This is a genomic window from Alphaproteobacteria bacterium (assembly GCA_030739735.1).
GTDB lineage: Bacteria > Pseudomonadota > Alphaproteobacteria > UBA7887 > UBA7887 > UBA7887.
In genome coordinates this window covers 1-55,547 of the sequence record JASLYQ010000017.1, presented here as the reverse complement: position 1 = coordinate 55,547, position 55,547 = coordinate 1, and the positions used below count along the sequence as shown (strand labels likewise).

Genomic DNA, 55,547 nt, shown 5'->3' with positions numbered 1-55,547 from the left:
GCCCGGCGCGTCGCCGAAATCATCCACCCGTCGGCTCAGTGGCTCGAGGAGCGGACGGATCCGCGCCTTGGCGGTGGGGTCGCCCGAGATCGCAACGCCGAGCTGACCCGCCGCAGCGGCAGGCGGACGGCCGAACACTGGCGCGCAGAGGTAGGCGGCGCCCGCCTTGGCGTGAATGTTTCCCATGTGGGTCGCCGTCTTGACGCCGATGGTGCTGAGCGAGATGTGCACGCCACCCTCGCCGAGCCTGTTGAGAAAACCGTGATCGCCGAGGGTCACCTCTTCGAGCGCTGCGTCGTTCGCGACCATGGTGAAGACGACACCGCCTGCGCTGACCGCTTCGGCTGGGGTGTCGGCTGTCGTGGCACCGGCTGCCACCAGTGCTGCGGTCTTCTCGGCCGTGCGATTGTAGACGGTGAGAGGAAGGCCTGCTTCCAGCAGGCGCCTCGCCATGGGTTCACCCATCTTGCCCAATCCAAGAAATGCAATAACATCGGTCATGGTATGTCCTGGCACTTGTCGTCAGAGAGATCAGCATAGCCGAAAGATGTCCGGCTTGAACCCGTTCGCGCCCGCGATATCACTGGATGAGAGCATCCGGGGGCGCCCATTTTGAGCATCGACACGAACATATCTGGAAAAGGAGGGGTCGCCGTCATGACATCCCTCAAGACATTGGTTTGCGCGGCCATGATCGAGCTGATGGCTTCGGCCTGTATTTCGCCGACCGTGCGGCCGGGCAGCGGATGCGTTGATGAAGCGTGAGCCCGCACCCCGGTCACGGACGGTCATCCGGAGCCGGTCTAGCCGGTCTATATGCCTATCGTGAACAACAGCCACGGGTGGATCAGCTAATCAGCGCATCATGGGCTGCTGCCGGGGATGTCGTGCTGTCGCGAACCTATGCCGGCGACGACTTTACCTGAGGAAGATTGCCTGGTCCTGAAGAAATTATGGGAGGAGTCATGAGCCAGATCACCACACAGCGAGACGGCGCGGTGCTGATAGCGACCATCGCCAATCCGCCGCATGGCTACATGGATGCGGAGACCGAGTCCGAACTCGAGACAGTCCTCGACGAGGTCGACACTGATGCAACCGTGCGCGCGGTGGTGCTTACGGGTGGGCTGTCGGACGTGTTTGTGCGTCACTACGATGTCGGGGTGCTGGAAACTTTGGGCCGAGACTTGGCGGCGCGCGACCTCGAATTCGATACCTCGCGCGCCGTTCCCGAATCGCCGTACCACGTGTGCCTACGCCGTATCGCGACAATGCCCAAGGCCTTCGTCGCGGCGATCAACGGTACCGCCATGGGTGGCGGCTTCGAGCTTGCACTGGCCTGTGACATCCGCCTGGCCAAAGACGGTCCTTATTGGTTGGGCCTGCCGGAGATCAATATCGGCTTGCTGCCCGGTGCCGGCGGCACCCAGCGTTTGGCGCGCCTGATCGGCGAGGGCAGGGCGCTCGAGCTGATTCTGCAGGGGCGCACGGTGGGGCCCGCGGAGGCGGCCAAATGGGGCTTGGTCGGGCAGTGTGTCGCCGGCAACGTGGTCGAGGCGGCGCTTGCGGTTGCGCACGACCTCGCTGCCAAGCCGCCGTTGGCGCTCGCCCATATCAAGCGGCTGATACGCGGAGCTACCTCGCGCCCGCTCGACGAGGGCCTGGCCGACGAGCGCACCCTGTTCTGCGACACCGTCATGCAGAACGAGGCCATCGCTCAGATGGCCGCGTTCAATGCTGGCAGGCGGGATATCCGGGCTATGCCGCCAGACGATCCAGATACTGTTTGACGAAATCGAAATCGACTAGCCGCACATAGGCCTCGGTCAGGCGCTGTGTGATCTCTCCCGGCGGTAAGCCGTCGCTGATCGTTACGCCGTTGATTGTGCGCACGCCGCAGAGGCAGAGACTGGTAGAGGTGAGGAAGACTTCGTCCGCGTTATAGGCGTCGTAGAGTGAGATATCCTCTTCGATCACGGTGATGCCCTCTTCGCACGCCAGGTCGATGGCGGTCTGCCGGCTCACTCCGGGCAGCACGTATTTGACTTTTGGCGTGATGATTTCGCCGTCGCGCAAAATGAAGATGTTGCTTCCCATGCCTTCGCAGAGATTGCCGTTGACATCGAGTGTTACGGCCCAGGCTTCCGGGTCGCGCGCCTTCACCTCGAGATCGCCCATGATGAGATTGAGGTAATTGTGGGTCTTGGCGTTGGGGCTTAGCGCATCAGGCGCGGTGCGCCGCACCGAGGGCACGATGATGTCGATGCCGTCGCGGAAGACCCGCGCGCGGGGCCCGAGAGGTAGTGGCGTGCATTCGACGATGACGTTCGGCCCTGAATGGGCGGCGATGTCGCCGCCGGGCACGTCCGTTCCGCGCGAGACGCGCTGACCGACCCAGTAATCGTCGCCTTCGCCGAGCAGGTGGCAGTTGCGGTCCAGCACCTCGTGGCTGATGGCAATGACCTCGTCGGCGCTGAGGCCCGGATCGATCTGCACGTAGCGCAGCGACTTATATAAGCGCTTGATGTGTTCCTCGATCTTGAAGATGCGTCCGCCGAAGGTCCGCGTCATGTCGAATACGGCATCTCCGTAACGAAAGCCGCGGTCACGGAAGGGCAGTAGCGCCTCGCTCTCAGGTACGTACTCGCCGTTGAAATAGACGATTCGCTGATTGGCAAGGTCTGACATGCACGTCTCCTATTTTGCCAGATAGCCGCCGTCGATGGGCAGCGCCACGCCGGCCTCGTCGACATCGACGGCGACCACTTTAGCGCCTTCCTCGGCGAACAAAAGCGCGCCGGCGCGGCCCATGCCAGATGCCGCTGCCGTGATCAACACCACTTTGTTTTTGAAGCGCATGATGTGTTCCCCCCTGTTTGTATAGCTATTCTTCTTTTCTGCTGAGTGCATCGAGCCGGGCCTGGATGAGCTCAACCTGGCGCTTCAAGGCGTCCATGGAAGCGTTCTCGCTGCCCCCCTTGGGCGACGTCTCTGAGCCGACGTTGGGGTGCTCGCCAGGTGGCGAGAACATGCTCAGGGCATCCCGGAACATGGCCATGTTCTGCTGCCCAAGCTCCTGCAATTGGCGCACGGGAAGGAGGTCGCCGAAGGCCTCTTCCATTTGCTGGCGCATCTGTTCTTGGTTGCGCGCGAAGGCCTCCATGGTGGCTTCGAGATAATGTGGCACCACGGCGTGCAGGCGGTCGTCATAGTAGCCGATAAGCTGGCGCAAAAAACTGATTGGCAGGAGATTATGACCCTTGGCTTCTTGCTCGAAAATGATTTGGGTCAGCACCGAGCGAGTGATGTCCTCGTCGCTGCGGGCGTCGTAGACGACGAATTCAACGCCGTCCTTGACCATGTCGCAAAGGTCGTCAAGAGTGACGTAACTGCTGGTCGCGGTATTGTAGAGGCGTCGGTTGGCGTATTTCTTGATGACCACCGCGTCGCCGTCAGCGGGTTTTGTTTTTGCCATGCCCAGGCATCTCCTTGCTTGTCGCTCGCTCGCGGCGACTATATCGAAATTGTTGCAGTGCGGAAAGCATGGCCTCCTTGGGCCCGCGCGCTTTATAGTGGTGCCATGGACGCAGACCCCGATATGCGCGCCCTAGCGGTGCGGTTTCTCGAGCTCTGGCAGGCTCAGGCCGAGGCCACGATAGCGGCGGCGGCGGTGCAGCTCGGCGACGATGGGGCGGGACATGGCGACGGCAAGGATCGGCCCGCGGCCGCTCTCAGCGCACCTCGGCGCCGCTAGCGCTGTCTGGCTCGGGGCCCTGGCCGGTCTCGGTGCCGCGCGCAGCGGTGCTATGCTGTGGGCGCCGGCCCTGGCAGGCGAGGCTGCCACCCTCTGCGACAGCTTGCTCGCCGCCGATGCCGCAAAGCTGAGCGCAGCGCTTGCCAATGAGGTTGCCGCGCGTCACACTGATTTTCTTGCCGGTATCGAAGCCTATTGGGCGCATCCCTATCGGCGCAAGGCGGTGGATATGCCCGTCCTCTGGCAGGAGGGTAACGTGCGCCTGCTCGACATGGCGCCAAGCGGCACGGGTGCACGGGTCCTTCTCGTGCCGTCGCTGGTCAATAAGGCCTATGTGCTTGATCTGGCGCCGAAGAACAGTCTCACTGCCTACTTGGCATCGCGCCGCCTGCGGCCGCTCTTGCTGGATTGGGGCGAGCCACGGGGCACTGAGCAGGCGTTCGACCTGAGTGATTATATTGTGCAGCGCTTGTGTCCGGCGCTCAAGGCGGCCGCAGCGGTCGGCCCGGTCCCCGTGGTGGGCTATTGCATGGGCGGCACTCTTGCTGTCGCTGCCGCCGAAAGACGGCCTGAGCTCGTGGCCGGACTCGCCTTGCTGGCGACACCCTGGGACTTCTTTGCCGATGCTGCCGGTGGGGGCGCCTTGCGTGCCCTTGGACCATTGCTCGAAGCTCAACTTGCTGCGGCCCAGACCTTATCGGTCGATGCCCTGCAGGCCTGCTTTGCGGCGCTACAGCCTATGCAGGTCGCGGATAAATTCCGTGCCTTTGCCGGTCTCGATTCCCACAGCGACGCTGCACTGCGCTTTGTTCAGATAGAGGACTGGCTCAATGACGGCGTGCCGCTGGCAGCGCCGGTGGCGCGCGAATGTCTGCTCGGCTGGTACGGCGAGAACACGCCGGCACGCGAGCAATGGTGTATTGACGGAGCGCCGGTGCGGCCTACCGCCTTGCAACTGCCCTGCCTGGCGCTGATCCCGGAACGCGACCGCATCGTGCCTGCAGCCTCCGCTTCGGCACTTGCCAACGCTATCGCCGGCGCCGCCTGCCAGCGCGTTCCGGTGGGCCATATCGGCATGGTCGTCGGCAGCTGCGCCGAGGCCGCCTGCTGGCGTCCTCTGGCCGACTGGATCGAGGGGGTGGCAACTTAGCGGTTGTCTTTTGTTGCAACGCAACATAAACAGGCGCTATTCATTTCACAAATGCGGCGAGGGAGGCTGCGATGACGGAACGGGTTGCGATCGTAACCGGCGGCACGCGGGGCATCGGCGCCGCTATTTCGATCATGCTTCGGGACTCAGGCTATCATGTGGCCGCAGTCTACCTGTCCAACGATGAGCGCGCCCAGGCCTTTGCCGAGGCCAATGGCGTCGTGGTCTATCGCTGGGACGTTGCCGACTTTGCAGCCTGCGAGGTCGGCGTCGCCAATGTGACGGAAGAGCTTGGCCCGGTCGAGGTGCTCGTTAACAACGCCGGGATTACCCGCGACGCCACCGTGCACAAGATGGGCCCTGACCAGTGGCAGGCAGTGATCGATACCAATCTCGGCTCCTGCTTCAACATGAGCCACGCGGTCATCGATTCCATGCGCGCCAGAGGCTTCGGCCGCATCGTCAATATAGGATCGATTAACGGCCAGGCGGGCCAATACGGTCAGGTCAACTATGCCGCCGCCAAGTCAGGCATCCATGGCTTCACCAAAGCGTTGGCCCAGGAAGGTGCCGGAAAGGGCATCACAGTAAACGCCATCGCGCCAGGCTATATCGATACGGATATGGTCGCTGCCGTGCCCGAGACGGTGCTGGAGAAGATCGTCGCCCGCATACCCGTCGGTCGCCTCGGTAAGGCCGAGGAGATCGCTCGCGGCGTGCTCTTCCTGGCCGCCGACCACGCCGGTTTCATTACCGGCTCCACTTTATCGATCAACGGTGGCCAGCATATGTACTAGGCTGCTCCTCGCAGCATAGGAGGAGATCCGCATGCCGACCGTGACGATGGTGGAATATGACGACGCGAGCGAGGCGGTGCGCGCGCTCTATGACGAGATCATGGAGAGGCGCGGCATAAACTTCGTGCCCAATATCTGGAAGACGCTGGCGACTCACCCGCCAACGCTGGAGCGCATCTGGCGCGGCATCGAGGCGGTGATGGTCGACGGTCGCCTCGACCGCCTGACCAAAGAGATGATTGCGGTTGCTGTCAGCGCCACCAACGGCTGCGAATACTGCATCGCCTCCCACACCGCTGTTGCCCGTAAGCTTGGCATGGATGATGAAATGCTGGGCGAGCTTTTGGCTGTGGTCGGCATGTTCAACCAGACCAATCGGCTCGCCAACGGCTACCAGGTTGAGGTCGACGACGTTTATCACAAGACGCCGTGAGGCACGACCGGCAAGGCGGCAATCCGATCTTACGCGATCTCGTCGATATCGCCTTGTCGAATGGACTGAGGCGCAGGTGGGCACCTTTCAGCGCGTCTGGGAGCAGGGCCTCGATGCGTCTCTCGCCGATTGGGATTCCGGATTTTTCTCGTCGGTAGGGTGGCGGGTGTTCTAGTTTTGCTCCATGTGGCATGACGTTTCCGAACTTAGGCAGTTTTACTGCTCGCGGCTGGGGCAGGTGGCGCGGCGGCTGATCCGGCGGCGGCTGCGGCTGTTGTGGCCGGATCTTGCGGGTATGCGGGTGCTGGCGATGGGCTATGGCACGCCGTACTTGCGACCCTTCATGGAGCAGGCTGAGCGGGTTGTCGCCCTGATGCCAGAGCGCCAGGGAGCGTCACCGTGGCCGGTCGGTGAGCCGGGGTTGGTGGGTTTGTGCGAAGAGGCGGCTCTGCCACTGCCCGACACCTCGATTGACCGTATATTGTTGATCCACGCTGTGGAACATTCGGAAGACCTGCGGCGGTTGCTGCGAGAGGTGTGGCGCGTGCTGGCCGGCGGCGGGCGGCTGCTGGTGGTAGTGCCCAACCGGCGCGGCTTGTGGGCGCGCTTCGAGCGTACGCCGTTTGGCGCCGGCCGCCCTTACAGCCAGCCTCAACTCGACCGCGTGTTGACGGACAATCTCTTCCTGCCGATCCGCAATGCGCCCGCGCTCTACGTTCCGCCCAGCCGGCGCCGCGCCCTGTTGCGCCTGGCTCCGGCCTGGGAGCACCTGGGTGAGCGTTGGGCACGGCCCTTCTCGGGCGTGCTTGTCTCCGAGGTCGAGAAACAGGTCTATGTCGGCACCACTCTGCGGGCCGAAACTCGTGGCCGTCACCCCAAGACGAGCCCGGTAGTATTTGGAAAGTGATCTCTGCCGTGGAACTACCCGGATCAACCGTCGAAAGACGAGCAGAGAACCCATGTTGAGTGGGTTTTTCTCGTCGGCTAGCATCTTTTAGCACTGGTCAATGACGTTTTGGTTTTGTCGAAGATAGAGACCGGTCAGCTCGATATGTCTCTGATCGATATTGAATCCACGCAAACTCTGGGGGGGTATCTGGTACCCGTGCAAGCTCCTGCTCACCATAATGAGAAACCCTAACTGTTAATGATGAGTTCTCAGAGGATAGTTTGGTCAGGGCCTGTATGAATTATCTGAAGTAAGTACTGCTCAACCTGCTATCCGATGCCGTCAAGTATATTGGTCGGGTGGCAGGGTCAGGGTTGGCGCCTCGTTCAATAACGGGCAGGTCTTGTGGACAGAGATTGCCGATATTGGCCAGAGAATACCGGTGGATTGGCGAGCCTTTCTCGCGGCTCGGTATGGAGATATCCAAGATCGCATGCGCCGGGATCGGTTTGAGCATTAGCTGGAAGCTCTCAGAAAGCGTGGGCGACAAGCTCGATTTCAGCAGTCGCGCATCATCAAAATATGTTTTAGAGAGGTTCCCGTTTTAGCAGAAAGACCCCTTGTTCGCCGAGCACGTTGGCGAACAGGCCGTCTCCTGAAAATCCACCTTTCGAGCCGTCATTCTTCAACCCATAGCTGCGCTCTACGATGATGGCTTCGTCGCGGCACAGGCGCGTAAAATCACGAATGGTGCAGAAGTGGATATTGGGCGTCGTGTACCATGGATTGTTGAGGCTCTCTGTTACCGGCATGCGTCCGCCGAAGGCCAGCTGTAAACGGCAGTTCCAATAGGCAAAATTGGGGAAAGAGACGATGGCCTGATGGCCGATGCGCAACAGCTGCAACAGGACCAGCCGCGGGTTGTGCGTGGCTTGCAGGGTCTGACTCAGGACCACCATGTCGAAGGCATCGTCGGGATAGTCCGCGAGGTCGGTGTCCGCATCCCCCTGGATTACTGATAAACCCTCGCGCACGCAGGCGTTCACTCCTTCGCGGCTGATCTCGATGCCGCGGCCGTCGACGCTCTTGTTCTGCACCAAATGGCGCAGCAGCGCACCGTCGCCGCAGCCGACGTCGAGCAGGCGACAGCCCGGCTCGACCATGTCGGCAATGAGCTGTAAGTCCACACGAATTGGCGCTGCCCGGGCCGCCGCGGTCACCGGCGTCTGGTTGTTCACCGCCGCACGAGCCCGCGTTGGACCGCAACGCCGTCGAGAAAGCCGGCCAGGATGGTATGAAATTCCGGCACATCCAGAAGGAAGCTGTCATGTCCCTTGTCGGTGTCGATCTCGACGAAGCTGACATTGGCGGCGTTGGCATTCAGCGCGTGCACCACGGCCCGGCTTTCCGCGGTGGGGAACAACCAGTCGCTGGTAAATGAGATCAGGCAAAAGCGCACCGGCGTATCCGTGAAGGCCGCCTGCAGAGAGCCGTCGTGCTCCGCCGTCAGGTCAAAATAGTCCATCGCCCGCGTGATGTAGAGATAGGAGTTGGCATCGAAGCGCTCGACGAATGTGCGACCCTGATGGCGCAGATAGCTCTCGACCTGGAAATCCGCCTCGAAACCGTAGGTGACCTGGTCGCGATCCTGCAGACCACGGCCGAACTTGCGATGCAGGGCCTCGTCGGAGAGATAGGTGATATGGGCGGCCATGCGCGCCACGGCTAGGCCTTGTGCCGGGCGCGTGCCACGGGCTGAGTAATCACCGTCATGCCAGTTGGGGTCGGAGATGATCGCCTGTCGTCCGACTTCGTTGAAGGCAATGTTCTGGGCGGTGTGTCGCGCCGACCCGGCGACGGGCACCGAGGCGTAGACGCGCTCCGGATAGCGATGTGCCCACTCCAGCGCTTGCATGGCGCCCATGGAGCCGCCGACCACGGCAAGCACGCTATCGATCTCCAGGTGGTCAAGTAACATCGCCTGCGCCTCTACCATGTCCCCGATGGTGATCAGGGGAAAGCGCATGCCATAGGGCTTGCCGCTCTTGGGATGGATGTCGGCGGGACCTGTCGTGCCCATACAGCCGCCGAGCACGTTGGCGCAGATGATGAAATATCGTGAGGTGTCCAAAGGCTTACTCGGGCCGATCATGTCCTGCCACCAGCCGGGGCGTCCGGTGATGGGGTGGGTACCGACCATGTATTGGTCCCCAGTCAGGGCATGGCATACCAATACCACATTGTTGCGGTCCGCATTGAGCGTGCCACAAGTCTGATAGGCAACCGTAAAGGGGCCAAGCTCTGCGCCGCTGGCGAGGCGCAACGGCTTGTTCTCGCCGAGAATGACGGCGGGGTGATGCTCGACTGCGCCACCCGGGTGCATGGCCACCCGGGCCTCGAACGTCTCAGGCTGGCCCATCGGATTGACTCTTTAGCGTAGGGACACCGCATTGGTAGGAGCGTCGCCGCGCCTCTGTCAACGCTTTCTTTGATTGCCTTGCATGTGCGGTTTCCCTTTTCCCCGCGCCGGTGTCCTTGTACACTTGGCGCCACGATCTCCCACAAAACAGCACATTCGAACTAGGCATGGCCAAGGACCAACCGCTCGACAATCTACGCCGTGAGATTGATCGGATTGACGACCAGATTCACGATCTCTTGATGCGCCGGACAGATATCGTATCCGAGGTTGGTGCTCTCAAGCGGCGTTCCGAGGTAGTAACGCTTGCGCTCAGGCCAGGTCGCGAGGCGGCTATTCTACGGCGTCTTCTCGCGCGGCATTCCGGCCCCTTCCCGCGGCCGGTGCTGGTTCGTATCTGGCGTGAGCTGCTCTCAGCTCAAGTAGCATTGCAAGGTGATTTTAGTATTGCCACCTTTGCGCCAGAGGGTCTCGATATATATTGCGGACTGGCACAGGATCAATTCGGTGTCGGCACGCCGCTGCACAAATACTCAGCGGTGAGCCAGATTGTCTCGGATATTAGGAATGGCAATATTTCTGTTGGCATTTTACCAGTGCCTGAAGGTGAGGAGTCCGACCCCTGGTGGCGGGCTCTGGTTGTCGATGGTGAGGGTGCGCCAAAGATCATTGCTCGGCTTCCCTTTTACGAGAGGATGGGAGAAGGTGATCTGCCGGTAGCCTTTGCCGTCGCCATGATCGAGCCAGAGGAGACCGAGGACGATGTCAGCCTAGTCGGCATAGAGCGCGTTGCCGACATTAGTCGCGACCAGGTGTTCACAGGTCTTGCAGAAAGCGGTCTCGATGTCCACTGGATGGCCGCTTGGCAAGATCCCGAGAAAGAGGGGTATGCCATGTATCTGGTCTCGGTCGAGGGCTTCCTAGCGCGCGACGATCGCCGCCTCGAAGCCTATCGCAACCATGCCGGTGAAGCTGTCGTGCGCGCTGTCGTTCTAGGCGCCTATGCCCGGCCTGTGTCATAGCCGAGGCGTGATGTCTGACACAGCTGAGCCATTGTTTCAGCGCGTCGCGCTGATCGGTATCGGTCTTATCGCGAGCTCGCTGGCCCGCGCCATTCGTGCGCATGGCCTGGCGGTTGAGGTCGTGGCAACCTCGCGCAGTGCCGAGACCCGCGCTCGTGCGGCGGAGCTCGGCATCGTTGATGTGGTGTTCGACGATGCGGCCGAGTGCGCGAGTGGCGCCGATCTGGTGGTCCTCGCCGTACCTGTGCGCGCGAGTGGTTCCGTCGCAGCGGCCATCGCGCCGGGTCTTGCGCCCGGTGTCATCGTCACCGATGTGGGCTCAGTCAAAGGCTCGGTGATCAAAGTAGTGCAGCCACTGCTGCCGGATGGTGTCAGTTTTGTGCCCGGCCATCCCATCGCCGGCACCGAGCATTCCGGGCCCGATGCAGGCTTTGCCGAGCTTTTCGAGGGCCGTTGGTGCGTGCTGACGCCGACGCCTGAGACCGATGCGGCCGCAATAGAGCGCGTCGCGGCGCTGTGGCGCGCTATCGGTAGTCGCGTCGATATAATGGACCCGGAGCATCACGACGTAGTGCTCGCTATCACCTCGCACATTCCCCATCTGATAGCCTATAATATTGTAGCCACGGTCAGCGATCTTGAGGACCGCACCAAGAAGGAAGTGATCAAATACGCTGCCGGGGGCTTTCGCGACTTCACCCGCATTGCTGCCTCAGATCCGGTCATGTGGCGGGACGTCTTTCTCGCCAACCGCGAGGCGGTGCTGGAGATGCTGGCCACCTTCAACGAGGACCTGACGCGCGTACAACGTGCTATACGCCGCGGCGAAGGCGACTTTCTTGAAGAGCTTTTCACTGAAACCCGCGCCGTACGCCGCGGCGTCATAGAGGCGGAGCAGGCCTAGGCGGTTGCCAGCCCTCGCTTGATTTCTCTGATCAGTCTGGGACCCCGATAGGTCAGCGCTGTATAGAGCTGTACAAGCGTCGCGCCGGCCGCGATCTTGGCGCGGGCGTCTGCGGCGCTGGCGATGCCACCGGTGCCGATGAGGGGGAGCTTGGCTTCGGTGAGCTGATGCATTTCTGCTAGCAGGGCTGTTGAGGGTGCCATGAGGGGGCGCCCGCTTAGGCCACCTTTCTCGCTGCGGGCGCGGCTTTGCAGGGTATCTGCGCGGGCGATCGTGGTGTTGCTGATGACCAAGCCGTCGAGGTCGCTCGATAGTGCTACGTCGGCGATGTCCTGGCGCTGCTCATGGGTGAGATCGGGCGCGATCTTGACCAGCAGCGGCAGGGTCAGGCCGAGGCGTGTTCGCGCCTCCTGCAGGGATTCGATAAGGGCGGAGAGGGCGTCGCGGCCTTGTAATTGGCGCAAACCCAAGGTGTTGGGCGAGGAGACATTAACGGTGATGTAGTCGGCGAGTGGCGCCATGGTCTTGAAGCAGGTTTTGTAGTCGCTGTCGTCGCCGTCCTTGTTGCGGCCGATATTTACGCCGACGATGCCGGCGCTCCGGTCGCGCCTCGCAAGGCGCTGGGCCGTCGTTGCCATGCCCCGGTTGTTAAAGCCCATGCGGTTGATTACGGCGCCGTCGGCGGGTAGACGAAAGAGGCGCGGGCGCGGGTTGCCGCCCTGCGGGTGTGGCGTCACTGTGCCGACTTCCACGAATCCCGCGCCCGCGCGCAGCAACCCAGCATAGGCTTCGGCGTCTTTATCGAAGCCGGCGGCGATACCGATAGGATTGGGGAAGGTGAGCCCCCAGAGCTTGACACTGAGAGCGGACGGGTCGGTTGCCGCGCGCGGGCCAAGGCCGGCGGCAAGGGCGCTGACGGCAATCCGGTGGGCCATCTCGGCGGGTAGGCGATGTAGCGCACAGGTTGCGAAATTGGCGAGCGCTGTCATGAGCTTAGGCTAACTCACGCCGACCTAGCAGACCAGTGTCGCCTTGTTTTTGTCACAAAATGACCTTGTCCTGACCCAGCTTTGGTCAAGCGCTCGCCGCAGCTGGGCCCCATGTTTCTCATGCCCACCTGGGCACCCAGCGAAACGCTCCACCCACCGGACAGGTCCACCGGCTCCGGGTTGGGGCAGGGAAGACGGGGGATGATTGTTGTGGTCCCCTCCCCATCGTCCCCTGTCTTCCTTCCTTGCGCTGGGTGTGCCGATTTAATTTATGCACTTTAACGCATGAAATGCGGGCACTCTGAATTTTTCAGTTTGCACTCAGTGTCCTCTGTTTGCAAACCGTTCCGTTCTCTGAAACATTATGACCCCTCTTCCAATTGGTAGATACTCCTCATAACCTAGGAATTTCTGAGCCATTAGAGGCTATGTTGGTGAGAAAAATAATTTCGTATATGTTTAAAAAACTATATTTGATTTCCAAAATATTATTAAAATATTTTTAGAAATTCATGAAGTTTCGAGAAATTTTAATCCAGATTTCTATTAAATATTATATTATCTATTGTTTTATTTTCAGATAAATTACATAAATTTTCGTATTTATCCCTTGCTAATTCCAGCTTTTTGATAAATTCTAAGGCATCTTGATGACTCTTCTTTACCTGCTCTTCAAGTACAATCGTTCCAGCAAAAATTCTAAGCAACCGACGTTTTTAAGGTAGAAAAATGCCAAAAAAATAACTGTGAAAATAACAAATGCTACCAGCCAGTCAGTGCTCTGAATAGATTTCAGCGTCTCTGATTGAGAAAGAGTGAAATTGCCGTAGAGTATGTGCAATTCCCCAATGAGAAGAATGCTAGAAATCACAAAGAGTCCAAAAAGCAATTTGCTTCTTCTCCATCCGATTTCTGCTCCATCAATGGCAGAAATCCATGCACTTTTTTCGTGATAGAAAAAAGATTGTCGGTCCAGGTTTGGGTTGCCAGCCCATTCTCATTAATTTGTAAACTACCACCCATGTTTCTCTTAGTTATTTTCGAGATATCTCCTGTCATTTATCGTCGATTAACTAAAAATAAATACCTTTTCTACCCCCCCTTTTTTTGCTGAGAAATCTACCTACAGTCTGACGCTAGACTCATCAGAACACACCAAACTCATTTCCATGTACCGCCTTGACCAACGTTGTATCACTTATGCCGTATTGGCGTCCCCGAATGCCGTTATTCAGTGTGAGAGGACGATATTCCGAGCCACCAGACGATGGGACACAAAACCGTTGTTAATTAGCACTTACCCAGCCAGCAAGAAAATACCACGCCAATTCCCTCAGCTACAGGGGTGGCTGCCAGCTTGGTATTACAGATTGCACGTTTTTCAGTTACCCCCTTTATCTGCTATGCCCTGGCCAGGAGGAAGGTCGTGGCAATACTGACCTATTGGCAAGAAGAGTGGGTTGACGGCAGCCCGGCCGTGGTCGGGCCGATGTCGCAATGCTTCATGCACGGCGCGATGGTGTTTGATGGCGCGCGTGCTTTTTCGCGCCAGGCGCCTGACCTCGACCGCCATTGCCAGCGTTTGATCAATTCGGCCGCCGTAATGGGACTGCAGACCGAGATAACGGCGGAGGAGATCGCGGTACTCGCAATCGAGGGCATCCAACGCTTTCCGGACGACGCAGAGCTCTATATCCGTCCGGCTCTGTTCGCCGAGGAAGGTTTTCTCATGCCTGAGGGCGGGGCGCGCTTCTCGCTCACCTTGTTCGAGACGTCGATGCCTGAGCCCAGGGGTTTTACCACCTGTGTCTCGCGCTTTCGCCGGCCTGATCCGGACATGGCGCCGACCGCGGCCAAGGCTACCTGCCTCTACCCCAATACCTCGTTGGCCCTGCGCGAGGCAACGCAGCAAGGCTTCGATAACGTGGTCATGCGCGATGGCCGCGGTGAGGTGGTCGAGTTCGGTACCTCGAACCTCTGGTTTGCCAAAGACGGTGTCGCTATCACGCCGGCCGCTAACGGCACGTTTCTTTCGGGAATCACCCGCCGCCGGGTGCGTGATCTGCTGCGGGCCGACGGCATCGAGGTGCGCGAGCAGGTAGTTACGGTGGCGGAATTGCTGGCCGCCGACGAGGTTTTCTCGACCGGCAATCTCGGCAAGGTGCTGCCCGTAACCCGCGTCGACGAACGGCGTTTTCAACCTGGGTCCGTCTTTCGCCGCGCGCGCGAGCTGTACTTCGATTTCGCCGCTGGCGCGCGGGTCTAGCGTGTAATTGCAAAGCGCTGCATGCTGGGCTAGACCGGGGCCGATCAGTCACTGGGAGGGCAGCATGAAAATCACGCAGCGAGTCCGCAAGATGCTCGCTAATTATGAGAGTGATACACCGGGTACTAAGGCCAATCTGGCGCGCATTCTGATGAACGGACGCCTCGCTGGTTCGGGCAAGCTTGTCATCCTGCCTGTAGACCAGGGCTTCGAGCACGGCCCGGCGCGCAGCTTTGCATCCAACCCGCCGGCTTACGACCCCCATTACCACTATCAGCTGGCCGTCGATGCGGGCTTGAGTGCGTATGCGGCGCCGCTTGGCATGATCGAGGCTGGCGCTGATACTTTTGCTGGCGCCGTACCGACCATTCTAAAGGTCAACAACGCCAACAGTCTCGCCGTAACCAAGGACCAGGCCGTGACCGGCACTGTTGGCGACGCCCTGCGGTTAGGCTGCGCCGCCATCGGCTTCACCATCTATCCCGGCTCCGAAGAGCAGTTCGAGATGATCGAGGAGTTGCGCGAGTTGGCGGAAGAGGCAAAGTCGGTTGGTCTTGCCGTGGTTGTCTGGTCCTATCCCCGGGGCGGTAACCTGTCAAAAGCGGGCGAAACAGCGGTTGATATTTGCGCCTATGCGGCACAGATGGCGGCCCTGCTCGGCGCCCATATCATCAAGGTCAAGCCGCCCACCGACCACATTGAGCAGGACGAGGCGCGTAAAGTCTACGAGGCGGAGAAGATCGATATCTCGACGCTCAGTGCACGCATCTCTCACGTTATGACCTCAGCCTTTAACGGACGGCGCATAGTCGTTTTCTCGGGTGGCTCGGCCAAAGGCATAGATGGGTTGTTAACTGAGATCCGCGAGATTCGCGACGGCGGTGCCAACGGCTCTATCATTGGCCGCAACACCTTCCAGCGCCCGCGGGAGGAAGCACTGGCTATGCTCGACACAATCATCAAGATCTACCAGGGCAAGGCGTGACGGAAGACCGCTGCCGCCTCTACCTAATCACGCCGCCACACCTTGACGAGAGTTTTGTTGATCGCCTCGGCGAGGCGCTGGCCGGAGGCGATATCGCCTGCCTGCAAGTCCGCTTAAAAAACGTCGACGACACGGAGATAGCGCGTGCGGTTGAGGCTGCGCGTCCCCTCTGCCACGCCAGCGACGTTGCCCTGATCGTCAACGACCGGCCTGACCTCGCCGCTGCGCTCGGCGTTGACGGTGTGCATATTGGCGCCGAGGACGGCTCTTACGCGGACGCTCGCGCCGCCGTCGGTCCTGATGCCATCGTTGGCGTGAGCTGTTACGACTCCCGTCACCTGGCGCTCGAGGCTGCTGAGGCCGGCGCCGACTATATCGCGTTCGGCGCCTTCTTCCCTACCGCCACCAAGATCCCGCCGACTCGCGCCGACCTCGACCTGCTACGCTGGTGGCAGGCTATGGTCACTGTACCCTGCGTTGCCATCGGCGGCATCACGGCAGAGAACTGCGGCGATTTGGTTGAGGCCGGTGCCGACTTTCTCGCCGTTGTCTCCGGCATCTGGGATTACCGACCTGGCCCGGGGGCCGCTGTGCGCGCTTATAACGCCAAGATCGACAAAGGGATGGCGCGACGCGATCTTGAATTGCGCCAAAGTTGAGAAAACCCTATCGCCTAACCGAGTTATCTCACCCTGGCGTAGGGGCATTGGGGCGTGAGCGAGGACGGGATACTCGAAGACGACATCACGGAGCGGGTTGCCGGAATCCAAGCGGCGGGTGTAATGGGCTATTCGCGCCTGATGAGCGATGACAAGTTGGTGACCATCGCCGTGCTCGACGACTACAGTGCCGTCTTTCATGAACATATAACAGCTGAGGGTGGGCGCGCTTCGCGGAAGAAGTGCGCAGCTTTCTGGCTGAGGATGCCGATTAGACGGGGATCTTCTGCCAGCCGGGTTCGCCGGCGAGATAGGCGTTGCACGGCTCGCCTGGGAGCGAAAGCTCGGTGAGGCAGTTTTCCGCTTCCGTCGGGGTTAGCTCGCGATCGAGCATCGCGCGATAGATTCTTGCCACCACGATCATATCCACGCTGTGTGGCGATAGCCGCAATCGGCTCACGCCTGCGGTTTGCAGGGCTTCCGTCGTCATCAGAGTGCACTGTACGTTCGCTGACAGGGTTTGAATACCGTTGGCAGCAAGGAACGCCCGTCCATCAAGTGTCTCGACGGCCATGCCTTCCTTGTCGTTCTCACAGACGAAGCCACAGGAATCCTTGTTTAGCCCGTGTAAGCGCGCGTGTGTACAGCGGCCCGAGACGGCCAACGGTAGGCGCCCGAAGGCGAACAACTCTACCTCGATATCGGGGCAGGCCTGCGCCACAGTGGTAATTGACGCAAGCGGTAGCTCGACCGTCGGGCACCAGCAGTCGATGCCGTGCGCCGCTAGCGCAGTCAGGGCGACCTCGTTGTAGATATTGAGAAACGGCCCGGCGACACTCGGCCGACCTTCGCGCGCGGCAATCCCCGAGACATCGTTGATCTCGACGGCGCGATCGAGCGTAACAAGCTCCTGCATGGCTGCGCGCTCGCGCGTCGTCGTCGGAAGCGCTAGCATCGATACCACCACCGACTTGCCGGCACGCTCCAGCCGCTCGATCAGCCCTGGCCATAGGGGATCGGTGAACGGCATGCGCTTGCCGCAAATTACCTCGCCGAGATAGACGCGGTCCACGGGCGCTTCGTCGGCGATACGGGCATAGAAGTTAGCGAGATCGTTCGTTGACCAATTGAAGAAGCAGGGGCCGAGTGAGAGCAAAATACGATCGCTCATCGCCACACCTTGCGATAGGCACCGGCAGTCTGGCGACCACCCTCGGTCAAAGTCGCGAGGCGCGGCGCCACGGCCGCTGCGGCCTCGTCATCGTCGAGGGAATCGACCGCGGAGCGGAAGGCTTTCACCACTTGGGTGACATAGGCTTTGCCTCGCTGCCGGCCTTCAATCTTGAAGGCAGAGGCCCCGGCGCGATAGAGGCTTACCAGGAGCGCTGCCGCATTGAGGGTGACTGGGTCCTCGAACAGGTGCGACGCACAGCCTTTGGTAATGAAGCGGCCCTTGCACAAGGTGGGATAGCCGGCCGGTTCGTCGGGGGCAAAGCGGTCGATGGTGAAGCCACCTAGCTTGGCGGTCAGCATGTCCTCGTCTTCGATATAGTTGACATGACTGGGCGGCGAACAGACACCCGTGAGATTGGGCGATTTGCCTGTGGCATAGGATGACAGCGCGCAGCGCCCCTCCGCCATGACGCAAAGGCCGCCGAAGACGAAGACCTCTGTCTCGACATCGATCTCGGTATTGAGGCGCGCAATCTCCTCGACGCTGAGAACCCGTGGCAGTACCGCGCGCTTGATGCCAAAAGTTTCCGCATAGAAGCCGATCGCCTCGGGCGTACCGGCGGCGGCCTGTACCGAGAGATGCAGGCGCAGATTTGGGTGCCGTGTGGCGGCGTGGTCGAGTACGGCGATATCCGATGCCAGAATGGCATCGGCGCCGGCCGCTGCCGCCGCATCCACCGCTTGTCGCCAAAGATCCACCGCGCCGGCGCGGGCGAAGGTGTTGACCGTGACGAAGACGCGGGAGCCGCGGCCGTGCGCGAATTCCACGGCATTGGCAAGCTCGGACTCGGAAAAGTTCAGGCCGGGAAAGTTCCGCGCATTGGTCTCGTTTCGAAAGCCGCAATAGACTGCATGCGCGCCGGCCGCGACAGCGGCTCGCAAGGCAGCGGGGGTACCGGCCGGGCAGACCAGTTCGGCGCTCTGTACCGCTGCCACCCTATTGTCCTCTTGCTACGTGCGATGGCGCGGGTGCGCCGAGTTGCCGGCGCAATAGTGCCAGGCTATCGCCCGCGGTGCGGTCGAGCAGGTGCGCCGGTAGGCCGGTCAAGCCGAGCAACTCGGCCGGGGTCAGTTCGGCTTCCTCGATAGCGTTGCGCAGGGCAAGCACGGCCTCAGTGTCGCCTTCGATCGTCAGATCGCGCGAGAAGAACAGTGCGTCGGCATCGTAGGTACCGTCGAGCAGACCCATCAGCACGAGCAGGGACGCGCGCACTCGCGTGGCTGCTTCGCAAGGCGCGGTTTTGCCGACGACATCGACCTGTGAGCGCGTGCCGGCGAGTCGTACGCGGAAGCTGAAAGGCAAATCGGAGGGATCGATTAGCAAGGTGAGTGGATCGTATTCCGCCAGCCGCTCGAAAACCTCGGGCCGGCGAGCACCGAACCGCCGTACGATCCGCGTCAACACCAGCGTGAGCGGCAGGCGTGGCAGTGGACGTATCAGTGTTTGGACGAATTCTGGCACGGTACCACGGCTGGAATCGTCGACCATGAGCAGTCTCCTGAGCTCAGTAGACCACCTCTAGCTGTTCTGCTGTCGCGGCGTATTGATGTGGGTCAAGCCAGACCAGCGTCAGCCATTGCCGCTAAGCTTCAGGGCGCCTCGATAAATGCTCGCCAGAGGGCCAGATGAGGTGACGGACGTCATCGTGCCTTGGGGGTGCTGGCCTGCGCTTGCTCTTGAGTGGTTGATTTGATGCCAAAGCGCGTATTTCGGGCAGACTCCTCCCCTGAACTCCGTCATGTCGGCGCCGCCGCGAGGCGCTCCAACACCACCAGACGGCGCATGTTGTAGGCAAGATTCTTCAGGCCGATGCGCGCGTTGGCCCGTGTCAGCCCGATGGCCCGCACCAGCGGCCCACCCATGTCGTTGCTTTGGGCGCCGAACACGTGCTCGACCCGCGCCCGCACCTTCGAGCGGGTCTTGTTGCCCAGCTTCTCCCGCTCGTTCAGCGGCTTGTTGCGGCGGCCCTTGCGGTGGATCCGGCTCTTCAGCCCCTTCCCCTTCAGCTTCGCCTCGATCTCCGCCGACCGATAGGCGCTGTCCGCCCAAACCTCAGACGACGTGTTGTCCCCATCCAGGATTTCGTCCAGGACCTGGCTGTCGTGCACCGCCGCGTCCGTTACATGGTAGCGCCGCACCAGCTTGTGCCGGCGGTCCACGCTCACGTGGTTCTTGTAGCCGAAATAGCTCTTGCCGTGCTTCTTGGTCCAACGCGCGTCGGTGTCTTTCTGGGAACGCTTGGCCGGCTGCTTCTCCCAGTCCTCGGGCGTCTTGCCCTCCTTGATCGTCGTGTTCTCGTCACGCCGGTTGCGCTGCCTCGGAACCGGCACGATCGAGGCGTCGATGATCTGGCCGCCCATCGCCAACCAACCCCGCTCCTTCAAAAAGCCATCGAACTCGTCGAACAGGGGCTCCACCAGACCTGCTTGCGCTAGCAGATCCCGGTAGACCCACACCGTCGTGGCATCCGGAACCGGGTCCTCAAGCCCCAAGCCCAAGAACCGCACGAAGGAAAGGCGATCACGAAGCTGGAACTCGACCTGTTCGTCCGACAGGTTGTAAAGCTCGCAAAGCACGATAGCCTTGAACATCACCACCACGTCCCACGGCTTGCGACCAGCCTTCGATTTGCGTTGCTCGGGCGGCTTGCGCCAAGCCGCCTCCAGCCGGGGCCGGAAGACGTCCCACGCAACAACCTCGTCGATCCTCGCCAGCGGATCGTTCTTGGCGTCAAGGCCCGCGTACCGCTTAGCAATGTCGAAAAACCCATCTGGCCCATGGCCGCCGCCCCACTTCCGCGTTAAGTCCCCCGGATTCTACCCCAGTAGGCCCAGACAATGGGATTTATCGAGGCGCCCTTCATATAAATCGTCGTTACCAGATCGTTCTTGTTGATGAAGAAGCCAGACCGTTAGTCCAGCGGGTGTCGAAGTCCGCCGTTACCTTGGCCGCCAGCGCGGCCTCGAGCGACTCCCTTCCGCCACTGCCGGTTCGACACGTTCGCCCATAGCTAAGAGAATCTTCATCCATCAGTGGTGCGGACCGATCGTCGATGAGAAAGAGCCATCGGGTTTTGTCGAGACGCCGATTTTACCGCCGGCGTTGATGGCGATCAGGCGGTGCAGCAGCAGCTGATCGCGCACGGTGAAGCCGATTGGCGAGATCACGCTCGCAACGTGAGTGAGTATGGCGGTATCCAAGAGAAAGGTCGGTATTACGCAAATTTCCCCATTGACTTTCCTTGTCCCGACCGGCTCGCCATTGCCTCCTCCGGGGCATGCTGGTAGGGTCTGCTCCGGTTCCTAATATCCTCTCATACCCTCCGAGCGAATAATGAAAATCAACGGCAATGCCGTGCGTCCCGGTATGGTGTTGGAGCACAAAGGCGCTCTCTGGCGCGTTGCGCGCACCCAGGCAACCCAGCCCGGCAAGGGCGGTGCCTACAATCAGGTCGAGATGAAAAATCTGCGCGACGGCACCAAGCTGAACGAGCGCTTCCGCGCCGCCGAGACCGTGGAGCGCGCCTATCTCGAACAGAAGCCGTATCAGTATCTCTATGCCGACGGTGAGCTGCTCACGCTGATGGATGGCGAGACCTATGAACAGATCATGATCGAGACGGGCCTGATCGAAGTCGGCTTGCCTTTCCTGCAGGAAGGCATGGAGCTGACCGTGGAGATGTTTGAGGGTCAACCTATCGGTGTCGTGCTGCCCGATACCGTGACCATAACCGTCAGTGAGACCGAGCCCGTGGTGAAAGGGCAGACCGCGGCCTCAAGCTTCAAGCCGGCGTTGCTGGAGAACGGTGAGCGCGTCATGGTGCCGCCCCATATTGAGGTAGGCGCGCGCATCGTCGTCAATATCGCCGAAGCGACTTACGCCGAGCGGGCCAAGGACTAGCCGCGGATGGCTCAGCGCTCGGCGGTCGTCAACGTCATTGCCGGGGCCGTGGTCAAGGTTGCGCGCGGCCTCAATCGCGACTTCGGTGAGATCGAATCACTACAATCAAGCCCCAAAGGACCGAGTAAGTTTGCTGCAGCTGCCTTATCGCGGGCCGAGGACGGCCTACTGCGCGAGCTTACCCGGGTGCGACGCGGCCATCGCGTGATCCGCGGCGATATGGCGCTTGGCGATGTTGGTGAGCCAGCCTGGTTGTTAGCTCCGGTTGCGGGCCTGCGTAATTTCGGCCGCGGCCTGCCCTGGTTCGCCATCGTCATCGGCCTGCGCGAGGAAGGGCGCATCGTGGCTGGCGCCATCTACGACCCGTTGCGCGATATTCTGCATTGGGCCGAGGACGGCATCGGTGCCTACGCTAATCACCAGCGCATGCGCGTTTCTGCTCATGGCGCCGTGGCTAAAGCGCTGGTCGCGCTGGCACCACCGTCCGGCGATACTGCCGTGCACGCGGCTTGGTTGAGCACCCTAGCAGCTAAGGGCGCTCTGACTCGCCAGACGGGTTGCTCGGCGCTTGACCTGGCTGCCGTGTCTTGCGGCCGTTTCGATGGCTTCTGGGGTGCTGGTGTTGCCCCCGTGGTGGCCGCGGTCGGCGAGCTTATAGTGCGGGAAGCCGGCGGCTTGGTGGAAGCAGTTTCGCCGACCACCGGGGCCATGGTGGCTGGCAATGGTTTTATCGGTCGCGATCTCGCTGCGATTCTCTCGCAGGTGGCACAGCCACCTGCTACACCATAAGCGGTTGTTCGACCCAGCTTCTCGGGCTATGATTCCCAGGAGACTGTCTGTGGCGGCGGTCGCTTGGCGGCCGCTCGGGTTCGAGGGCTTGGCCGTGTCCGGCATGAGAGCGATGGCGTCGGGACTGCGCGGGGTGTTCCTCGCGGCTATATTGTATGCGTTTGCTGGTGCGGTATCTGCCCAGGAGACCGTCATAGTAGGCGGTGGTGGCCCGGCAGCGGAGGTCAATGAGACCAATATTTTTGATGTGCAGCGGGGCTCGCCATACCGTGCCGGCGGGTTCGGTCAGGGCATCGGCTCCGATGGGCTACCGCTCTACGATCCGGCCTTGGGGCCGCTGCGCTCACGCTTGATCGGCTTGGTGCCTGATGGTGGGCGTGTCCCCGCGATCTTGTCATCGCCCGCGCCAATTGTACTGCGCCGGCCCTCAACGATCGAAACAACGACGCCGACCCCACTGGACCGTGAAGTGTCGCCAGTGGTCACGGTGCAGCCGCTGCCGGATCCAATGCCAGCGCCAGAGCGGTCGTCGGTGGTCACGGTGCCATCTGCGCCGGAAGCCCCGCCACCTGTCGTCGATATAGCCCGTAGCGAGGTTGAGGCGCCGGAGATTTCACCGACCGCGACGGCCGAGGAGGCCTCGGAGACCGTGCCAGCGCTGCCATCCGTGCCAGATACCACGCCCGAGCCAGCAGCTGAGCCTGCCTCGGCTCCAGGTCCTGTTGCCGGACCGGGGCGGGCTGCAGCACCTGAGACCGCTGTTGCTGCGGTGGCGCCCCTCCCGGGCTCCGGGGTGGCGTTGCTGATCCCGTTTGTGCCTGGCGGCGCCGAACTCTCACCTGAGGCCGAGGGTCCCTTGCGCGAGTTAGCCGCCAGCCTGACGGTGAACGAAGCACTGCGATTGCAGCTCAAGGCCTATGCCAGTGCCGAGCACAGTGTTGCCAGCGCGGCACGGCGTCTGTCGCTGTCGCGCGCCTTGGCGGTCCGCTCCTTCCTCATCCATACTGGCGTCAATTCGACGCGCATCGATGTTCGTGCCCTCGGGGCAAAGTATGAAAGCGGTCCGCCTGACCGGGTCGATGTCATTACTGTGCGATGAGAATCCAGCTGGCGAAACGCGGTGGCAATTACCACATAGCGCTAACCCGATACTGTCTCAGCAAGGCGTGATGCGAGCCTATGAATAGTTCCCGCCGTTTTCTCGTCCGCATGATCGCGTTTCTGCTGCTTTCCGTGGCGGTGGTGTTCGTCCTGCTCGAGCAATTGCTCGGGGCCTTTACGGCCAACCCGCCGCTCAACGGCCTCATCCTTGGCGTCTTGCTGATCGGCATCGGCCACAGTTTCCGTCAGGTGTTGAGCCTCCGCCCCGAAGCACGCTGGATCGAGACCTTCCGCGCCGACAGCAAGGCCACTTCGACCTCACAGGCGCCGCCGAACCTACTAGCGCCGATGGCCAAGATGCTGTCGGATCGCAAGGGCAAAATGATGCTGTCGACGATGGCGATGCGCTCGATGCTCGACAGCATCGGCGCGCGGCTCGACGAATCGCGCGACATAACGCGCTACATGATCGGCTTGCTAGTTTTTCTCGGTCTGCTCGGCACCTTTTGGGGCCTGTTGGATACCGTCGGCTCGGTTGGCTCGGTGATCCAAAGCCTGGCCATAGCGGACGAGGATATCGTCGCTACCTTTGCCGCCTTGAAGCAGGGACTCGACGCGCCTTTGCGTGGCATGGGGACGGCATTTTCGTCCTCGCTGTTCGGCCTTGCCGGCTCGTTGGTGCTCGGCTTTCTCGATCTCCAGTCGGGTCAGGCGCAGAACCAGTTCTACAACGACCTAGAAGAATGGCTGTCAAGTGTTACGCGGCTGGGCAGCGGCGGCGCTGTCGGCGAGGGTGATCAGTCGATGCCGGTCTATGTGCAGGCGCTTCTTGAGCAAACCGCAGACTCGCTGGAGGAACTGCAACGCACGCTTTCTCGCGGTGAGGAGGACAGGCGCGCGGCTAACTCGAACATTCTGCAGCTGACCGAGAAACTTGCCACCCTGACCGACCAAATGCGCTCTGAGCAGAATCTTATGGTCAAGCTGGTCGAGGGTCAATCTGACATCAGGCCGGTCTTGCAGCGGATCGCAGAGTCTACTGGTCAGGACAGCGGATTCGACGAAGCTTCTCGCGACCATATCCGCAATCTCGACGTCTACGTGACACGCCTGTTGGAGGAGGCCATCAATGGGCGCCAGCAGCTCGCCAATGAGCTGCGCAGCGAGATCAAGTTGTTGGCGCGCACTATCGCTGCTGCGATGGCCAGAGACCAGTCCCCAGCTGGTGAGACCCCGCCGCCACCTACGCCATCTGCTGCTACCGGCCTGGCAGCGACACCCCCGCCCCAGCCCGCGCTGCGGGCCGATGCCCCAACGGAGCGGGTGGGGCCGCGGATAACCGTGCGCGCGCCAACGTCACCGCGCCGCGACGACGACGGGTCGTGAGCAGGGAGGGCTCGCTAAATGGCCGTGCGCTCGCGCCGTGTCTCACAATCGTCGAACATCTGGCCTGGCTTCGTCGATGCCCTGTCGACGCTATTGTTGGTGTTGATCTTTCTTATCGTCGTTTTCGTGCTATCGGAGTTTTTTCTCGGCCGTGCCCTGTCTGGTCGTGATGCCGCCCTAGCCCAGCTGTCGGAGGAGGTGGTGGCCCTGCAGCAGCTTCTGGGACTTGAGAAGCAGGCGAATAATGAGCTGCGGGGCGATTTCAATCAGCTTTCGGCGCAATTACGGTCGTCCACGACCGAGCGCGATGCGTTACGGGAGAGGGTGACGGTGCTTTCGGCCGACAAGGAAGCGCTGCGGCGTTTGCTCGAAGAGGCAGGAATTTCCGCTAGTACCCAGGACGAAACGGTCAAGGATATACAGTTGCAGCTGGCCGCGGCCATGGCGATGCTGGAGGCGGCCCAAGCCAACGAGCAGGATCTCAGTTTGGAAGCGGCCGAGGCGCGGCGAGCTTTTGCCAAGCAGCGGCGAATATCAACCAATGCTCAGCGTCAGGTGGCCCTGCTCAACCAACAAATCGCCCAGCTTCGGATGCAACTAGCCGCTATTCAGAACGCACTCGATATTGCGGTGGCTGACGTTGCGGAGCGTGATATCCAGATTGCCAATCTTGGCAGCCGGCTCAATATTGCGCTTGCTAGCAAGGTTGGGGAATTGTCGCGCTACCGCTCGGAATTCTTCGGTCGCTTACGCGAAGTGCTGGCCGGTCGTAGCGACGTCTCTGTCGAGGGCGACCGTTTCGTGATCCAGTCGGGCGTGCTGTTTGATTCTGGCTCGGCAGATCTCGGACCCGCCGGTAGGCGGCAAGTCACAGATCTTGCCTCACTGCTGCTCGATATCACCGTCGAGATTCCCGAGGACGTAGACTGGATCTTGCGCATCGACGGGCATACGGACAAGCGCCCCATAAACACACCGCAGTTTCAGAATAACTGGCAGCTCTCTTCCGCTCGTGCGATTATCGTTGCCAACCAATTAGTTGCTAGTGGCGTGCCGCCGGAGAGGTTGGCTGCTACGGGATTTGGTGAGTTTCATCCGCTCGATGACCAGGAGACCACCGAGGCCTTCCGCCAGAATCGGCGCATTGAGCTGAAACTTACCGAGCGATAGTAAGGGTGGGCTGGTGACCTTCAGTAGCCATGGTAGTCGTTTCGATCGCCGCCGCCGCGACCGCTGGCGCATGGCGATGGTGCGCCTGGTGTTCTATGGCGCCATCATCGGCGTGATCTCGTATTGGGCCTACACCATGGGTGGTGAGCATGCCGGGAGCCGCAACCGCGTGCTCGAAACGCGCATGACCGCGATGACCGACGAGAATGAGCGTCTGCGGGCGGAGACCGACGAGGCGGTCGCGGCTAGAGCTACGGCGCTGGAAAGGGCCACGCGCTACCGCCAGCGTTACGAGGCCGAGGTGCCCCAGGGCGAGGTCTACGACATCATGACCGTGGTTCGCGGGCGGCTCGAGACGGGGGTATCGACCGAGCGCATCAGCCATGTCATAAGCTTGGCGAGTGACGAGACTGATTGCGATGCCGAAGTGACGAGCCGGCGCTTCATCGTGCAGACGCCGATATCGGACGGCCGCAATGCCTTCGTCAGCTTTGCCGATAACCTGATCACGGTCACCGCGATCGGTGAGAGCAGCGTTAATGCGGCGGGCAACAAGGAGGGTTGGTACGACGAGGCTAAGCCCGTTGGCGTCTTCTTCACGCTTCCTGGCGGGCGTACCGAAAAGGTGGAAGGCACGCTGCCACTATATCATTCGGCGATGATTAACGACCGCGACCACCGCTTCACCATGGCTGCCGCGGACGCGCGCGGCTTTCTCCTCGTCACCGAGCAGGTCTGTGCCTACCCGTAAACCGATCTAACGAAGGGCACCTATATCGGTGGCCAGGCTACGCCAGGCTTGGGCGGGCCGGCGATAGGTCCTCGGCATGAATGCCGTGCGCTGCGATATCCAGGGGCCAGGCGTTACCGGTTGCCAGCGTTGCGGCGGCGCGGGACATGGCCGGCGAAGTCATAATGCCGTACCCGCCCTGGCCGGCTAGCCACACGAAGCCTTTGATCTCCGGGTCGTGACCAACTACTGGCGTGCGGTCGGTAACGAAACTGCGTAGGCCGGCCCATTTGTGTGCCAAGCGGCGGATGCGCAGCGTCGTGGCGGCTTCTATCCGCTCCACCACGCGGGCGATATCGAACTCCTCGGGCTGGGCATCGCAAGGCGGTGAATCCGTCTCGTCCGCCGGGCTCCCAAGGACAATGCCCGCCTCTGGCTTGAAATAGAAGAGCTCCTCGCAGTCGATCACCAGCGGACAGCGGCGCAGGTCGACACCCTCAGGCGGCGCGAAGAGGATGACCGTGCGCCGCTTGGGCTGCAGCCCAAGCGGCCGCGCGCCGGCAAGCCCGGCCACTTCATCGGCCCAGGCGCCCGCGGCATTGACGACTACCGGAGCCTGGAAGGTCTGGGTGCCGGTCGCGACCTGCCAGAGGCCGTTCTTGCGCCTCAGGCTTTGTACTTCCGCACGACAGGTGATCTCGCCGCCGCGCGCCGTGAGCTGGCGTCGGAAGCCGCTATGGATGAGGTCCACATCCATGGCCATGGCGTCGGGCTCGAGATGGGCGCGGGCGACATAGCCCGGTGCCATGACGCCGATCATGGCCTCGGCCTCACCCGGGCTGATCTCGACGATGTTGCCGGATGAGGCCGTGGCTTTCGCGAGGTTCGTTTCGAAGGCCGTGTCCTGGTCATGGCGCGCCACCGTTACCGCCGGGTGAGGGCTCATGAGCGGCGCCTCGGCAAAGCCGTCCGGTGGCTTGGTGAGAAAAGGGCCGCTCGCCGCCGTCAGGCCGCGGATCATCGCGTTGCCGTAATTCATTGTAAAGAAAGCCGCCGAACGCCCCGTGGTGTGATAGGCAAGCCGCTCCTCCCGCTCCAGTAGCAGCACGCGGCCCGAGCGTGCTAGCTCGGCCGCTGCCGAGACGCCGGCAATGCCGCCGCCGATAACGATGAAATCCCAACTTGCCATGCAGAATACCTAACGCATCGTTCCGGGAAGTGCGAGGGCGATGGCGGGCACCGCTACAATCAAGGTGAGCCGGACGATGTCGGCCATCCAGAACGGCACCACACCGCGAAAGATGTCGCCGGTCTTAACGTCTGGTAGCACACTGCGCAGCACGAACACGTTGAGCCCGATCGGCGGCGTGATGAGGCTGATCTCGGTGACCACGACAACGACAATGCCGAACCAGATCAAGTCGAAGCCGAGATCGGCGACGATGGGGGTGAAGACCGGCACCGTCAGCAGCACCATGGCTAGGCTCTCGAGCACGCAGCCAAGCAGAAGGTAGATGGCGAGCAGGCAGGCGAGCACTGCTACCGGTGGCGCAGCGATTCCGGCTACCAACTTGGCCAGGAGGTCCGGTAGACCGGCCATGTTGAGAAAGCCGGAGAATAGCAGCGCGCCGATCAATATGAAAAACAGCATTGCAGTGGTCTCGATCGCCTGTACGAGTACGTCGATCAAGCTGCGCGCGTTGATACGGCGCCGCGCGAGGGCGAATAGGAAGCTACCGAACGCACCGACGCCGGCTGCCTCTGTCGGCGTGAAGACACCGCCATAGATACCGCCCATCACGACCACGAAGAGCAGTAGCACACCCCAGACCTGGCGAGTTGTTCGCCAGCGCTCGGCCATGCCGGCACGCTGGGCCCGCGGGCCGAGTTCAGGTCGTAGGCGGGTGACGGCGGCAACGGCGGCCATATAGCCCATGATGCCGAGTAGGCCGGGAAGCAGGCCGGCGGCAAACAACAGGCCGATATCCTGGCCGGCGAGAATGCCGTAGAGCACCAGGATTACGCTCGGCGGAATCAGAATACCGAGGGTGCCGCCAGCAGCGATCGATCCAGCGGCGAGCGAATCGGCGTAGCCATAACGCCGCATCGACGGCATCGCCACCCGCGCCATAGTCGCCGCGGTTGCTAGGCTGGAGCCACAGATGGCGCTGAAGCCGCCGCAGGCCAGCACCGTTGCCATAGCAAGGCCGCCGCGGCGATGCCCGAGCCAGGCGTTGGAGGCGGCGTAGAGTTCGTCCGAGAGGCCTGCGCGTGCCACCAGATTGCCCATCAGCACGAATAACGGCACCACCGATAGCTCGTAGGACAAGCCGGTGTCGAAAGTAGTCTGTTGCACCAGTGCGAGCGCCGGGCCCCAGCCGACGACCGAGGCTACGCCGACAGTGCCTACCAGCGCCATGGCGAAGGCGATGGGCAGCCGCAGCAATATGAGCAAGAATAAGCCGGCAAAGCCGGCTATGATCGTATCCATAGGATCAACGTTTCTGGGGCAGAACGGCGCGCGACAACAGGGCGAGGGCGCAAAGACCTGTCATGGCGCTCATGGGATAGCTGATCGTGGCATGGGTCACGCCGATGAGCTCGAAGCGGTCGCCATATTCAGCCTGACGGCCAGCCAGCAACCAGAGGCGCCAGGCCATGATCGTGGCAACTAACGCGCAAACCGTGGCCAGCAGGCGATCACGTAGGCGTGCTAGGGCAGGCGAGAACCAGCGATCGGTCAGGACGATCGTCACGTGCCCACCGTGCCAACTCACCAAGGGCAGGCCCGAAAATATGGTCAGGGCCAGCATCGCCTGGGTCAGCTCGAAGGCGCCGTGCACCGGAGAGTTGAAGAGATAGCGTCCCGCCACGTCGGCGACCGTTAGCGCCATCATGGCAAAGACCAGGGCGGCAGCGATCCAGCCGCCGGCCAAGAACAGGCGGTCGAGGGTGCGCTCTACTCTTGACTCAGCGATAGCCCTCGATCTCCGTGCGCAGCGCTGCCAGCGCCAGCGCTGCGTCCGCCCCGGCGTCGCTGGCATTGGCTACCCAGTCGGCCTCGGCGAAAGCCAGGCGATATTGCAACTCCTGGATCATGGGTGTCTCGGCCAACGTTAAGGCGGTACCGGCGGCCATCAACGCCTGCATTGCCGCATGGTCGGAGTGGTCCCAGGCGATGCCCGCGCGCTTGGCTAGCACTTCGCCCGAGACGGCCATGATGGCGTCGCGGTCGGCCACGGTGATTTTCCGCCAGCTATCGGTATTGGCGATTAGGAAGAAGCTCGCATTGTAGAGTCCGCCTGGGATCAGCGTGCCGTGGTGCATGAACGGAGTCAGGTTGAAGAACTCGATTGACTCGGCGGGAAAGTAGATGCCGTCGGCAACGCCATTGGACAGCAGCTCATAGGCCTTGGTGGCCGGCACCGGTATGCCCACCGTGCCTAGCGCATCGGAAATGCGGCTTACCGAGGCGCCGCCGACGCGGAACTTGAGGCCGTCAAGATCGGCGACGGTAAGGATGTCGCGCTTGGCATTGAAGATATGGCCGGGCCCGTGTGTCCAGAGCGCCAGCAAGTGCACGCCGCGATGTTCGCCGTGGGGTGCCAGGTAGCGCTCGTGCACGCGCCAATAGGCGACAGAGAGAGCTTCCGCGCTGTCGCTCAAGAAAGGCAGCTCGGCGATTTGCGTGAGTATGAAACGTCCGGGCGTGTAGCCGTGCACGCCGATAGTGATATCGGCAAGGCCGTCGCGGGCGATGTCGTAATGAGCCGGCGGCTTGCCGAGCGGTGTCTTGAGCATCTCGACACGTACGCGCCCATCGGTGACGCGCACTACGTCCTTGGCCCAGGGGGCGAGAATATTGCGCGTGATGACGTGGCTCTGTGGCACCCAGTTCGACAGTCGTAGCACCGTCTCGGCCGCCGCCGGATCGGCCAGGACCGTCAAGGCGACAAGAAGGACCGTCAGTTTGTGTATCGTCACCATCACGTTATCCTTCAGGTTCTAAACCATGCTGCGCAGCACGTGCTTCTCAACCTTGCCCATGGCGTTGCGCGGCAGGGCATCGACGAAAATCACGTCGTGGGGATGCTTGTAGCGTGCTAGTCGCCCCTCAAGCAATGCCAGCACGCCGCTTTCGTCTAGGCCCGCATCGCGACGCACCACCACTGCCACCGCAACCTCGCCCCAGCGTTGGTCGGCGCGGCCGACCACGGCGACCGCAGAGATGGCGGGCGCATCGGCAAGCACGCGCTCAATCTCGGCCGGATAGATGTTTTCGCTGCCCGAGATGATCATGTCGTGCTTGCGGTCGACCACCGAGAGAAAGCCGTCATCGTCACGCTCGGCGATATCGCCGGTGCGGAACCAGCCGTCGCTAAAAGCGGCCGCACTAGCCTTGGGGTTATTCCAGTATTCGCGCATCACGTTGTCGCCACGCACCCAGATCTCGCCGCGTTCTCCGGCCGCCACATCGCGGCCGTCATCGTCCACCACGCGCACCTCGCAATGCCGCGCCGGCAGGCCAACGGAGCCGACATGATCGCTGGCCTGCTCAGCGCACAGACAGGTGGCGATCGGTGCTGTCTCGGTGCAACCATAAACTTGCCCGACCGGCACGCCGCGTGCGTGAAAGGCCTCTATCAGTCCGTGCGGCACGGTGGTCGAGCCGGTGGTTACCATGCGCAGGCAGGAGAGATCGCAATCGGCCCAGGAGGGATGAGCGAGCATTGCTTGCATCTGTGCCGGCACCAGCACCATCAGGGTAGGGCGGTCGCGGGCGATGGCGGCGAAGGTAGCTTCAACATCGAACACGCTGTGGAGATAGATGGTGGCTCCCGCATGTAGCGCCGGTAGAGTTTGGATGTTGAGGCCGCCGATGTGGAACAGTGGGATGGTGGTGAGCACCCGGTCGGCGCTGGTTAGGTTGTGCATCACGGTGCTGTTGATGGCGTTACAGGCGAGGGCACGCTGGTCCAGAACCGCGCCCTTGGGGCGCCCCGTTGTGCCCGAAGTGTAGACAATCAGCACGCGGCTGTCGGGCCCACCGCGTGACCGCGGCAATGCTGCGCTGTTCCAGGTATTAGCTTTGATCCGCGTCAGGCCTAGGTTTGCTGTGGTCTCGGCATAGTTCGGTTCATAGATCAGCGTGCGCGCGCCGCAATCCTCCAGCACGTAGCGATGCTCGTCCATGGCTAGCCGCCAGTTCAGCGGCACGGCGATGGCACCGAGACGCGCGCAGGCGAAGACCAGCTCGATCAGATGCGGCGAGTTCTGCCCGAGATAGGCAATACGGTCGCCTGGCTCGGCACCAAGAGTCGCCGCCAGCATCCTAATGCGCTTTGCTAGCGCTCCGTAGCTCAGCTGCCCTCCGCCCCAGTTGATGGCGGTCTTATCCGGAGAATGTGCGGCCCAGCGGTCTATCCAGGTAGAAAGATCCAGCATGTATTAGTAGGGCATGTATCCCGCATCGACTGTGATGGCGGGCGGTTGAGCTACGGAGCGCGGTGCGGGCGGCCATAAGGTGAGTGCCACGGCTCCCGCCATAACGGCCTGTCGAATGCGATTGCATCCCATGAAAACCCCCTAACTGTTTGACAATTCCAGTGGCAATGGTAGCACGGACGGCGTCTCTCGTCGCTGTCGCGATCGAGCCAGCGCTCTTCCACGATCGTCAGGGGTGGGGGCAGCGCGCGGGCTGAGAGAACAAACTCCAACTTCCGTACTTTTGCGAAGGAGAAATTTCTACTTATCTGAGCGATGCTACCCGTGATCGTCACCACAGGCTGACCTACAAAGTTGTGTGTTGCCTAGACCTCGGCGAGATAGTTGCCGTTGAGCAGCACTGTATCGCGCACACCGCGTTGCCGCCGATGCCCGCCCGCACCAAGGCAAGCGGCAACAAGACGATGGTGGGTAGCTGTCTCGCCAGCGCCCCTTTATCACTCGTCGCTCTCGCCTGGCTCGTAAAGGGCGTCGGTGCCGAGGCGGACGAGGCAGAGCTCGGCCGTCAGCGGCAGCATCAGAGAGCCGCAGCGGCTGTCGCGATAGAGGCGCTCGAGGGGCAGGGTCTTGAGCATCGACTGGCCGCCGCAGGTGCGGATGGCAAGTCGGCACAGATCGTTAGCGTTCTCCATGATCGTGTATTGCGTCGCCCAAGCGCGCATGCGCTGGTCTTTGGTCGGATCGATTGAAGCTTCAGCGATGGCGCGGCGGAATAACGCCCGCGTCTGTTCCAGCTTGACGTACATTTCGGCCACGGCGAGCTGCTTGGTAGCGAACTGGCGCCGCTTAACCGGCGGCAGCCCCCCGACCTCGCCGCGCAGGTACTTGAGCGTGAAATCATAGGCCGCCTGGCTGATGCCCATATAGGTTGGTGACAACGTGATGAACATGTGCGGCCAGCGGTTCGCCGCTTGAAAGTAGATACCGCGCGGCATTAATTCATTCTCTTCGGCCACGAATACGTTTTCCATAACCAGCGTGCGCGAGACCGTGCCGCGCATGCCCAGCGGATCCCACGGGCCGGTGACGGTGATGCCATCCGCATCCTTGGGTACGGCGAGGTATATGGTGTCCTTGCGCCCCGCGTCTTTCACGTCTTCGGTGCAGAGAATGCCGTAATAATCGGCTGCGCCCGCCAGTGAAGCAAAGATCTTGCGGCCGTTCAACACATAGCCGCCCTCGACTTTTTTGGCGAGGGTACCGAAGGGTGCTTGGCCGGCTGCCGAAGCATTGCCTTCCGAGAAGGGTTGGGCATAAATGGCGCCGTCCTCGACGACGCGGCGGAAATGTAGGGCCTGGCGCTTTGCGTGGACGCGGCGCACCGCGTCATCCATGTCGAACTCGTCGGTCATGGTGCCCGACCACAGCATTGAGCAGGCGTGCATGTTAAAGGTTAGTGCAGTGGCGCCGCAGTAGCGTCCGATCTCGGCCGAGACTAGGCAATAGGTCTCAAAATCGGCGCCCAACCCACCGTGGCTTTCGGGTACGCAAAGGGCGAGCAAGCCGGCTTCGCGCAGGTCGGCATAATTTTCGAAGGGAAAGCTCGCTTCTGTATCATAGCGCGCGGCGCGCTCGGCGAAGCGCTCGCGTCCGAGGTGTCCGGCGCGCTCAATCAGGTCGCGCTGTCTATCGGTCAAATCCTGTGTCATAAACTCTTGTATATGTTTGTAAGGCAAGGAAATTCGCACAGGCAGCATTGAAAGCGGCCGGCGTCTCGAGATTGGCGAGATGGCCCGCGCCGGGTATCGCTATGTATTGCGCGCCGGCGATGTGCTTCGCCATGCGCGCCATCATGGGCGCCCGGGCTAGGGTATCGGCTTCACCCGCGATCAGCAGACATGGTGCGACGATGCGGTCGAGCGCATGGCGACGGTCAAAAGTGACAAGGCAAGCCAGCGCTGTGCGGTAGGTAGCGGAGGAGAGCTGGCGCATGGAGGCGGTGGCGGCGTCGATTGCAGCCGCTGGTGCGTTCTCGGCCACCAACCCGCTGACTACCACCGGCGCCAGGTCGGCGGGGGTCTGACCGCGGTCGAGTGGCGCCAGGCGTTCCGCCAGAAACTCTTTTTGCCAGTCGCCGTCGGGTTTGCCGAAGGCCGGGCTGGTGGCGGACAGAACTAGCGAGGCGACGCGGTCACTGTGCTCGATGGCTATCTCCTGCGCGACCATGCCGCCCATGGAGTGACCGATAACATGCGCCCGGACGACGCCGAGCGCGTCAAGCAGCCGTATGGCCGCTGCGGCCAATGCTGCAAAGGTCATCTCCGGCAGCGGTGATGAGTCGCCATAGCCCGGCATATCCCAGGCGAGGTGGCGATAAGTGGGCCCGAAGGCGCCGATCTGGGCATCGAAGCTGCCGCGTCCACCGCCGATGCCGTGCAAAAATAGGACCGTCTGGGGGCCGTCGCCGACCATGCGATAGGCAGGCGTCAGCATGTCGCCGAGTGGGGTCATGCGAGATCACTCTGTAAGACCCCATCGCTGACCACGGTCTCGCCGTCGAGCGTCACCGTGCAATGGCGCAGTGGTAGGTCGAAATGGCCGGCAGTGTAGCGGCCGGCGACCTCGTTGGCCCCCGTTGAATAGAGGAAGTTGCCGGCGAAGGCGCGCAGCTCCGTGCCGTTGATGTCGCGCTTATCGTACATCACCATGGCGTCCCAGCGTGCGGCCGGATTCATGCCCCACCCGACATGGCTCACCGCATAGGCGTCGCGGTCGTCCCAGGCACTGAAATAGCTCCGCATCAACTCGGAATCAACGCCGTCGCCGTCGATCTTGGTGACGTAGTCGTCGACGATGGTTAGCGTCACTGCGCTTTCGAGGTAACGCTTAAAAGTCAAGTTGATGTCGCCGGCGGCGAGAACGAGGCGGCCATTAGTGCTGCCCTTAGCAGGAAAGCACAAGCAAATGCCCCCCGGCCAATGGGCGACCCGGCCTGGCTTATTGCACCAGCCCCAGACCCCACCGACCCGGGCCTCGGCTACGTCGATCAGAAGATCCGTGCCTGCGGCCGAGGTCACATGCATCTTCTTCGCCGCAGCGAGACGCTTGATGCCGGTCTTGACCTTGGCTTCGAGCGCCGCATCGGGACGCAAGCGCTCGAGCACCTCGGGGTGCTCGTTGGAGACCATGAGCACACGCGTGCCGCCACTGAGAATGGCCGGCATCTCGGGCGCGTGCAGCATGCCTTCAACAGTTAGGTCCACAACGAGGCCGCTGGCGCCAAGCGCGTCTATGACGGGCTTGAGCCCGCCCACCGCCAGCGAAGCGCCGGTGGAGCGGATGGGGACGGCCTGGCTTTGCTGTGGCGTTGGCAATACCATGTGATACGGTCGCGCGCCGAGGCGTAGCAGTGCTAGCTCGGTGAGTTGCACGTTGAGTTCGCGCGATTGGGTCTCGGAGAGAATCGCTACCACTTCGCCGTCGGCTACCTTGCACATGGCAAAGGTCTCGGCGAAGGCGTTGATCCACTTTCCCTCTATACGGTTCCGCAACATGGTCAGTTGCGTGCCCACAGCCGCGGCGCCATAGCTCCAACACGGCTCTCGATAGCCTCGAGTGCATCGAGGATCATGTCCTCGCGGAAGCGCCGCCCGACGATCTGCACACTGAGGGGCAGGCCGTCATTATAGGCTGCGGGCACATTGCCCGCGGGCAGGCCGAGAAAGTTCATGGCATAGGAATAGATGGCACTGTGCAGCACCTCGCGCACACCCTCCGGTCCTTGCGTGTCGCGGTCCCAGGCAAAGGTCGGCTGCAACATGAATGGCGTCAGCATGAGTGGCGTCTGGTTCAGAAACGTGGTCCAGGCGCGCACGAAGCGGGCGCGCTCGGCCATGGCATGCAGCAGGTCGTCACCCGACAACGGTGTGAAGGCGTGGCCATACTCGGTGAAAATGCGCTTCAGGGTGTCGCTGCCGTGCTTTTCGATTTCAGTGCCGAGCATCAGAATAGTTTCGCCAAATAAGCAGCGCCCACCCATCTCCGCCGCTTCGCGCAGCAGGGGCGGCTCCATCTCACGCACGATGTAGCCGGCGTCGACCAGTGCTTCGCGCGCGGCATCGAGCGCGTCTGAAACCGCCGAGTGCAGGTCGAACTCGAAGGTCTGCTTGGTGAAGCCGACCGTGATAGGTTCCTCTGGTGCGTCGCCGTCGAAGGGCATCGGCACCATCCAGGGGTCGTGCGCATCGTAGCGCACGAGCGAGCGCATCCCTAGCCGCACGTCGCGCACCTCGCGCGCGATGATGCCCTGCACGGACATGATCTGCGCTAGCATGCCGCGTTCGACCGGCGCGGACGGATTGTAGGCGGGTGTGCGTCCCAAGCCCGGCTTGATCGTCGCCGCACCACAGGCGGCGGCAGGAAAACGTAGTGAGCCCCCGATGTCGTTGCCGTGGTTGAGCGGCGCGTAACCCATCATGGCAGCCGCCGCGGCGCCGCCCGAGGAGCCGCCGGCGCTGGCCCAGTCGTTCCAGGGATTGTAGGTGCGTCCGTGCAACTCGTTGACCGTGGTGGCGCGGAACGAGAATTCCGGCGTGTTGGTGCGGCCGACGACGATGGCGCCGGCAGCACACAAATTGCGCACGACAGGAGAATCGTCCGCTGCAATCACGCCGGCATAGGCGGTGACACCGTTGGGCGTTGCGCGGCCATTCTGGTCGATATTCTCCTTAATCGTGACTGGCACCCCATGTAGCGGTCCGAGGGCTTCTCCCGCGGCAAGTGCCCTGTCATAATCGCGCGCCTGCACGAGCGCGGCCTCGCTCAAATCGTCGACCACGGCATTGATCCGTCCGTTGGTTGCGTGCAAGCGCGAAACCACACTCTCCATCACCTTGGCACAGCTCACCTGCTTCGCAGCGATGGCGGAAGTTAGCTCGCAGGCACTCCACTGCCACAAAGGCCGGTTGATGGTTTCGGAATCGGTCATGATTCGCTCCTCGACATAGGCTTGCCACCTCTCATAGCATGCTGCCCAAGCCATTGCGATCGCAAGCATAACGGGTCGCTGTCAGCCGGTGACACACTATTGTCGATTTGAAGACAAATGCGCATGACGTGACTTTCGTGTGTATCATGTGGGCTGATCGCCACAGCGATTTGATCTGCTAAGACGGCGCAACGACGTTCCCGATCTCTCGAAAATCTAGTCGAGCCATATGGAGACGGTCGTGGAGCCGCTGGTTGCGGCGCAGGTGTTGCAGGAGGGCATGGCACTGGTGTAGCCGCTGGCGGACGAGCGCGGCATCAGTGTCGTCGTAGTTAAAGCCGGTGCCAGCGGACTTGCGCACTCTCGATGACAGCGACGAAGGATCGAGCATATCCGCCAACCACCGCGGCAAGGTGTTCCGCCCCTTCTCGAGTCTCGGCATGGACGGCTCGAATATCGAAGGCACTGGCATCGGCTTGACCATCAACCGCCATCTCATCGAGCGCCTAGGCGGCAATCTTGATTTCGACAGCAAGGCCGACGAGAGTGGTGCCTGCTGGCTAGAGTAGCCTATTACGTCCCGATAGGCTGGCCATGGGCCCCGGCGAGACCGTAAACTAGGCACACGATCAGAATCTTTTGGAGCGCGGGCCGGTAACCGCTGCTGAGACGGTGAGCGTACGCGACGACATTCTTTTGAAGGGACGGGATTGGCTTTTCGTCTTTTTTCTGTTGGCCATCGCCACTTATGTAGTGCTGCTTATCCTGGCCTATGAGCTGCACCCGGAGGCCTTTGCCGTTGGCGTGACGATGCTCGATGCCCTGCCGCTTGATCCATTTTGTCTGGTGCGGCTCGAGTGCGGGTCGAGCGAGCCGGGGCCGGGACTCGTCCTCGTCCGGCGCATCAATCTGCTGGTGTTGCCGACGCTGGTTGCGGGCTTGGTCTATAACACTATCGACCTGCGGCATCGGTTAGAGGCGCTGCCACTTGGCAATTGGCTGTTCAGTCTCATCAGCCTTGCCGCACTACCAGCGCTGCTGGTCACAGGCTGCCCTGTGCTGTGGCAAGAGCAGGTGCTGCCAGTGCTTGCTGAAGGTATCGCCTTCGCCCACGCGCACACTGCCGCTGCCGCCGTCTACGCCATCGTGCTGCTCTCGCTCTGCAACAGCGTGACATTAATCCCAGCGGCCGTGTTCAGATGGATCGTGCCGCGCCGAAAGGTTGAAGTCGCATCCGAATCGGTCGACGTCGCATAGTGCGACTGTACCATGGGTACGATCGCGCGCTTTGCTAGACTTTTTGCTAAACCAACCGGAGGGTGAGAAAAAGAGCTTAAAAATCTTTCGTGCACTTAACAGGGCGTCTAGCCGTGGTAAATATTCAACTTAAATTTTCTCTTGAGGCGTTATTTCCCTGACCAGTTCTGCTTCGAACACCTCAATCTCAGTTGCGGTGTCTAAGTTAAAGGTGAAAGTCAGTTTTTGTTCTAAACCCTCGCGCGTACTTGAATTCTCGAAACCTATCTCCAGCGCTTCTCTTCTATCTTCTCAGGGCAACCGAGAAAGATTCAGAGAACTAAAATAGGTCCCAGTTTTCCATACTGGGACCTATTTAGTTTTGTTCTCTTCTCTCAGGCTACCTAGTTCTGAAATTGTCAATAAGCACCAACATTCAGTATGTCCAGATCAGCCTTGAGGATGCTTAACTATGGCAACTCGTAAGTGAGGCTTTGGCGACAATTCATTCCGCCATTATCAGCAGGTCCTGCCGCATCGCATTCCCATGGTCCGCTACCGCTGATGCCAGCGTATTTCCCCGTGCCTCCGACGATTGTATTTATTCCCTTGTTAGCAACGATATCACCAGTGAACGAAGTAAAAATTCTGTCCCCATTCTGGTCCCCGAAGTAACAATTACCTTTGTTCGTTGCGCCGCAAGGGTTCGCAATAAAGGTCACGACGCAAAGTGCACGTCCCTCGTGCAGCGGGCCGGCACCAGTTGTGTTGAAAGTCGCGCCAACCGCTTGGGCATGGCCAATGGCATACCCGTCCGCCTGTGGTGCTAGGGTTGGACCGTCAAAAACCCAGCCAGTCACCCAACTTATAGTGCCTGATTTTGGAAGGTCGTCTGCAATTACAGCGGTACTAAAGGATGCTACGAGTAAACTCGTTAACAGGCTCCCTAAAAGATTTTTCATTATTGTCTCCTCCTCTATTTTCGCATTTGATAATAACACATAAAAAGCAATAAATCTCTGCTAGAACATGAGGCAGCATGTCTACTTAAGTTTAGAGAGGGTTTCACATTTTAGGATGAGTATTTTGCCTACTTGAAGAAGACGTATAGCAGGCATTGAGATAATTGAGAATTCGTGATTACGGGATGAAAAAATAGTAAGAACAAAAATATCGTTACTGATTTTTATTTTGAAAGGTGGATCTCGAATCAACAGCAATAGGACAAGGGCAATATTGTGAATTAGTAACATCCTCGATGCTCATGGCCTTACCCCGCCAATTCCCGGCTCCGATCCGTCGCCGCCTGTACCGCTTTCGTCATCAGCGCATTCAGCCCATCGCCGGCCATCAGCACGGCGAGTGCCGCGGCGGTGGTGCCGCCGGGGCTGGTGACGTTGCGGCGCAGAATTTCGGCGTCCTCGTCGGAGCGAAAGGCGAGTTCGCCGGCGCCTGAGACCGTGGCGGTGGCGAGGCTGGCGGAAAGCTCAGGCTTTAGGCCGGCGGCGATGCCGGCAGCGGTCAGGCTTTCTATCATCAAGAAGACATAGGCCGGGCCACTGCCCGAGACGCCGGTTACTGCGTCCATGTCGTCTTCGTCGTCGATCCAGGCAACCTCGCCGACGGCTTCGAGCAGGTGCGTGCACAGCGCAATCTGCTCGGTCTCGGCACGGGCGTTGGGGCAGCAGACGGTAATGCCGCGGCCCACTGCTGCGGGCGTGTTGGGCATAGCACGGATGATGGCCGTCGTGTCGCTGAGGGCCTCCTCGAATAATGCTAGACGGGTACCGGCCGCGATCGAGAGGAAGGCCGAAGCAGGAGTCGTTGTGGCGAAGCGGCGGTAGTCGCCAACCACATCACCGATCACCTGGGGCTTTATGGCGAACAGTACCAGCGCCGGGGTTTCGTCGATGTCGGCCGGATCGGCCACTACACGAACGCCGTGGCGGCCGTTCAAGTCACGTGCAGCGCCCAGCGACGGCTCGACCACGATGACGTCGTCGGCGGAAATGCCACCCTTGTCCAGCCAGCCCGCCAGCAGGGCGCCGCCCATTTTGCCGCCGCCGACAAGCACGAGTAGCCCTGCCATGGTGCTAGGCCTCGCCGATTGGCTCGATCAGCGCCGCCTCGATGGCGCCCTCGGCATCCTTGTCACCCCAGATGACGAACTGGAAGGCCGGATAGAAGCGGTCGCACTCGCTGCGCGCCGCATCCACCATCTCCTCAACCAGATCGGCCCCGACGGCGCTGCCGCGGCCTGCTAGAAGCGTATGCCGAAAAGTCGGCCAGCCCCCTTCCGACCAAAGTTCGAAATGGCCGAACCAAAGCTTTTCGTTGATTTTGGCGAGCAGCGGATAGACCACCTCGCGACGCTCGTCCGGCACGCGCATGTCGAGCGCACAGGTGTAGAACAGCGAGTGCGTCTCGCTGCGCCAGGCGAACCACATATGCAGATCGCACCACTGGCCGGTGATCTGCACTGCGATCTCGTCCTCGCCCTGGCGCTCGAATGACCACTCGTAGGAGAGCATCACTTCTTCGACGGTGTCGATCGGATGGATCGTGCCTTCGGGCTCCAGAACCGACAGCTTGGCCACCGCGGTGTCCTTTCGTGAAGATTGTCTAATCGGCAGTCTAAATCGCGCATATTGTGGGTGATCATACGACCGACCACAACATTCAGTAGGGTGCCAGAAGTCGGTTAGGAACGCAAGCGCCGAGGGTGCGAGTTGCGCAAGCGGTACCGTCAGTCCTGCCTGCTTACTGCGGGGACAGAAAACCTAATTCGCTTTCGCACTTTCGGCAGGTCACGAGTCAGAATTAGGTACGCTGTCCCCGTAATAGGCTTCCATCGAGTTAAGGCGTGGTCTGCGCGACTAGTCGGTGCCCTTGCTTTTCGGCTTGTGGGTACGTTTTCGCGCCGCCGGCCTGGCCGGCCTGGCGAACTTCGTCTCCAGCGCCTTGATGCGCCTGGTCAGTTCGGCGTTCTCCGTCCTTGCTGCTTCGGCCATGGCTTGGACGGCCTCGAATTCGTCGCGGCGAACCAGATCCATGCCGATCAGCATGTGCTCGACCTGCTCGCGCAAACGCGCCTCCATCTCCTCGCGCAGCGCTGTGAAAGACGACATGGCGCCGCCGGCCATGCGCGTAAAATCCTCGAACAGGCGGTTGTCGTTGGGCATCGCGGCCTCCTGAGCTTGCGTTTGCCATAGACTTAAGCAGTGTGGGACCGTGGTGCAACTTGCTATAACGCTGCCATGATCGTGGTCACCGGCGGCGCCGGCTTCATCGGATCCCACATGGTCGCGGCGCTGGTGGCGCGCGGCGCGGAGGTCGTCGTGTGCGACGTGCTCGGCGATGGTGACAAGTGGCGTAACATCGCTGCGGTCGGGATTGCCGACATCATCCGGCCTGAGCGCTTATTCGCCTATCTGCGTCACCAGGCGCGAGACGACGGGCGCTGGGGGCGCGTCGAGGCGGTGGTACACATGGGTGCCAATTCGTCCACCACCGAGACCGATGTGGATCTGATCCTCAAGCAAAACTTCGGCTTCAGCCTGCGCCTTTGGCGCCAATGCAGCGGGCTAGGCCTGCGCTTGATCTACGCGTCTTCGGCGGCGACTTACGGCGACGGTAGCGCTGGCTTCGACGACGATCCGGCGCCCGAGGCGCAAGAGCGCTTGCGCCCGCTCAACGCCTATGGCTGGAGCAAGCTTGTCTTCGACCGCCGCGCGTTGGCGTTGGCAGGAAGTGAGACAACCCGGCCGCCGCAATGGGCCGGGCTCAGGTTCTTCAACGTCTACGGCCCCAACGAGGGCCACAAGGGCTGCATGAAGAGCGTCGTCGCCCAGAAATACCCCGCCGTACGTGACGACCAACCGCTGACACTGTTTCGCTCGCACAATCCCGACTATGCTGACGGCGGCCAGATGCGCGATTTTGTTTATGTCGGCGATTGCGTTGCTGTGATGCTCTGGCTACTCGATAATCCGCAGGTCAACGGACTGTTCAACGTTGGGACGGGCAAGGCGCGCAGCTTCCTCGATCTCGCCCGCGCCATCTATGCCGCCATGGGAAAAGCGGAGAACATCAACTATATAGACACGCCCGGGCATATTCGCTCGCAGTACCAGTATTTCACTGAGGCGAAGCTCCAGCACCTGCGCGCTGCCGGTTTCAGCGCCCCCTTCACTAGCCTTGAAGACGGTGTCGCTGCCACCGTCCGCGCCTATCTCGACGAAGGCTGACGTCGGTGGAGTGGCTTGCCGCGCTGGCCTTTCCCGCCATCGATCCGGTGGCCGTTGCGATCGGCCCCTTCGCCATACGCTGGTACGCGCTGGCCTATATCGCCGGACTGGTGCTCGGCTGGACTTACGTCAAGCGTCTGGCGCGCCGCGGCGTGAGCAGCCTAGACGAGGCGACGATCGATGACCTGCTAGTTTGGGTCGCGCTCGGGGTCATCCTCGGCGGTCGGCTTGGCTATGTGCTGTTCTATTGGCCCGGCTATTACCTGCCCAACCCGCATGAGATTCTCATGGTCTGGCGGGGCGGCATGGCCTTCCATGGTGGCTTGCTGGGGGTCGCGGTGGTCACAGTCTGGTTTGCCCGCCGGCGAGCCCTCTCGCCGTTGGTGGTCGCCGACACGGTGGTGGCGGCGATCCCCATCGGGCTGTTCTTCGGACGCATCGCGAATTTCATCAACGGCGAGCTTTGGGGGCGTACTAGCAATGTGCCTTGGGCCATACACTTTCCCGGCGCCGGACTGTTTCCTCGCCATCCGAGCCAGCTTTACGAGGCGGCTCTGGAAGGCTTGGTATTGTTTGTATTGCTCACCTGGCTCGTATACTGCCGTGGCGCGCTGGCCAAGCCGGGTATGCTGACCGGTGCCTTTCTTGCCGGCTATAGCCTGGCGCGCGGTTTTGTCGAATTTTTCCGCCAACCCGATGAGCATATCGGATTTCTGCTCGGGCCGGTGACCATGGGCCAGTTGCTCTGCCTGCCGATGCTGATTGTCGGCGTCTGGTTGATTCTGCGGACGCGCCGCGCATGAGCATCCTGGCTGACAGCCTGCGCCGCGATATCGCCGTCGGTGGGCCGATAACGGTGGCTCGCTTTATAGCCGAGGCGCTGGGCCATCGGGCGCACGGCTACTATGCCGGCGGCGGACGCGATCCGCTCGGCGTTGCGGGCGATTTCATCACCGCACCCGAGATCTCACAGATGTTTGGCGAGCTGATCGGGCTCTGGTTTGTCGATACGTGGCAGGCGATGGGAGCACCAGAGCCTTTCCGCCTGGTCGAGCTCGGGCCGGGGCGCGGCACTTTGATGGTGGACGCCCTGCGGGCCGCGGCCAAAGTCCCGGAGTTTGGCGGTGCCGCGACCCTGCATCTGATCGAGCGTAGCGGCGCCTTGCGTGAACGCCAGCGGCAGACCCTGTCTTGCCAGGCGCCACACTGGCACAACGATTTTTCCGAGGTGCCCGAGGGCCCGGCCATCGTCATCGCCAACGAGTTTTTCGATGCGTTGCCGGTGCATCAGTTCGCTGCCACGCCATGCGGCTGGCGCGAGCGCCTGGTCGGCTTGGCCGAGGACAGTGAGGGTTTCGCGCTGCGCCTAGCACCCGGTCCGACACCGGCGCTCGCCCTGCTCTTGGCCCTGGAGGCTGATGAGACAGGCGTCGCCGAGGTTTGTCCGGCTGGCCTGACCTTGGCGGGTGAGATTGCCACCCGCGTCGCGGTCGAGGGTGGCGCCGCCCTGGTCATCGATTACGGCCGCAACGGCGCCAGCGGCGATAGTCTGCAGGCTGTACGCGGCCATTGCCGGCACGACCCGCTCAGCGATCCCGGCGAGGTTGATCTCACTGCACTAGTCGATTTCGCGGCCCTTACCCGCAGTGCGGCGGAGGCTGGGGCTGCGGTACACGGACCGGTCCCGCAAGGGGCGTTTCTGCGGGCTCTCGGCATCGAGATGCGCGCCGCTGCGTTGTCTCGCGTGGCCGATGAAAGCCAGATAGTCGATATCACTTCAGCATTATCGCGTCTGACCTCGCCTGAAGGCATGGGCGAGTTGTTTCAGGTGCTAGCCATTGCGGATCCGCTGCTGCCGGTCCCGGCGGGGCTTGCAGCGTGAGCACGCTGGCCATCACCGCTAAGGCCCTATCGGGCGATGGCGTCGCACACGGCTTTTTCACGCGCCAGGGCGGTGTCTCGGACGGCCTCTACGAGTCGCTTAACTGTGGGTCGGGCTCGCGCGACGCCGCGGCGTGTGTGCTCGAGAATCGGCGCCGCGCGGCCGCAGCTCTGGGTCTCGGTGTTCTGCGCACCTGCCATCAGGTCCATGGTACGCGCGTCTTTACGGTTGAGGACGTGGCCACCGAAAGTGGCATCGAGGCCGATGCACTGGTCACGCGCGCTCGTGGTATCGCGCTCGGCGTGCTCACTGCTGACTGTGCGCCGGTGCTGCTGCACGATGCCGTCGCTGGGGTGGTCGGTGCGGCCCATGCTGGCTGGCGTGGGGCGCTTGACGGGGTGCTGGAGAAAACCGTCGGGGCGATGGAGAGGCTTGGCGCGTCCCGCGCCGCGCTTGTCGCCGTGGTCGGGCCCTGCATTGCGCAGGCCTCCTACGAGGTTGGGCCAGACTTTCCGGGTGCGTTTCGTGACCATGAGGCGGCGGATGGGTGCTTTTTTGAGCCGGCGCCGCGTCCAGGCCATTGGCAATTCGATTTGCCAGGTTATGTCGTGGCGCGTCTTGCAAGATTGGGGCTAGGCGAGGCGGTCGCGCTCGGCCATGATTCTTATGACGAACAAGACCGTTTCTTCAGTTATCGCCGTGCTTGCCATCGCGGTGAGGATGATTACGGTCGCTGTCTGTCGGCCGTAGCTCTAGCGTGAGATATGCTCTGAATGCCCTATCTGGTCATCTTCGTGACCCTTTTGTTCATTTGTATGGCGGCGAGTTGCGTGCTGGTCTGATCTGTGCCCTGGCGGCTGTTCTGTTGCTTGCTTGTCAGTCGCGCCCGCATGTCTTCCGCCCCGGCGATCGCGAGCAGGGATTGGCAGCGCTTGACGGCGTGGCCGACAAGCTTGGAGTGTTCGTGGCCGGCATCGACCAGGCGCCGCCACCGCTCGATGCAGCCGTGCGCGAGGGCCTGGCGGCGCGGCTCGGCGAGCTCGATATTGCAGCCAGCGCTGGCGCCGCCAATCGTCACAGCTATTTGCTGTCTTGCGTGCTCACCGGCTCCACCGCCGAGCCGGTGCTGGCCTGGCGCCTGATCGATGCCGAAGGCCTGGTCGTGGGCCTGGTCGATCAGGTGTTGCCGGGAGATGTTGCCGCTTGGACGCGGGCCGATCCCAAGCTGGCTGGGCGCATCGTTGACGGCGCGGCGCCGCGCCTGGCGGCGATTATTCGTGACAATACGGTGCCTGTCGCTGCAGCAGTGCCGTCCCCCACCTTGCCTTCGCTTGCCTTGCTGCCGGTGACCGGGGCGCCAGGCGACGGCGCGATTTCACTGGCTGGGGCTCTGCGGGCGATCCTCCGAGCGGCTGGGGTAGGCGTCCTGCCCGAGGATGAGGCGGATATGGTGGTGGCCGGTGTGGTCACAGTCAAGCCCGGCGAGCGCGGCGATCTTATCTCCCTGAAATGGACAGTGCGCGACGGCGATGGCAATTCTCTCGGCGCGGTCGATCAAGCCAACCGTATCCCTTCAGGTAGCCTTGACGGAGCTTGGGGCGAGACGGCGGAAGCGGTGGCCTTCGGGGCCGCCGAGGGCATTGTTACCGTCTTACACGAGGCTGCACGCAAACCGTGATTTACAGGCGTCCGCCAGCTTGCTAAGTTCCGCGCCCGTTCGCCAGTGTGGCGAGGCGAAAATGGCACGCGGACGCCAATCGGGACCAGCTAGAATGAAAATAGTCGCGGGCAATAGCAATCCGTCCCTAGCCAAGGCGGTGGCGACCTTCTGCAATTTGCCGCTGGTCAATGCCAGCATTCGCCGCTTTTCGGACCAGGAAGTCTTCGTCGAGATTCACGAGAACGTGCGCGGCGAAGACATGTTTCTTGTTCAGGCGACGTCATATCCGGCGAACGACAACCTGATGGAGCTGCTGGTCACGCTGGATGCGCTCAAGCGCGCGTCGGCACGGCGTATCACGGCGGTGGTACCCTATTTCGGCTATGCCCGCCAGGATCGTAAGCCGGGGCCGCGGACGCCGATCTCGGCCAAGCTGGTGGCCAATCTGATCACCACCGCTGGCGCCGACCGCATGCTGACCATCGACTTGCATGCCGGCCAGATTCAAGGTTTTTTCGATATCCCGGTGGACAATTTGTTTGCTGCGCCAGTGATGATCGCCGATATCCAGGCAACCTATGCCGGCGACGATCTCGTGGTCGTGTCACCGGACGTCGGTGGTGTAGTTCGCGCCCGTGCTGTGGCCAAGCGCATTGACGCCGATCTTGCCATCGTCGATAAGAGGCGCGAGCGTGCCGGCGTTTCCGAGGTGGTGAACATCATCGGCGATGTTGACGGCCGACGCTGCATTCTGGTGGACGATATTGTCGATTCAGCCGGCACCTTGTGCAATGCTGCGGTGGCGCTCAGGGAGGCTGGTGCCACGTCCGTCATCGCCTATGTCACCCACGGTGTTCTGTCGGGTGGTGCGGTGGCGCGGGTGGCCGCATCGGAGCTGGAGATGATAGTAATTACCGACACCGTCCTGGCCACCGAGGCGGTGCGCCTGACAAACAACATTCGGGTCCTGTCGATGTCGGAGCTCATGGCGGAGGCAATGCGGCGGATCAGTGAGGAAAGCTCGGTTTCCAGCCTGTTCGACTGAACCGGGCGGTGGCCGAGAAGAAAGTGAAGGAGTTCGAGCGATGGCAGACGTCGTGACCTTAAGCGCCGAAACGCGCGCCACGCGCGGCAAAGGCGGCGCGCGGGCGCTGCGCCGCGAGGGCCGAGTGCCGGGTATCGTCTATGGCTCGAGCATGGAGCCGGTGCCGGTATCGCTGGCGCTCGACGACCTCAATGCCGAATATGGGCGCGGCGGGTTTTTCAGCCGGCACTATTCGCTGGCGCTCAACGGTGAGACACTGCGCGTGCTGCCGCGCGAGGTGCAGACCCATCCGGTCAGCGATGTGCCGTTGCATGTCGATTTCTTGCAGCTCGTCTCGGGCGCACGCATCAATGTTGATGTGGCGGTGCGCTTTATCAATGAGGAGGAGTCGCCGGGCTTGCGCCGCGGCGGTGTCGTCAATGTCGTTCGTCATACGGTCGAGCTGAATTGCAGCGTTGATGCCATCCCCGAGTCCCTGGTGATCGACCTCGAGGGTCTCGAGATCGGCGACTCGGTGCATATTTCGGCGATCACTTTGCCCGAGGGTGCCGTGCCCACCATCACCGACCGCGACTTTACGGTAGCGACCGTCGCTGCACCGACCGTGGTACGTGACGAGGCCATAGCCGCGGCCGCGGCAGCCGAGGCCGAGGCCGAGGCCGAGCTCGACGAAGAAGGTCTCGAGCTCGAGGGCGAAGAGGCTCTCGAGGGGGAAGACGCCGCAGTCGAAGAGGAAGCGGGCGGCGACGAAGACTGAGCACTTCGCGCACGCCTCACCACAGCCTGTTATGCTCCTGTTTGCCGGTCTCGGAAACCCTGGACCGGAGCATGCTCGGAACCGTCACAATGTGGGCTTCATGGCGCTCGACGCCATTGTGCAACGTTATGGCTTTGCACCGTATCGGGCGCGCTTCCACGGCCTCGTGGCCGACGGGTCCATCGACGGTGAGCGTGTCGTAGCCGTCAAGCCCCGTACCTACATGAACCGCTCCGGCATTGCCGTCGGCGAGGCGGCACGCTTCTACAAGCTTGACGGTGAGGACGTGGTGGTGCTGCACGACGAGCTCGATCTCGCGCCCGGCAAGATCAGGATCAAGGTCGGCGGCAGCACGGCGGGCCATAATGGACTGCGCAGCATCGACAGCCATTATGGCAAGACCTATCGGCGCCTGCGTATCGGCATAGGGCATCCGGGCGACCAGCGCAGGGTCCACTCCTATGTGCTGAACGATTTTAGCCGTGACGATCAGGAGTGGCTTGACCCGCTGTTGTCTGCCATGGCTGAGGCGGCGCCGCATCTGGCGCGGCATGATGATGGCGGTTTCATGAACCGGGTGCAGGTGATCCTCAATCCACGGTCCCGCCGAGACAACGAGAACGATGGCAACCATGGGGTTTAGGTGCGGCATCGTCGGCCTACCCAATGTCGGCAAATCGACTTTGTTCAATGCTCTTGCCGGCGCCGCGGCGGCTGAGGCCGCGAACTATCCCTTTTGCACCATTGAGCCCAATGTTGGGCGCGTGCCGGTGCCTGACGCACGGTTGCTACGGGTTGCCGAGATTGCCAAGTCGACACGTGCCGTGCCTACCCACATCGATTTCGTCGATATTGCAGGGTTGGTGTCGGGTGCCAGCTGCGGTGAGGGGCTCGGCAACACCTTCCTCTCCCATATCCGCGAGGTCGATGCGATTGTGCATGTGCTGCGTTGCTTCGAGAATGACGATATCAGCCATGTCTCTGGGACCGTAGATCCGCTGGCCGACGCTGAGATTGTCGATACCGAACTCATGCTTGCGGACCTGCAAAGCCTTGAGAGGCGGCGCGAAGGCCTGGTCAAGCGCACCCGCGGCGGCGATGGCGATGCAGAAACGACCCTAGCGCTGGTCGATAGGGCTATGCCCCTGTTGGCGGACGGTATCCCCGCACGTGCGCACGAGGTGAGCGAGGGGGCGGAGGCGCTGTGGCGTCAGATGCAACTGCTTACGGCCAAACCCGTTCTCTATGTCTGCAATGTCGACGAGAACTCGGCTGCGGGCAACGACTTCAGCGCAAAGGTCGAGGCGATGGCGGCCGAGCAGGGGGCCGAAGTCGTGGTGATCTCTGCCGCTATCGAATCTGAGATAGCCCAACTCACCGACGCCGACGAGAAGCAGGATTTTCTCGACAGCCTGGGTCTCGAGGGCTCGGGGCTTGTCCGGCTCGTGCAAGCTGGCTACCGCCTGCTCGGCCTTATAACGTTTCTGACCGCCGGGCCCAAGGAGACCCGCGCCCGGACGGTCGCCGAGGGCGCTAGCGCCGTCGACGCGGCGGCAGTCATTCACACCGACTTCGCCCGCGGCTTCATCTGCGCCGAGACCATCGCCTATGTTGACTATATACGCGTCGGAGGTGAGTTGAAGGCCAAGGAAACCGGTCTCATGCGCCAGGAGGGACGCGACTATCGCCTGCACGACGGCGACGTTATCCTGTTTCGCTTCAATGTGTAAATCCGCGCGTCTCTGCTATAAGAAGAAGCGGAACATGGGAGAGGGACGGGTGATGGTCGGGATGAAGACTGCCAACGACCACACATTCGACGCCTACCATGTGCCGGCCGCGCCGTCGGCGGCGGTCTCTTACCCGCTAACTCGGCCCTGATTTTCGAGGTCGAGCTGTTGGAGATCGAATAGCATGGCTGCGACGGGCGATGCTGTCGGCATTATCGGCGGCAGCGGGGTCTATGACCTCGACGGCTTCGAGGATGCGGAATGGCAGACGGTCGAGACGCCGTTCGGGGCGCCGTCCGACGCGATGCTGCAGGGTACGCTCGACGGTCAGCGCCTGGTCTTCCTGCCGCGCCACGGCCGCGGCCACAGAGTGCCGCCGAGCGAGCTTAATTTCCGCGCTAATATCGATGCCTTGAAGCGGGCCGGCTGCTCGCAGGTGATATCGGTCAGCGCCGTCGGCTCGCTCAAGGAGGAACTTTCGCCGGGCACCTTCGTGCTGGTGGATCAGTTCATCGATCGCACATTTGCGCGTGTGAAGAGCTTTTTCTCGAGCGGTATGGTGGGCCATGTCTCGATGGCGCATCCTGTTTGTGGGCGCCTCGGCGAGCATCTGATGCGGGGCGCGGCCGAGGCCGGCGTCTCGATGGTGCGCGGTGGCACCTATCTGGTGATGGAGGGTCCTCAATTCTCCACTCTCGCCGAGTCTGAGCTCTATCGCAGCTGGGGCTGCGATGTCATCGGCATGACCAATATGCCCGAGGCTAAGCTCTCCCGCGAGGCGGAGATGTGCTACGCAACCGTCGCCATGGTCACCGATTACGACTGCTGGCATCCCCATCATGACGATGTCACGGTCGATGCCATCATTGCAGTGCTATTGGCCAACGCGGACAATGCACGCTCGCTGGTCAAGGCGACCGTGCCCCATGTCCATGGTGACAGCGCGCGGCCCTGCGCGCGCGGCTGCCAGACGGCGCTCGATACTGCACTGATCACCGCGCCAGAGGCGCGCGACCCCGAGATATTGGCCAAACTTGACGCGGTCGCGGGGCGGGTGCTCTAGGAGAATCTCATGACGATTGGAGGACGCGGCATTCTCAAATACGGTGCCATCGGCATCGTGGCTAGCTAGACCTCGAATTGTTACGGCTCGAAGTGGCACATTGCCCTCGCTAAGAGCAGTGCCGGTCGAGTTGATCTCTCTGTAATGCTCTGGCCTGATCAGGTTGCCTTCGTGGGCAAAAAAGTTCTCGTCCTGCGGCTTCTCGGGGAAGGTTGCGGCTTGGGCTGCGGCCGTGCAGACGGCGATGGGAATCGATAGAAGCAGGTTTAGCGTCTTGCGCATGATACCTCAGGTTAACCACAACCCCTGGAAGTATCGTGCAATCAACAGTTGAAGTTTAGTCAGGCCATTCCCACCGAGGGTTTGCTGCGGCGGATGCCGTAGGCGGAGTGGACCACGAGGGCGCCGAGGATGATGCCGCCGCCGAGGAATGTGGTTTGGCCGGGAACTTCGCCAATGCCGATCCAGACCCAGAGCGGTGAGATCACCACTTCGAGCAGGGTCAGTAGGCCCACCTCCGCCGGCGTCAATAAAGGCGCACCGCGAGCGAACAACAGAAAGCCGAGCGCCAGCTGAAAGACCCCCATGCCGGCGAGCAGCGCGAAATCCACAGGCCCAGGTGAGCCGATGGTTGCAAATGGCAGGGCGGTGAGGGCAGCGAATACCCCTGCTAGGCCCATGGCCGGCACCATGTCCACATGCTTGGCACGGCGCATAAGCACAATGGCGAGGCCGAAACACAGCGCCACGCCAAGGGCGAGTAGGTTGCCGAGTCTGGCCGTTCCCGCAAAAGCCGCGTCGCGTGGGCCGAGCAGCATGACCAGCACGCCGCCGCTGGCCACGGCGAGTGCCATGACGGTGTGGATGCGCGGGCGCTCGCCAAGCAGTAACCAGCCGAAGCTGGCCGCCACCAGGGGTGCTGCGCTCATGAGAACGAGCGCGTTTGCCACCAGGGTGAGGCTGATCGCCATGACGTAAAGGATGAACGTGGCGGCAATCAGCGCAGCCACCAAAATGCCTACGCCGCCAAGCGCGCGCACGGCCTGCGGGGCGCGAGCGCCATAATGCCACAGCACGAAGGTGGTTATGGTCAGTGCCAGGAAGCTCGAGCGCCAGAACACCGCCGTCCATTCGGAGACATCGATGATGCGCAGTAGAATACCGCTCGTGCTCCAGCACAGCGTGGCCCCGAGTACGAAGGCTATGCCGTGGGCCTTGCTGCCGGTCTCGATCGCTAGTGAGGACTCGGGTGTCGGCATAACGAATTGATATACTGACCAGAATGGGCGAATCGTGAAAAGATGACTTCGCCCGCTTCAATAGAGATTTTGCCCGCCTCTTCCAACCGGAACGATTGACCCTCGGGTTGATGTCCCCCATCGAGGCCTACGGCCACGCCCATTGGAACATGCCGATCATGGCCGGCCAAGTGACGCGCCTCGGCCGTGCCGACATCATTAACGTGGCCGCAACAGCATATGCGGCGATCAGAGCTCGGATACCGATCGGCCTGCAAGTCGTCGTCTAGTGCACGTCTTTCCAAACCTTGCGCTTAGTGGCGTAGAATAAGCCGGTCATGATCAGCACGAAAAGCATGACCTTCAGGCCCATGTTCTTGCGCCGCTCCATGCCGGGCTCCGAAGCCCAGGCTAGGAAGGTGACAACGTCGCGCGCTTCCTGCTCGATCGAGGTCTCGGTGCCGTCGGCATATTCCACGTCCTCGCCCCACAAGGGCTGCGGCATGGCGATCTGGTGGCTGGGAAAATAGGGGTTGTAGGTCAGGCCGTCGCTCAGCTCGAGTTCCTCTGGGGGCTCGTCATAGCCAGTCATGAGCGCATAGATGTAGTTGGCGCCATCATGGCGCGCCTTGACCATCAGCGAGAGGTCTGGCGGCGCCTTACCATTGTTCATCGCGGCTGCGGCCTTTTCGTTGGCATAGGGCTCGGGAAAGGTGTCTGTCGGCCGCGCCGCGCGCATGAACATCTCGCCCTCGTCGTCGGGACCGTCCTCTACCTCGAACTGCGCCGCTATGGCATCGATTTGGTCCTCGTCGTAGCCGAGGTCGGCTAGATCGCCGTACCGCAGATACTTGGCGCCGTGGCACTGGGCGCAGATCTCTAGGAAGACCTGCAGCCCACGCTGAGCCTCGGCGCGATCGTAATGGCCGAAGATGCCGTTGAAGCTCCAATGTTCCGTGAGCGGATGCTCGGCATTGCCCGCTGCCTGCACTCCGCCCGTGGCCAGGCACAGCACGGTCGCCGCCACGGCGGTGCGAAGCCCAAGTTCCATGCCCATCATGCAGTCCCCCCGGCACCGCTTTTCAAGACCGGCTCCGACAGGCTCGTCGGCACCGGCCTGGTCTGCTCGAAGCGCGACAAGAGCGGCACGAACACCACGAAATGCACGAAATAGTAGAGCGTGGCGATCTGCCCCAGATGCACATACTGGAAGCCGTCCGTGCCGGAGAAGACGGGATCGCTCGGCACCTTGCCACCGACGATGCCAAGGATGATGGAGTCGGTCACCAGAATCCAGAACATGTACTTGTAGACTGGGCGGAAGCGAGCGCTGCGCACCGGTGAGCGATCAAGCCAGGGCAGGGCCAACAGGATCAGGATAGAGGCGAACATGAGGATCACGCCGATCAGCTTGGCCGAGAGGAACCAGACGTCAAAGGTAGCCGAGCGCAGGATGGCGTAGAACGGCAGGAAGTACCATTCAGGAACGATGTGCGAGGGCGTCACCAGGGGGTCGGCTGGAATGTAGTTGTCCGGATGGCCCATATAGTTTGGCGCGAAGAAGACGAAGGCAAAAAAGGCGATAAAGAAGACGCCGACGCCGTACAGGTCCTTCACCGTGTAATAGGGATGGAAGGGCAGCGTGTCCTTGTCGCCTTTAGTCTCGATGCCGATTGGATTGTTTGAGCCGAAACGGTGGAGTGCCCACAGGTGCAGCACGACCAGCGCGACGATGACGAAAGGCAGCAAGTAATGCAGGCTGTAGAAGCGCTGCAGTGTCGGATTGCCGACCGCGAAGCCGCCCCACATCCATTCGACGATGTCCGTTCCCACTAGGGGTATGGCGGAGAACAGGTTGGTAATCACCGTCGCGGCCCAGAAGCTCATCTGACCCCAGGGTAGTACGTAGCCCATGAAGGCCGTCGCCATCATTGCCAGTAGGATAAAAATACCGAGCCACCACAGGAGTTCGCGCGGCTCGCGATAGGAGCCGTAATAAAGGCCGCGGAAGATGTGGATGTAGACTACAGCGAAGAAAGCCGCGGCCCCGTTCGCATGCACGTAGCGCAGCAGCCAGCCATAGTTCACGTCGCGCATGATGTGCTCGGTGCTGTCGAAGGCCATCTCCACATGTGGCGTGTAGTGCATCGCTAACACGATGCCGGTGGCTAGCTGGATCACCAGCACCAGCCCGGCCAGTGAGCCGAAGTTCCACCAGTAATTCAGGTTCCGTGGCGTCCGGTAGATGACCACCGCGTGGTTCATCATGGTGAAGATCGGCATCCGGTAATCGATCCATTTGCCAACTCGCACAAACATCGAGGAATCGCTCATGCCCTGGGCCCCTCAGCCAATCTTGACGGTAGTATCGTCGAGAAAGACGTACTCCGGAATCAGCAGGTTCTCTGGCGCAGGGCCTTTGCGGATGCGGCCAGAGGTGTCGTAGTGCGAGGCGTGGCAGGGGCAAAACCAGCCGCCGTACTCGCCCGCATCGCCGAGGGGAATGCAACCGAGGTGGGTGCAAACGCCGACCATGATCAGCCACTGCGCCTTTTGCACCCGCTCCCCGTCAGGCTGCGGGTCGCGCAAGTCATCGAGTGGCACAGCCTTGGCCTCGGCGATTTCTTCGGCTGTGCGGTGACGCACGAAGACTGGCTTGCCGCGCCACATGACCTTGATAGACTGACCGATCTCGATGGCCGACAGGTCAACCTCTGTCGAGGCCAACGCGAGCACGTCGCGAGCCGGATTCATCTGGTGAATGAGCGGCCATACCGCGGCGACGGTACCGACCGTCGCAACCGCGGCTGTCGTCAGGTACAGGAAATCGCGCCGGGCCTCTCCATCTGGCCCGTGGGCAGTATTGTCGGTCATCCGGGATCCTTTTTCGCCACTCCGATAGGACGCCGCCTGTGTGCCTCAATCCGCGAGGGTTGTCCAGGGATATAGCCTGGAATCATAGCTCTTCCAGGGTAGCGCGCATGCCACGACTGTGTGTCTGCGCCGAGCCCGGTAGGGGATGTGAGTGACAGCGATACCACGAAGCAGAGGAGGGTCCGCAGCGTTGCCTGGTTCACCGAGTTGCGCAACCGCACTTGCACGGCCTTCAAGGCGCTCGAGGACAAGCTTTCCGCCGGGTCCCAGGCTGTGTGGCGCTAAAGCGGACGGCTTTGGGGACAAGGCCAGGGAGCGGCCGCGAGGCGCGGACAACATTGGAAATCGTATGGTCGAGAATTGAGATTCGTTCAGGGACTGATGAGGTGGTCCCACATTGTTGGACAGCTTGGCGGCGAAGTTAAGGTGTATTCCGCCTGCTGATCATGCCGCCAGAATCCTGTTTATCATGTCCGGTTGCTGTTGTTGAGCCTGTGGGGATGTGGGTAAGCCGTCAGGCTTATCCATCATATCCATAGGCCGCCTGGCGCCGTAGGCCTCCGCCGGCGTCCGGCCGTCGAGGGCGGAGTGTGGCCGCTCGGTGTTGTAGAAGCCGATCCATTCGCTGATCACCCACTGCGCCACGAAGCCATCCGTCAGTTCGTGCAGATAGACCGCCTCGTATTTGAGCGACCGCCACAGGCGCTCGATGAAGATGTTGTCCATACACCGGCCCCGGCCATCCATGGAGATACGGATGCCGGCATCCCCGAGCGCGCCGATGAAGTCGAAGCTGGTGAACTGGC

The 55,547-nt window shown here is 61.6% G+C and carries 61 protein-coding genes and 1 pseudogene (1 of these 62 running past the window's edge); 32 read left to right on the top strand and 30 right to left on the bottom strand.

Going from position 1 to position 55,547, the window contains the following annotated elements:
• Window positions 1–501 carry the 5' portion of an NAD(P)-dependent oxidoreductase gene (locus QF629_09590; protein ID MDP6013781.1) on the bottom strand. 390 nt of this gene lie to the left of the window's left edge, so 501 of the gene's 891 nt are visible here — the first part of the coding sequence; the start codon lies at window positions 499–501; the stop codon falls past the left edge of the window.
• Between the two features lie 111 nt (window positions 502–612).
• Between QF629_09590 and QF629_09585 the strand changes: the two genes are divergently transcribed.
• Together QF629_09585 and QF629_09580 are read left to right on the top strand one after the other, a co-directional pair.
• The gene (locus tag QF629_09585; protein MDP6013780.1) at window positions 613–765 is read left to right on the top strand and encodes a hypothetical protein; all 153 of its coding nucleotides are present in this window, start codon (window positions 613–615) and stop codon (window positions 763–765) included.
• Window positions 766–965: 200 nt separating this feature from the next.
• Entirely contained in the window at window positions 966–1,790 is an 825-nt protein-coding gene (locus tag QF629_09580; protein MDP6013779.1) for an enoyl-CoA hydratase/isomerase family protein, read from the top strand.
• On the opposite strand, the gene QF629_09575 is transcribed toward QF629_09580, so the two are convergent.
• The 3 genes and pseudogenes from QF629_09575 to phaR form a co-directional block, all read right to left on the bottom strand.
• On the bottom strand, window positions 1,759–2,688 hold the full coding sequence (locus tag QF629_09575; GenBank protein ID MDP6013778.1) for an aminotransferase class IV: 930 nt from the start codon (window positions 2,686–2,688) through the stop codon (window positions 1,759–1,761). The genes QF629_09580 and QF629_09575 overlap by 32 nt on opposite strands.
• 51 nt (window positions 2,689–2,739) lie before the next feature.
• Window positions 2,740–2,859: pseudogene (locus tag QF629_09570) on the bottom strand (SDR family NAD(P)-dependent oxidoreductase).
• Window positions 2,860–2,884: 25 nt separating this feature from the next.
• Window positions 2,885–3,475, bottom strand: a complete 591-nt coding sequence (phaR, locus tag QF629_09565) for a polyhydroxyalkanoate synthesis repressor PhaR (protein MDP6013777.1) — start codon at window positions 3,473–3,475, stop codon at window positions 2,885–2,887.
• Between the two features lie 105 nt (window positions 3,476–3,580).
• On the opposite strand from phaR, the gene QF629_09560 reads away from it, so the two are divergent.
• From QF629_09560 to QF629_09540, 5 genes are all read left to right on the top strand, one after another.
• Window positions 3,581–3,754: a hypothetical protein gene (locus QF629_09560; GenBank protein ID MDP6013776.1), complete on the top strand. Its 174-nt coding sequence runs from the start codon at window positions 3,581–3,583 to the stop codon at window positions 3,752–3,754.
• Window positions 3,699–4,904 carry an alpha/beta fold hydrolase gene (locus tag QF629_09555; protein MDP6013775.1) on the top strand — a complete coding sequence of 402 codons (1,206 nt, stop codon included), beginning with the start codon at window positions 3,699–3,701 and terminating at the stop codon, window positions 4,902–4,904. Before QF629_09560 ends, QF629_09555 begins: the two co-directional genes overlap by 56 nt.
• A 71-nt stretch (window positions 4,905–4,975) precedes the next feature.
• Entirely contained in the window at window positions 4,976–5,701 is a 726-nt protein-coding gene (gene phbB / locus QF629_09550) for an acetoacetyl-CoA reductase (GenBank protein MDP6013774.1), read from the top strand.
• Between the two features lie 31 nt (window positions 5,702–5,732).
• Window positions 5,733–6,134, top strand: coding sequence for a carboxymuconolactone decarboxylase family protein (locus tag QF629_09545; protein MDP6013773.1), 402 nt, complete (start codon window positions 5,733–5,735; stop codon window positions 6,132–6,134).
• Window positions 6,135–6,372: 238 nt separating this feature from the next.
• A complete protein-coding gene (locus tag QF629_09540) occupies window positions 6,373–7,041 on the top strand; it encodes a class I SAM-dependent methyltransferase (protein MDP6013772.1) in 669 nt (222 codons plus the stop codon).
• A 569-nt stretch (window positions 7,042–7,610) separates the two neighbouring features.
• Here QF629_09540 and metW read toward each other — a convergent pair.
• The gene (gene metW / locus QF629_09535) at window positions 7,611–8,261 is read right to left on the bottom strand and encodes a methionine biosynthesis protein MetW (protein ID MDP6013771.1); all 651 of its coding nucleotides are present in this window, start codon (window positions 8,259–8,261) and stop codon (window positions 7,611–7,613) included.
• Entirely contained in the window at window positions 8,258–9,406 is a 1,149-nt protein-coding gene (locus tag QF629_09530) for a homoserine O-acetyltransferase (protein ID MDP6013770.1), read from the bottom strand. The genes metW and QF629_09530 overlap by 4 nt, the downstream gene beginning before the upstream one ends.
• A 203-nt stretch (window positions 9,407–9,609) precedes the next feature.
• On the opposite strand from QF629_09530, the gene QF629_09525 reads away from it, so the two are divergent.
• Both QF629_09525 and QF629_09520 read left to right on the top strand, forming a co-directional pair.
• Complete coding sequence (locus tag QF629_09525; protein ID MDP6013769.1) at window positions 9,610–10,464, top strand: chorismate mutase; 855 nt, start codon at window positions 9,610–9,612, stop codon at window positions 10,462–10,464.
• A 10-nt stretch (window positions 10,465–10,474) separates the two neighbouring features.
• A complete protein-coding gene (locus QF629_09520; GenBank protein ID MDP6013768.1) occupies window positions 10,475–11,368 on the top strand; it encodes a prephenate/arogenate dehydrogenase family protein in 894 nt (297 codons plus the stop codon).
• Here the strand turns inward: QF629_09520 and QF629_09515 are convergent.
• Window positions 11,365–12,357, bottom strand: a complete 993-nt coding sequence (locus QF629_09515) for a quinone-dependent dihydroorotate dehydrogenase (GenBank protein ID MDP6013767.1) — start codon at window positions 12,355–12,357, stop codon at window positions 11,365–11,367. The genes QF629_09520 and QF629_09515 overlap by 4 nt on opposite strands.
• A 1,426-nt stretch (window positions 12,358–13,783) precedes the next feature.
• On the opposite strand from QF629_09515, the gene QF629_09510 reads away from it, so the two are divergent.
• The 3 genes from QF629_09510 to thiE all read left to right on the top strand — a co-directional run bounded on the left by QF629_09510 (window position 13,784) and on the right by thiE (window position 16,267).
• Window positions 13,784–14,623 carry a branched-chain amino acid aminotransferase gene (locus QF629_09510; protein MDP6013766.1) on the top strand — a complete coding sequence of 280 codons (840 nt, stop codon included), beginning with the start codon at window positions 13,784–13,786 and terminating at the stop codon, window positions 14,621–14,623.
• 64 nt (window positions 14,624–14,687) lie between these two features.
• Window positions 14,688–15,608: a class I fructose-bisphosphate aldolase gene (locus QF629_09505; GenBank protein ID MDP6013765.1), complete on the top strand. Its 921-nt coding sequence runs from the start codon at window positions 14,688–14,690 to the stop codon at window positions 15,606–15,608.
• Complete coding sequence (gene thiE / locus QF629_09500) at window positions 15,605–16,267, top strand: thiamine phosphate synthase (GenBank protein ID MDP6013764.1); 663 nt, start codon at window positions 15,605–15,607, stop codon at window positions 16,265–16,267. The genes QF629_09505 and thiE overlap by 4 nt, the downstream gene beginning before the upstream one ends.
• 271 nt (window positions 16,268–16,538) lie before the next feature.
• Here the strand turns inward: thiE and QF629_09495 are convergent, their stop codons facing one another.
• The 5 genes from QF629_09495 to QF629_09475 all read right to left on the bottom strand — a co-directional run bounded on the left by QF629_09495 (window position 16,539) and on the right by QF629_09475 (window position 20,701).
• Window positions 16,539–17,438 (bottom strand): U32 family peptidase, encoded by a 900-nt coding sequence (locus tag QF629_09495; protein MDP6013763.1) that lies wholly within the window; start codon window positions 17,436–17,438, stop codon window positions 16,539–16,541.
• Window positions 17,435–18,436 carry a peptidase U32 family protein gene (locus tag QF629_09490; protein MDP6013762.1) on the bottom strand — a complete coding sequence of 334 codons (1,002 nt, stop codon included), beginning with the start codon at window positions 18,434–18,436 and terminating at the stop codon, window positions 17,435–17,437. The genes QF629_09495 and QF629_09490 overlap by 4 nt, the downstream gene beginning before the upstream one ends.
• 1 nt (window position 18,437) lies before the next feature.
• Window positions 18,438–18,989 (bottom strand): SCP2 sterol-binding domain-containing protein, encoded by a 552-nt coding sequence (locus QF629_09485; protein MDP6013761.1) that lies wholly within the window; start codon window positions 18,987–18,989, stop codon window positions 18,438–18,440.
• Window positions 18,990–19,237: 248 nt separating this feature from the next.
• Window positions 19,238–20,257, bottom strand: a complete 1,020-nt coding sequence (locus tag QF629_09480; GenBank protein MDP6013760.1) for an IS5 family transposase — start codon at window positions 20,255–20,257, stop codon at window positions 19,238–19,240.
• A 273-nt stretch (window positions 20,258–20,530) separates the two neighbouring features.
• Window positions 20,531–20,701 carry a hypothetical protein gene (locus tag QF629_09475; protein MDP6013759.1) on the bottom strand — a complete coding sequence of 57 codons (171 nt, stop codon included), beginning with the start codon at window positions 20,699–20,701 and terminating at the stop codon, window positions 20,531–20,533.
• Window positions 20,702–20,834: 133 nt separating this feature from the next.
• Here QF629_09475 and efp point away from each other — a divergent pair, with 133 nt between their 5' ends.
• From efp to QF629_09445, 6 genes are all read left to right on the top strand, one after another.
• Window positions 20,835–21,401 carry an elongation factor P gene (efp, locus tag QF629_09470; protein MDP6013758.1) on the top strand — a complete coding sequence of 189 codons (567 nt, stop codon included), beginning with the start codon at window positions 20,835–20,837 and terminating at the stop codon, window positions 21,399–21,401.
• Window positions 21,402–21,407: 6 nt separating this feature from the next.
• Window positions 21,408–22,190, top strand: coding sequence for an inositol monophosphatase family protein (locus QF629_09465; protein ID MDP6013757.1), 783 nt, complete (start codon window positions 21,408–21,410; stop codon window positions 22,188–22,190).
• Between the two features lie 49 nt (window positions 22,191–22,239).
• Window positions 22,240–23,289 (top strand): OmpA family protein, encoded by a 1,050-nt coding sequence (locus tag QF629_09460; GenBank protein ID MDP6013756.1) that lies wholly within the window; start codon window positions 22,240–22,242, stop codon window positions 23,287–23,289.
• A gap of 80 nt (window positions 23,290–23,369) precedes the next feature.
• Window positions 23,370–24,677 carry a flagellar motor protein MotA gene (locus QF629_09455; GenBank protein MDP6013755.1) on the top strand — a complete coding sequence of 436 codons (1,308 nt, stop codon included), beginning with the start codon at window positions 23,370–23,372 and terminating at the stop codon, window positions 24,675–24,677.
• Between the two features lie 18 nt (window positions 24,678–24,695).
• Window positions 24,696–25,847 carry a peptidoglycan -binding protein gene (locus tag QF629_09450; GenBank protein ID MDP6013754.1) on the top strand — a complete coding sequence of 384 codons (1,152 nt, stop codon included), beginning with the start codon at window positions 24,696–24,698 and terminating at the stop codon, window positions 25,845–25,847.
• A 13-nt stretch (window positions 25,848–25,860) separates the two neighbouring features.
• The gene (locus QF629_09445) at window positions 25,861–26,598 is read left to right on the top strand and encodes a hypothetical protein (protein ID MDP6013753.1); all 738 of its coding nucleotides are present in this window, start codon (window positions 25,861–25,863) and stop codon (window positions 26,596–26,598) included.
• A gap of 37 nt (window positions 26,599–26,635) precedes the next feature.
• Here QF629_09445 and QF629_09440 read toward each other — a convergent pair whose 3' ends face one another.
• The 9 genes from QF629_09440 to QF629_09400 all read right to left on the bottom strand — a co-directional run bounded on the left by QF629_09440 (window position 26,636) and on the right by QF629_09400 (window position 37,009).
• Complete coding sequence (locus QF629_09440; GenBank protein ID MDP6013752.1) at window positions 26,636–27,766, bottom strand: FAD-binding oxidoreductase; 1,131 nt, start codon at window positions 27,764–27,766, stop codon at window positions 26,636–26,638.
• A gap of 9 nt (window positions 27,767–27,775) precedes the next feature.
• The gene (locus QF629_09435; GenBank protein MDP6013751.1) at window positions 27,776–29,068 is read right to left on the bottom strand and encodes a TRAP transporter large permease; all 1,293 of its coding nucleotides are present in this window, start codon (window positions 29,066–29,068) and stop codon (window positions 27,776–27,778) included.
• Window positions 29,069–29,072: 4 nt separating this feature from the next.
• Window positions 29,073–29,513, bottom strand: coding sequence for a TRAP transporter small permease (locus tag QF629_09430; GenBank protein ID MDP6013750.1), 441 nt, complete (start codon window positions 29,511–29,513; stop codon window positions 29,073–29,075).
• Window positions 29,514–29,547: 34 nt separating this feature from the next.
• On the bottom strand, window positions 29,548–30,564 hold the full coding sequence (locus QF629_09425; GenBank protein ID MDP6013749.1) for a TRAP transporter substrate-binding protein: 1,017 nt from the start codon (window positions 30,562–30,564) through the stop codon (window positions 29,548–29,550).
• Window positions 30,565–30,582: 18 nt separating this feature from the next.
• Window positions 30,583–32,019 carry an AMP-binding protein gene (locus QF629_09420; protein ID MDP6013748.1) on the bottom strand — a complete coding sequence of 479 codons (1,437 nt, stop codon included), beginning with the start codon at window positions 32,017–32,019 and terminating at the stop codon, window positions 30,583–30,585.
• 500 nt (window positions 32,020–32,519) lie between these two features.
• Window positions 32,520–33,731: an acyl-CoA dehydrogenase family protein gene (locus QF629_09415; GenBank protein MDP6013747.1), complete on the bottom strand. Its 1,212-nt coding sequence runs from the start codon at window positions 33,729–33,731 to the stop codon at window positions 32,520–32,522.
• Window positions 33,709–34,533, bottom strand: a complete 825-nt coding sequence (locus tag QF629_09410; protein MDP6013746.1) for an alpha/beta hydrolase — start codon at window positions 34,531–34,533, stop codon at window positions 33,709–33,711. The genes QF629_09415 and QF629_09410 overlap by 23 nt, the downstream gene beginning before the upstream one ends.
• Window positions 34,530–35,576: a peptidase M29 gene (locus tag QF629_09405; GenBank protein MDP6013745.1), complete on the bottom strand. Its 1,047-nt coding sequence runs from the start codon at window positions 35,574–35,576 to the stop codon at window positions 34,530–34,532. Before QF629_09405 ends, QF629_09410 begins: the two co-directional genes overlap by 4 nt.
• A 2-nt stretch (window positions 35,577–35,578) precedes the next feature.
• Window positions 35,579–37,009 (bottom strand): amidase, encoded by a 1,431-nt coding sequence (locus tag QF629_09400; GenBank protein ID MDP6013744.1) that lies wholly within the window; start codon window positions 37,007–37,009, stop codon window positions 35,579–35,581.
• Between the two features lie 341 nt (window positions 37,010–37,350).
• Here QF629_09400 and QF629_09395 point away from each other — a divergent pair, with 341 nt between their 5' ends.
• Together QF629_09395 and QF629_09390 are read left to right on the top strand one after the other, a co-directional pair.
• Complete coding sequence (locus tag QF629_09395; GenBank protein MDP6013743.1) at window positions 37,351–37,578, top strand: ATP-binding protein; 228 nt, start codon at window positions 37,351–37,353, stop codon at window positions 37,576–37,578.
• Window positions 37,579–37,681: 103 nt separating this feature from the next.
• The gene (locus QF629_09390) at window positions 37,682–38,266 is read left to right on the top strand and encodes a hypothetical protein (protein ID MDP6013742.1); all 585 of its coding nucleotides are present in this window, start codon (window positions 37,682–37,684) and stop codon (window positions 38,264–38,266) included.
• A gap of 449 nt (window positions 38,267–38,715) precedes the next feature.
• Here QF629_09390 and QF629_09385 read toward each other — a convergent pair whose 3' ends face one another.
• The 4 genes from QF629_09385 to QF629_09370 form a co-directional block, all read right to left on the bottom strand.
• Window positions 38,716–39,207, bottom strand: a complete 492-nt coding sequence (locus tag QF629_09385; GenBank protein MDP6013741.1) for a hypothetical protein — start codon at window positions 39,205–39,207, stop codon at window positions 38,716–38,718.
• A gap of 308 nt (window positions 39,208–39,515) precedes the next feature.
• On the bottom strand, window positions 39,516–40,334 hold the full coding sequence (gene proC / locus QF629_09380) for a pyrroline-5-carboxylate reductase (protein ID MDP6013740.1): 819 nt from the start codon (window positions 40,332–40,334) through the stop codon (window positions 39,516–39,518).
• 4 nt (window positions 40,335–40,338) lie between these two features.
• Window positions 40,339–40,842: a YbjN domain-containing protein gene (locus QF629_09375; GenBank protein ID MDP6013739.1), complete on the bottom strand. Its 504-nt coding sequence runs from the start codon at window positions 40,840–40,842 to the stop codon at window positions 40,339–40,341.
• Window positions 40,843–41,121: 279 nt separating this feature from the next.
• On the bottom strand, window positions 41,122–41,427 hold the full coding sequence (locus QF629_09370; protein ID MDP6013738.1) for an accessory factor UbiK family protein: 306 nt from the start codon (window positions 41,425–41,427) through the stop codon (window positions 41,122–41,124).
• Window positions 41,428–41,502: 75 nt separating this feature from the next.
• Here QF629_09370 and rfaD point away from each other — a divergent pair, with 75 nt between their 5' ends.
• From rfaD to QF629_09320, 10 genes are all read left to right on the top strand, one after another.
• Window positions 41,503–42,492 (top strand): ADP-glyceromanno-heptose 6-epimerase, encoded by a 990-nt coding sequence (gene rfaD, locus QF629_09365; GenBank protein MDP6013737.1) that lies wholly within the window; start codon window positions 41,503–41,505, stop codon window positions 42,490–42,492.
• A gap of 5 nt (window positions 42,493–42,497) precedes the next feature.
• Window positions 42,498–43,295: a prolipoprotein diacylglyceryl transferase gene (gene lgt, locus QF629_09360; protein ID MDP6013736.1), complete on the top strand. Its 798-nt coding sequence runs from the start codon at window positions 42,498–42,500 to the stop codon at window positions 43,293–43,295.
• Window positions 43,292–44,374: an SAM-dependent methyltransferase gene (locus QF629_09355; GenBank protein MDP6013735.1), complete on the top strand. Its 1,083-nt coding sequence runs from the start codon at window positions 43,292–43,294 to the stop codon at window positions 44,372–44,374. Before lgt ends, QF629_09355 begins: the two co-directional genes overlap by 4 nt.
• Window positions 44,375–44,379: 5 nt before the next feature.
• Window positions 44,380–45,135 carry a peptidoglycan editing factor PgeF gene (pgeF, locus tag QF629_09350; protein ID MDP6013734.1) on the top strand — a complete coding sequence of 252 codons (756 nt, stop codon included), beginning with the start codon at window positions 44,380–44,382 and terminating at the stop codon, window positions 45,133–45,135.
• A 65-nt stretch (window positions 45,136–45,200) separates the two neighbouring features.
• Window positions 45,201–46,052 carry a hypothetical protein gene (locus QF629_09345; GenBank protein MDP6013733.1) on the top strand — a complete coding sequence of 284 codons (852 nt, stop codon included), beginning with the start codon at window positions 45,201–45,203 and terminating at the stop codon, window positions 46,050–46,052.
• 94 nt (window positions 46,053–46,146) lie between these two features.
• Window positions 46,147–47,079 carry a ribose-phosphate pyrophosphokinase gene (locus tag QF629_09340; GenBank protein ID MDP6013732.1) on the top strand — a complete coding sequence of 311 codons (933 nt, stop codon included), beginning with the start codon at window positions 46,147–46,149 and terminating at the stop codon, window positions 47,077–47,079.
• A 40-nt stretch (window positions 47,080–47,119) separates the two neighbouring features.
• Window positions 47,120–47,836, top strand: a complete 717-nt coding sequence (locus tag QF629_09335) for a 50S ribosomal protein L25/general stress protein Ctc (protein ID MDP6013731.1) — start codon at window positions 47,120–47,122, stop codon at window positions 47,834–47,836.
• A 31-nt stretch (window positions 47,837–47,867) separates the two neighbouring features.
• Entirely contained in the window at window positions 47,868–48,479 is a 612-nt protein-coding gene (gene pth, locus QF629_09330; GenBank protein ID MDP6013730.1) for an aminoacyl-tRNA hydrolase, read from the top strand.
• A complete protein-coding gene (gene ychF / locus QF629_09325; protein MDP6013729.1) occupies window positions 48,469–49,566 on the top strand; it encodes a redox-regulated ATPase YchF in 1,098 nt (365 codons plus the stop codon). The genes pth and ychF overlap by 11 nt, the downstream gene beginning before the upstream one ends.
• Before the next feature lie 184 nt (window positions 49,567–49,750).
• A complete protein-coding gene (locus QF629_09320; protein ID MDP6013728.1) occupies window positions 49,751–50,629 on the top strand; it encodes an S-methyl-5'-thioadenosine phosphorylase in 879 nt (292 codons plus the stop codon).
• 341 nt (window positions 50,630–50,970) lie between these two features.
• Here the strand turns inward: QF629_09320 and QF629_09315 are convergent, their stop codons facing one another.
• Window positions 50,971–51,888, bottom strand: coding sequence for a DMT family transporter (locus QF629_09315; GenBank protein ID MDP6013727.1), 918 nt, complete (start codon window positions 51,886–51,888; stop codon window positions 50,971–50,973).
• A 110-nt stretch (window positions 51,889–51,998) separates the two neighbouring features.
• Here QF629_09315 and QF629_09310 point away from each other — a divergent pair, with 110 nt between their 5' ends.
• The gene (locus QF629_09310; GenBank protein ID MDP6013726.1) at window positions 51,999–52,157 is read left to right on the top strand and encodes a hypothetical protein; all 159 of its coding nucleotides are present in this window, start codon (window positions 51,999–52,001) and stop codon (window positions 52,155–52,157) included.
• Here the strand turns inward: QF629_09310 and QF629_09305 are convergent.
• From QF629_09305 to petA, 3 genes are read right to left on the bottom strand one after another with little or no spacing between them, the layout of a single operon-like run.
• Window positions 52,154–52,927, bottom strand: coding sequence for a cytochrome c1 (locus QF629_09305; GenBank protein MDP6013725.1), 774 nt, complete (start codon window positions 52,925–52,927; stop codon window positions 52,154–52,156). The genes QF629_09310 and QF629_09305 overlap by 4 nt on opposite strands.
• On the bottom strand, window positions 52,924–54,201 hold the full coding sequence (locus tag QF629_09300) for a cytochrome b/b6 (protein ID MDP6013724.1): 1,278 nt from the start codon (window positions 54,199–54,201) through the stop codon (window positions 52,924–52,926). Before QF629_09300 ends, QF629_09305 begins: the two co-directional genes overlap by 4 nt.
• A 12-nt stretch (window positions 54,202–54,213) precedes the next feature.
• Complete coding sequence (gene petA, locus QF629_09295) at window positions 54,214–54,741, bottom strand: ubiquinol-cytochrome c reductase iron-sulfur subunit (GenBank protein MDP6013723.1); 528 nt, start codon at window positions 54,739–54,741, stop codon at window positions 54,214–54,216.
• A gap of 147 nt (window positions 54,742–54,888) precedes the next feature.
• Between petA and QF629_09290 the strand changes: the two genes are divergently transcribed.
• Window positions 54,889–55,026, top strand: a complete 138-nt coding sequence (locus tag QF629_09290; protein MDP6013722.1) for a hypothetical protein — start codon at window positions 54,889–54,891, stop codon at window positions 55,024–55,026.
• A gap of 159 nt (window positions 55,027–55,185) precedes the next feature.
• On the opposite strand, the gene QF629_09285 is transcribed toward QF629_09290, so the two are convergent.
• The coding region (locus tag QF629_09285) for an integrase core domain-containing protein (GenBank protein MDP6013721.1) at window positions 55,186–55,547 on the bottom strand (362 nt) is incomplete at its 5' end.

What these genes read in the sequence shown, in the direction of transcription:
- QF629_09580 (MDP6013779.1), top strand. Translation starts at nt 966, where the DNA reads ATGAGCCAGATCACCACACAGCGAGACGGCGCGGTGCTGATAGCGACC.
- QF629_09575 (MDP6013778.1), bottom strand. Translation starts at nt 2,688, where the DNA reads ATGTCAGACCTTGCCAATCAGCGAATCGTCTATTTCAACGGCGAGTAC.
- phaR (MDP6013777.1), bottom strand. Translation starts at nt 3,475, where the DNA reads ATGGCAAAAACAAAACCCGCTGACGGCGACGCGGTGGTCATCAAGAAA.
- QF629_09560 (MDP6013776.1), top strand. Translation starts at nt 3,581, where the DNA reads ATGGACGCAGACCCCGATATGCGCGCCCTAGCGGTGCGGTTTCTCGAG.
- QF629_09555 (MDP6013775.1), top strand. Translation starts at nt 3,699, where the DNA reads ATGGCGACGGCAAGGATCGGCCCGCGGCCGCTCTCAGCGCACCTCGGC.
- phbB (MDP6013774.1), top strand. Translation starts at nt 4,976, where the DNA reads ATGACGGAACGGGTTGCGATCGTAACCGGCGGCACGCGGGGCATCGGC.
- QF629_09545 (MDP6013773.1), top strand. Translation starts at nt 5,733, where the DNA reads ATGCCGACCGTGACGATGGTGGAATATGACGACGCGAGCGAGGCGGTG.
- QF629_09530 (MDP6013770.1), bottom strand. Translation starts at nt 9,406, where the DNA reads ATGCACCCGGGTGGCGCAGTCGAGCATCACCCCGCCGTCATTCTCGGC.
- QF629_09525 (MDP6013769.1), top strand. Translation starts at nt 9,610, where the DNA reads ATGGCCAAGGACCAACCGCTCGACAATCTACGCCGTGAGATTGATCGG.
- QF629_09520 (MDP6013768.1), top strand. Translation starts at nt 10,475, where the DNA reads ATGTCTGACACAGCTGAGCCATTGTTTCAGCGCGTCGCGCTGATCGGT.
- QF629_09515 (MDP6013767.1), bottom strand. Translation starts at nt 12,357, where the DNA reads ATGACAGCGCTCGCCAATTTCGCAACCTGTGCGCTACATCGCCTACCC.
- QF629_09505 (MDP6013765.1), top strand. Translation starts at nt 14,688, where the DNA reads ATGAAAATCACGCAGCGAGTCCGCAAGATGCTCGCTAATTATGAGAGT.
- QF629_09495 (MDP6013763.1), bottom strand. Translation starts at nt 17,438, where the DNA reads ATGAGCGATCGTATTTTGCTCTCACTCGGCCCCTGCTTCTTCAATTGG.
- QF629_09485 (MDP6013761.1), bottom strand. Translation starts at nt 18,989, where the DNA reads ATGGTCGACGATTCCAGCCGTGGTACCGTGCCAGAATTCGTCCAAACA.
- efp (MDP6013758.1), top strand. Translation starts at nt 20,835, where the DNA reads ATGAAAATCAACGGCAATGCCGTGCGTCCCGGTATGGTGTTGGAGCAC.
- QF629_09465 (MDP6013757.1), top strand. Translation starts at nt 21,408, where the DNA reads ATGGCTCAGCGCTCGGCGGTCGTCAACGTCATTGCCGGGGCCGTGGTC.
- QF629_09455 (MDP6013755.1), top strand. Translation starts at nt 23,370, where the DNA reads ATGAATAGTTCCCGCCGTTTTCTCGTCCGCATGATCGCGTTTCTGCTG.
- QF629_09450 (MDP6013754.1), top strand. Translation starts at nt 24,696, where the DNA reads ATGGCCGTGCGCTCGCGCCGTGTCTCACAATCGTCGAACATCTGGCCT.
- QF629_09440 (MDP6013752.1), bottom strand. Translation starts at nt 27,766, where the DNA reads ATGGCAAGTTGGGATTTCATCGTTATCGGCGGCGGCATTGCCGGCGTC.
- QF629_09435 (MDP6013751.1), bottom strand. Translation starts at nt 29,068, where the DNA reads ATGGATACGATCATAGCCGGCTTTGCCGGCTTATTCTTGCTCATATTG.
- QF629_09425 (MDP6013749.1), bottom strand. Translation starts at nt 30,564, where the DNA reads ATGGTGACGATACACAAACTGACGGTCCTTCTTGTCGCCTTGACGGTC.
- QF629_09415 (MDP6013747.1), bottom strand. Translation starts at nt 33,731, where the DNA reads ATGACACAGGATTTGACCGATAGACAGCGCGACCTGATTGAGCGCGCC.
- QF629_09410 (MDP6013746.1), bottom strand. Translation starts at nt 34,533, where the DNA reads ATGACCCCACTCGGCGACATGCTGACGCCTGCCTATCGCATGGTCGGC.
- QF629_09405 (MDP6013745.1), bottom strand. Translation starts at nt 35,576, where the DNA reads ATGTTGCGGAACCGTATAGAGGGAAAGTGGATCAACGCCTTCGCCGAG.
- QF629_09400 (MDP6013744.1), bottom strand. Translation starts at nt 37,009, where the DNA reads ATGACCGATTCCGAAACCATCAACCGGCCTTTGTGGCAGTGGAGTGCC.
- QF629_09385 (MDP6013741.1), bottom strand. Translation starts at nt 39,207, where the DNA reads ATGAAAAATCTTTTAGGGAGCCTGTTAACGAGTTTACTCGTAGCATCC.
- proC (MDP6013740.1), bottom strand. Translation starts at nt 40,334, where the DNA reads ATGGCAGGGCTACTCGTGCTTGTCGGCGGCGGCAAAATGGGCGGCGCC.
- QF629_09370 (MDP6013738.1), bottom strand. Translation starts at nt 41,427, where the DNA reads ATGCCCAACGACAACCGCCTGTTCGAGGATTTTACGCGCATGGCCGGC.
- rfaD (MDP6013737.1), top strand. Translation starts at nt 41,503, where the DNA reads ATGATCGTGGTCACCGGCGGCGCCGGCTTCATCGGATCCCACATGGTC.
- QF629_09355 (MDP6013735.1), top strand. Translation starts at nt 43,292, where the DNA reads ATGAGCATCCTGGCTGACAGCCTGCGCCGCGATATCGCCGTCGGTGGG.
- QF629_09340 (MDP6013732.1), top strand. Translation starts at nt 46,147, where the DNA reads ATGAAAATAGTCGCGGGCAATAGCAATCCGTCCCTAGCCAAGGCGGTG.
- QF629_09335 (MDP6013731.1), top strand. Translation starts at nt 47,120, where the DNA reads ATGGCAGACGTCGTGACCTTAAGCGCCGAAACGCGCGCCACGCGCGGC.
- pth (MDP6013730.1), top strand. Translation starts at nt 47,868, where the DNA reads ATGCTCCTGTTTGCCGGTCTCGGAAACCCTGGACCGGAGCATGCTCGG.
- ychF (MDP6013729.1), top strand. Translation starts at nt 48,469, where the DNA reads ATGGGGTTTAGGTGCGGCATCGTCGGCCTACCCAATGTCGGCAAATCG.
- QF629_09320 (MDP6013728.1), top strand. Translation starts at nt 49,751, where the DNA reads ATGGCTGCGACGGGCGATGCTGTCGGCATTATCGGCGGCAGCGGGGTC.
- QF629_09315 (MDP6013727.1), bottom strand. Translation starts at nt 51,888, where the DNA reads ATGCCGACACCCGAGTCCTCACTAGCGATCGAGACCGGCAGCAAGGCC.
- QF629_09310 (MDP6013726.1), top strand. Translation starts at nt 51,999, where the DNA reads ATGTCCCCCATCGAGGCCTACGGCCACGCCCATTGGAACATGCCGATC.
- QF629_09305 (MDP6013725.1), bottom strand. Translation starts at nt 52,927, where the DNA reads ATGATGGGCATGGAACTTGGGCTTCGCACCGCCGTGGCGGCGACCGTG.
- QF629_09300 (MDP6013724.1), bottom strand. Translation starts at nt 54,201, where the DNA reads ATGAGCGATTCCTCGATGTTTGTGCGAGTTGGCAAATGGATCGATTAC.
- petA (MDP6013723.1), bottom strand. Translation starts at nt 54,741, where the DNA reads ATGACCGACAATACTGCCCACGGGCCAGATGGAGAGGCCCGGCGCGAT.